Raw genomic sequence first — 56,631 nt, forward strand, 5'->3', positions numbered from 1 at the left:
TGTATACATCTTTTTTCTTTGAATATATTTTTAGTAAAGGATGGTGGCATGGTATGCAAAAAGTGATTCAATATTTCTGCTTTACATTATTTATCATCTTATTATTATTTGTCGGAGTAAAAATTCAATTTTATTTAGATACAGACGCGCAAGTGAATTTTAACGTTTACCCAAGATTATTCTACTTTACACTCTTCCCTCTTTTGGTCGGCATTTTATTACGATTCCTTCAATCCATTAATCGCGAAACGAGTAAACAAAACTGGAGCTTTCAGCCGGATAAATTTATTGCTATTACAATACCTACAATATTAATTTCCTTTTCCCCAGCCCTACTCTTTTCACCACTTGGCGAATACCTACCGTATTTAGTTAATATTATTCTTGTAAATACAACTTTCGTTACCATTATTAGTTTAATAGCTGGTTACTCACTCTTAGATTGCTTTATACAAAGGGACAAGACAATTAGTAAGGAATACAACTAAGTGATATCCCACTTTCACTTTATTATGCAAGTCAAGGGTAGTTCTCTCCTGACTTGTTTTTTGTTTCTGTAGGAAAGAATAATAATACAGTTATCGAATAATATTCGGAGGAATTTCAGTAGGCTTATTACATTTAGCAAAAGAACCAAATAATCAATTTTAAGTGTAGTTGGTTATGGTGGTTTATTTATTAGTGCAATACTCCTTGTGAGAGTTGCTATACATGCGGTGAGAAAGTTCAAGTAAACAAAAAAGGAGAACCTGATAATAAAGGCTCTCCTTTTTTGTTATCTCACCTTTTCATTTACATACTCCATAATCTGCTCCGCTTTAATAAATCTTTCTTTGTATGCCTCAGGTACTTCTTCTACTTTCATTCCACCCGTTGATTTTGTTTTTACTTGTACTATTTCATATGTCATTAAAGCTTCCACATAGCGATCAAACTCTTCTGGTGTTAATACTTCTTCACTAGATTTATGACCGTTTAATTTATCAAAGTATGGTTGAAGTCCCATACTTATCTTTTTCATTTCTTCCCTTTTCTTCGGTGATAACTGATCATAATCAATATTACCGTTTGAATCTCCATACTCAAGCTTTGCATTTGTTAATTTCTTTAGTTCTTTTGTAAACTTTTCATATTCCTTTGCACCTATTTCATCTTTCGCCTGTGATAACTTTGCACTAAAACGCATATATCCTTCTAATGTCATAGCTCCAGCATGCTTCTTTAAATTCTCAAAAGATCCGTATATACCATCTGCCATAATAGATTGATAAGCAAAACCCGTTGTCGGAATTAAAAATGCTGCTGCAAGCACTCCTGCTATAAGGCGTTTCTTCCTTTTACTCCCCCCGCGCTTCATCTTAATTTGAACGATTACTTTTTCTTTTAACTCCGGCGGGGCTACAATTCCCTTCGCTTCTTCTTGTATAGATTCTCTAACTCTACAATCTAAACTCATTTCACATTCCCTACCTCTCCTAAAAAGATATCTTCTACTTGCTCTTTCTGGCGTAGTTTCTTTAAAGCCGCATGAATTCTAGATTTCACGGTACCGATTGGAATATGTAATATATGTGCTACTTCTTCTTGTGAGTAATCGTGTAAATATCTTAAAATAATAACTTGTTTCAATTTATACGGTAATTTATGTATGAGCTCGATTAGTTTTTGATTTGATATTTTACTTACAATATCGTTAGAAAAATCAATTTGTACTGGTTTTCTTTGCTCTTCTGCTTTTTTTACAATCCGTAGCCGCATCCACCTCTTTCTTCTATAAGAATGAATTTGTTTAATCGCAAGTCCAATTAGCCAAGGACGAAATGGCTTCTCGCTATCATATTTACGAAGCGATTCATATAGCTGTATGTATATTTCTTGAACGACGTCATCTACATCCGTTTTGTCTTCTATTAAAAAATGTGCTGTCTTATATACTTCTTGAATCGTTTTATCATACAATTCGCCATACGCTTCTTTATTACCTGATAGAGTTAATTGAATTAAATCTGCATAATCTATTTCATCCTTCATGTAACACCCCTCCTTTGTCTTATACTATATATTGGCAAGTAAATGATATTTCGTTCGATTTTTTTCAAAGGTTTTTATATAAAGTGAAACTTTAATCAGTGGGGGATTGTCCATCCCCCACTGATTATTAGCCCACACCAATCTGGCTTTTAGGCGGGAGTCTTACTACACGTTAATGCGGGATAAATTAATATAATAATGCAATGCCTTCATAAGTTTCACTTATAACCGTGCATAACAATTATATAATTTTCCAATTCCTAATGAAGATTTAAAATGATTTATATAGCAAAATTTAGGGGGATATATGATGAAAGCTATCGTTGTAACTTCGTTCGGTGGTCCTGAAGTGATGAAATATACAGATGTGGGCATTCCGACTATTTCAGAAAATCAAGTATTAATTCGCATTGTTGCTACTAGTGTTAATTTCGCCGATATTAAATCACGCTATGGCAAAAAAGGAAACAAAGCATTACCTTTTATTCCAGGGATAGATGCAGCTGGTATTGTAGAACGTGTAGGTTCTAATGTAAAAAACATTCACCCTGGACAGCGTGTAATTGCTTTCCCTCAAAATGGCTCTTACGCTGAATACGTTGTCGCAAACGAAAATCTCACTTTCGTTTTACCTGATGAAGTCGATTTCCAAACTGCTGCGGCTTGTCCGATCGTATCTTTTACAAGCTATAATTTACTCGCAAATGTGGCCAGACTGCAAAAAGATGAAGCAGTTCTAATCCATGCAGCTGCTGGTGGAATTGGTACTACAGCAATTCAACTTGCAAAACTATTAGGAGCTGGAAAGGTTATCGGTACTGTCGGAAGTGAAGCGAAAAGAAAAATTTCTTTAGACGCTGGCGCTGATTATGTTATATGCAATCAAAATGAGGATTTCGTAGAGAAAGTTAATGATCTTACAAACGGAGAAGGTGTTAATGTTATTTTAGATTCTATTTCTGGTACTGTGTCAGAGAGAAGTTTAGATTGCCTTGCTTATTATGGTCGTCTTGTCCATTTCGGTAATGCTAGTGGAGAAGTTGGTAATTTTCGAACGAAAGATTTACATGCAAGTTGTCGTTCTATACTCGGTTTTAGCTTTGGCACTACACGGAAAAAACATCCCGAATCTCTCAAAGAAACTGCAAATCAAGTTTTCCGTTATTTACGTGATGGAAGTTTACTAATTAAAGCTACGAAATCTTTTCCTCTTCAAGATGCAGGGAAAGCACATGAATGGGTCGAAAGTAGACAAAGTACAGGGAAAGTAATACTAAACGTTCAGACAGCTCCCTAAAATGAATACATGAAATCGAGGTGTCATTCATGGGATCACGAATTATGCATGTTATTATCGCTAACGGTATTGCCGAGAAACTATCTATTCAAGATAAAACTTCTTTCTTACTCGGAGGTGTAGCTCCTGATGCTGTTCATTCAAAAGACGAAAAAGGAACTTCACATTTTTACGCTGGTACAACGAAGAACTATACGAGAAGAATAGATTACGAATCATTTATTCATAAATACGAAAAGCATATGGACTCCCCTTTTCTTTTAGGCTATTATACCCACCTCATTTCCGATGATAATTGGCTAAATGGATTTTTTCTACCTTGGCTCAAAAACAGAATTGAGAACGACGAAGCCATCGCACCTATGTACTATAACGATTTTAAATTATTGAACGCAAAGTTGTTGCATCATTATGATAAAGAACAACAGCTCTTCTCCCTTCTTAATCAAGAGGCTCACATTGTGAATATCGAGGAAGTGTCAGAAGAGAACGTTTTAGCTTTTCGGCAATATATTTTTGAGGATATGCTATATCCTGAGCAACACTTGCACGAAAACTTACAAGTGTTTACATTTGATCAAATCGTTGGTTATATTGAGACTGCAATTGAAAAAGGAGTATTTTATATCGAGCAACTCTCTAGTAGAAAATTCACTTCAAATATTTAATCCCCCTCATTACATACGAGGGGGATTTTCACATAACAATACCATTATTTTTTCTTTTCCATTACTGCAAAGTAATTCCCTTCACTATCCGCAAAGTTAAACACTTTACCAGAAGGCATGGTTACCATTTCTCCAACTGTAACATTTTTATTTGTTAGATCTTTATATAGTTGATCAAGGTTTTCTGAGAAGAACATTAAAGACGGTGTACCAAGATTCAATTCCGGACTCATTTTAGAAATAACTTCTTTATTATGTAGTATGATACTCGTTTCAGCATCATTGGTTGGAGCGATTTCAATCCATCTCATTCCTTGCTTGTTATCTTCCTCTGCAATTACATGAAACCCTACTTTTTCAGTCCAAAAATTTACTGCCTCATCTTGATTATTTACATATAACATAATTTGTCCAACTTTATGAATCATTTGTTATCCCCCTAATGGTTTTTATATTCTATGTAGCTTTCTACAGTTACTATTATTAATCCTTTTTCATTCATATGTACTTCTTCACAAAATTTATCGACTTACTCATCCCATCAAGCTGGTCAATATAATTATTTCTTTCAATTATGTTATACCCGTCGAATCCGATTTTATTTAATGCCTTGAAGAATGTATCAAAATCCACTTCACCATTTCCTGCCGCGACTTCTATATACTCACTTAAACCATTTCTTTTTACTTCTTTACAATCTTTAATGTGCGTTTGTACTATATACTCTTTTAACAGAAATAAACTCTCTATCGGATTTTCATTTACTTCACTTATTATATTTGCTGGGTCAAAGTTAACAGCTAGTCCATTTGAGCTTATATTTTCTAAAAATCTTTTTAACACTATTGCTTTTTCAGATCCCGTCTCAATGGCAAAGACTCCCCCTAATCTTAATGATAAATTCCCTATCTCATAACAAGTCCTTTGCATCTTATCATATCGCTCGCTCTTTTCATCATCTGGAATTTTTCCAATGTGAGCCGTTATTATATTTTCTCCTAATTCTAATCCCCTATCAGCAACACGTTTCAACGGCTCTATTACACTTTCAACTTCCGCCCCTACAATTCCACTTTCTCCAAAACTAATTGCTAATGACGGAACTTTAATTCCATTAAAAAATAAGCTTTTCTTTAAATTAGCCCATTCTACCTTTGAAATATTAGCTAAGTTAAAATCCCTATTCATAGCATATAGTTGAATATAGCCTAACCCCCATTCTCTCGCCTTTTTTATTCCTTCATTTACTTCAATATGTTTTGTATTTAAAAACATTCCTAATTTCCTGTTCATAAATGTACCTTCTTTTTATTATTTCGTATCATGTTAATATTCGACTCTTTTTATGTTACTTCCTTGTACAAACTAAACTAGAAATGCTACACCTTTATCAATATTCCCTGTAGAATCGTTAATATTTTTAAAGTTACGATAGATGAAATTTTAATAATCGTTAATAAAATTTCATCTATTATTCCACAACAAAAAAGACGTAACTATACATAGTTACGTCTTTCCAATCATTTATCTAGGCTTTTTCTTACCAGTAAAAGCTGGTTTCTTTTTCTTTGGTGCTTTCGGTTTCGTTTCTACAAATGATCCTTTGAACATTTCTTGTTTCGTAAATACGATACCTAATTTTTTCGCAAATTGCAGTAATTTACGCTCTTCTTGTGCTGTTACAAGAGAAACAACCGTTCCTTCTTTACCCATACGTCCTGTACGTCCTGAACGGTGAATGTATTGGTCTACTGTATCTGGTAACTCTAAGTGAATTACATGTGTTAAATCGTCGATATCTAATCCACGTGCAGCGATATCAGTAGCAAGTAATATTTCTAATTTCCCGCTGCGGAACGCACGCATCGTTGCCTCACGCTCTTGTTTGCTCGCCTCTGCATGAAGAGCTGCTGCTTTCATTTTACGGAATTTCAGTTTCTCAGTAATTTCATCTAAACGGAATGGATCGTTTAAGAAGGCTACTGCTTTTACATTTCCCATATGCATAATTCTTCTAATATAATCATTTTTTTCACGACGTTCACAAACGATATACGTATGTTCAACTAGGCTCTGTGTCTCTGAACGTGTTACACGTACTAATTGTGGTTCGACTGTCAAATCACGTGCCGCATCTTCTGCCGCTTTTGTCATTGTCGCCGAGAAGAATACTAATTGACGATCGCGCATCGTTGATTTAATTACATCCTGCACAGCGCCCATCATTTTTTGTTTTACAATTTGATCAAATTCATCAAATACAATCGTTTTCACTTCATGCATCTTTAACTTTTTCATACGAATTAATTCTAAAATACGGCCTGGTGAACCGACAATAACTCTCGGATGTTTCTTTAATTTTTCCACTTGGCGCTTAATGTCTGCACCACCAATTAAAGATGCACCTGAAATATCAGTTCCCGCTGTAAACTTTTGAACTTCTTCATGAATTTGCATAACAAGTTCACGAGTTGGCGCTAAAATTACAACTTGGGGTTGTTTAACTTCAGGATTAATTTTATGTAAAAGGGGTAATAAGTACGCTAATGTTTTTCCTGTTCCAGTTGGAGATTCAGCTATAACGTCTTGTCCTTCTAAAATAGTTGGAATTGCTTGTTTTTGAATTTCAGTTAACTCTTTAAAACCAGCCTTCTCCCAAGCTTGTTGTAAAAATGGTTGCATATCTTTTATCATTTGTTTTTCTCCTTTATCTCTATTTTTGAAGAAAATGTTGTATTGTTCGCACCGTTTCTATCATGTGTGAAATAACAGCTATTAAATCATCAACATGGTCTTCTGTAATCGCTTTTTGAAATAGAACCTCTACCTTATTATGATATGAAATCGCTTGCTTATTATATTCGTATGAAATTTTCTGCGTAATCATTCGCTCTTTTCCCCATATAGAATGTAATAAATTTTCAATTTCTTTACATCCTATCTCAGGGTGCTCCATTTCGAACGAGAATCCCAGCTTCATTTCACAACCTGGTATAAACTGAGGTACTTCTAATATTTCACCCGATAAGTTCTTTGCATCTACAGATAGTGAAAATGTCGCTTCTACCATCGTTTTAAATGTTTCAGTTAGTTGAAATGAAATACTATGCATACGACTTAGTGAAGCAAGGTCCATCACATCTTTTCGATCTGTTACGAGAATATCACCGTGTAAATCGAAATCATAGACAGCTCCTTCCACGATTACCTTTAAATTTTCAAAAGCAGTTGGATCAAACATAATTTCCTCCAAAAAACAGGCGCCTTTCTATGGAAAGGCGCCACTTGATGTATATATAGTTTACAGATAAACGAGATGAATTACAACCTTTTAGAATAAACCTACTGCTTTTCCATCTTCGTTTACATCCATTTGAAGCGCAGCTGGCTGTTTAGGAAGTCCTGGCATTGTTAACATTGTTCCTGTTAACGCAACGATGAACCCTGCACCGATAGATGGTTTCAATTCACGAATTGTAACGATAAAATCAGATGGGCGACCTAATTTTGTTGCATCATCAGAAAGAGAGTATTGTGTTTTCGCCATACATATCGGTAGGTTACTCCAACCTTCTCCTTCAAATTGAGCTAATTGCTTGCGCGCTTTCGGAGCAAATTCAATATCTTTTGCGCCGTACACTTTTTGAGCAATTGTACGAATTTTTTCTTCTAGTGGTAATTCTAATTCATAAAGTGGTGCGTAGTTATTCTCACCTTTTTCAATTTCTTTTAACACTTTCTCAGCAAGGTCAACTCCGCCTTGGCCACCCTTCTCCCAAACTTCAGTTAAGGATACTGCATAGCCACGCTCATTGCACCACTCTTGTAAGTATGCAACTTCTGCATCTGTATCTGTAATGAACTTGTTAATTGCAATTACGAATGGAACACCGAAGCTTTGAATTGTTTCAACATGTTTCTGTAAGTTTTCCATTCCTTTTGCTAACGCATCTACATTTTCTTCTTTTAATTGATCTTTCGCCACACCACCGTGCATTTTAAGCGCACGAATAGTCGCAACAATGACTACCGCTTCTGGCTTAATACCAGCTGCACGTGCTTTAATGTCTAAAAACTTCTCAGCACCTAAATCAGCACCAAATCCAGCTTCTGTAATAACATAATCACCCAATTTTGCTGCCATTGTCGTAGCGATAACACTGTTACAACCGTGAGCGATATTCGCAAATGGTCCGCCATGAATGATAGCTGGTGTATTTTCTAATGTTTGTACTAAGTTCGGTTTTAATGCGTCTTTTAGTAGAAGTGTTAACGCACCTTCTACGCCTAAATCTTTAACTGTTACAGGTTGATTTGCAAAATTATAAGCGACCACGATGCGAGATAGACGTGCTTTTAAATCTTGAATATCTGTTGCAAGGCAGAATACAGCCATGATTTCAGATGCTACTGTAATATCAAAACCATCTTCACGTGGTACACCTTGAACCGGTCCACCAAGGCCAATTACTACGTTACGAAGGGCACGGTCATTTAAGTCTACACAACGTTTCCAAACAATCTTACGCGTATCAATTCCAAGTACGTTTCCTTGTTGGATGTGATTATCAATAAACGCCGCTAATGCATTGTTGGCAGTTGTAATCGCATGGATATCACCAGTAAAGTGAAGGTTTATATCTTCCATTGGTACTACTTGTGAAAAACCACCACCTGCTGCTCCACCCTTTAATCCCATTGTTGGTCCAAGAGATGGTTCGCGAAGCGCAATTACTGTTTTCTTACCAATTTTATTAAAAGCTTGACCTAAACCAACTGTTACTGTTGATTTACCTTCTCCTGCTGGAGTTGGGTTAATCGCTGTTACTAAAACAACTTTACCGTCTTTCTCATCTTGTAAGCGCTTAAAAATTTCAAGAGATAACTTACCTTTATAATGTCCGTATGGCTCTAATTCTTCTTCTAAAATATTCAACTCAGCTGCAATTTCTTGAATTTTCTTCATACTTGCTTCTTGTGCGATTTCAATATCAGATTTAACTGTTGTAGTAGTTGTCATATACCCTAGTCCCCCTTTAATTGGTTCTGATGATATTGTATCAGTTTTTTGTATTTTCTGCACTTATTTACCTCCTAAAATCCTTCGATTTTGTTATATGTTTTTTAACATAAATACCCATAAGAATGTTAAAGCTTGTTGTAACTCTATAGGTAGTTGGCCTAGCATTTTCTCATTTACTCCACGCTTATATACGCCGGTACCATCTACAACTTCAAATCCTTGTTCTTTTGCTAACCGTTCGAATTCCCAAGGCATCATCGTATTACAAACAACATCTTTTCCATATAATCGAGGGTAACTGTTCTCTCTCGGCTTTGCTGTTGGTCCTAAAATTGCAATACATGCATATCCATCTTTCTTTAAAACACGCTTTATTTCATTTAATGCTTGTAATGGTTCCTCGGTCCATTCTAAAGAATTAATTGCCATAATTGATTCAAATTGCTCATTTTCAAAAGGTAATGAAGAAAGATCTCCTTTAATAAAGGATAAATTTGAGCTCTCTCCACGTTCCTTACCCTTTTGAATCATAACTTCTGATAAATCCACCCCAACTGCTTTATACCCAGAAAGACTTAGTTTATATGTACCATACCCATCACCACAGCCAACATCTAACACTTGTACTTCTTTTTCCACGTACTGCTCAAAAAAAGGAATAATTGTACTCCTACTCCCGCTATCCCACATTTCTTGACTATTTTGATTCCAAAACTCTGCATTGTTATCCCATTTTTTCTCTGCCGATTCATGCCAATTAAACTTCGTCATACATTCCCCTACCTTCAGTTATTATCACTCCTTTCATTCTACATCATTTTCCAAAATTCCTGTTTTATCTTCATACGAAGGTGAACAGGATAACACCGGAATCTATTATCTCCAATTTTTGCTTTACTTGGGTTTAACTCATACTCATGTTCTGTTCTTTATGAAAGATACTATAGATACACCCAATTGAAAGAGAGGGATGTACATGCGAAGAAAGAGAAATCATCATTTTAAAAGTGGTGAAAAACATTTTAAAATTGGTGAAAAAAAAGAAGAGTATGCAGCTGAAATATCTCCAGCTGGTATTCCGATTAGACATGAGCGTAAAGAAATTGCAAATGAAATAGAAGGCACAAATACCGGAGCAATGATAGGCTATGTCGCATTATTTCTTTCGTTATTCTCAATTGCTTTTTACCCGGTTACACTTGGCTCCCTTGCTATTTTAGTTGGTTTATTAGCTGTCAACTTTGGAGCGAGAACACTTGGGTATACAGCAATTGGTTTTGGGAGCTTTTCTGTTTTATTCACTTTACTCTATCCGCTTGCTATATCAGCGCTATAAAAAAACACACCAAGTTATACTACTTGGTGTGTTCATTCATGATACAACATGATATGACCGCATCCGCAACAATGCTTCGCTGTAATTTCTTGAAAAACTGGATAATTTTCTTCATCCCTATGCTCAATAAACACCTTTTCAAATCGGTACATATTTGGCGCGTATGCCCAATCTTGTTTCGTACGTGCATATAATGTTGAAGAAAAAAACTCCTCACCACCGCAAACGATACATTCCTTCTTCATCAATACCCCTCCTATGCCTGTCTTACTTCATCTATATGAACACAAGCATAAAAAAAAGACCTTCTATTACTAGAAAGTCTTCTCTGAAACAAAAAGAAATGTACCGAATAAACCTATCCCGCTGTATTCTTTCGTTAAACCAGCTTCTGTTTTATACGTTTGCTTTACAGTCATAAAGAATACACCGTTTCGTGCATTAATACTTTCAAACTGTAATTTCTCTTTCTTTCCATCTACATTTTGCGTGCATTCAAAGCTACTCTCGTCACATTTCAATGTATACTTATCCTCTAAATACAATTTGAAATCTGCTTCTTTCGGACAAGTTATAAGTAATATCGCCACGAGAATAATACTTACAATACCCACAATTGTATAATATTTCTTCATTTGTTCTCCTTTCAAAAGACAAGAAAACTTGACTTCATGCGCCAAGTTTTCTTAGTCTACAACCCATTGCCACTCTTGTTCTTTCTTATCAAAAATGAGCCAACCCGTTTCTGTTGCTTCTGCTTTCAATTCATCGATATTATCTAGTACCTCATCCGTACTTTCAAATGAGCCCACTACATATACCGGAATTTCAAGACCTCTTCTCGACTCAATTTTCCCCTCTAAATCAATGTATAACCCATCTTCCATTAACGGAACAAGCCCAAGGATAACTTCCTTAGAAATTGCTGGGAAAATCTTTGATTTTTGGAAGAAAGTAAAACGTTTCTTTCCAAACGAACCGAGTTTATATGGAATCACTTTACTTAGCATTCCTACAAAATCACCGATTCTACGGTAATACACTTTGTTGTACCAACTGTCATCATGTGAAAAATAAACAAATCTATTTTTCAACAATGGGAAGAACGTTCTTCCAAGTGGTTCTTTTTTGTGAGCCAGATAAAGCAGTTCTGCTATTTCTTTTGGCTCTAATTCATCTAAATCGCTTGCATCATCAAAATCTACCCAACAAAATTCATCAAATTCATCAATCTCTGCTTGAATGAGTTTATGTATGTTTTCTTCCTCGACATATTCAAATAAAGTATGATAATGAAAATCTGTCCACTCAAAATTATGCTTTAAAAGCAATGCTTGGTGAAGCGGTGAAGGGATGTTACTTGCAAACTCTTTAAACGTAATTCCAGATGTAATAAAACAATGACCCCGACGATTACCATTAATATATATCATATTTTTTACTTGGTCAGATCCTCCAGACAAAGCACCTAGCCACCTTCGTTTTGTATGTTTCAATTCTATAGCATATTTTAACATGAAAAATTTTAGAAACATAGAAAAAACTTCAAAAACTATTTACAATTTCATGTGTTTTATTACATACTGATTACAAGAAAAAACGCCTGCTCATAAGCAGGCGTTTTTAAAGGATATCATCTGGGCTTTGAGGGTGATGATTTCCCTCTTTCTTTTCATCTTTTTGGAACATCGATTGAATTTTATCAATTGTTTGTGGAGCTAATTCAATCATTTTTTCTGCTAAATGTGTCGCATTTTGTAAATGAAGAATATTTACCCCATCTTTATTCACCACTAGAAATGCTACCGGTGTAATTGAAACACCACCCGCGCTACCGCCACCAAATGCAGGGTTACCGTTCGCTCTTTGCCCGTCATTCGTCTGGAAATCAGAACCTCCTGCTCCAAAACCGAACGCTACTTTAGAAACCGTTAACACTACACCACCGTCAGCCGTTTGAACAGGCTCTCCAACAATCGTATTAACATCGACCATTTCTTTTAAATTTTCCATTGCTGCTTTCATTAAACCTTGAATTGGATGATCCACCGTTCATAACCTCCTTTGTCATATCTTTCCTAGTTTTTCCGAAAGTTTGTGAACTAAACATAAAATTTTATATTGATTTCAAAAACTAAAAGTTATAATATTTAGAAAAATAAAAAAGAGGTCGATTCGTTATGATACGAAAATTAACAAAGAAAGATCATGAACAAGTATTTTCTTTTCTAAAAGAAGAAGCAGCTCTTAACTTATTTATCATTGGGGATATTGAAGCTTTCGGTTATGATACAGATTTTCAAGAATTATGGGGAACATTCGAAGAGAACGGAACATTAAAATCGATTTTACTCCGCTTCCATGATGCGTTTATACGGTATAGTAAAGAAGATTTTGTGGTTGCTGACTATGAGGCACTTCTTTCCGCATATAAGCCGCTTAAACTCTATGGCAAGTCAAGTATTGTAAAAAGTATGGCCTACTTCTTTTTAGGTACATCACTCCACAGGAAGAACCAACTCCCTATAGCTACAACTAACAAGGCCACTGTTCCAGCAAACCACTTGTTCATTACTATCTCCATGATATCCATTAGTTTCCTACCTCTCCAGTGCTTGCTTTATAAGTTGTTCTCTTATAGCTACCTACATGAGACAGCCTAAATCGTATATTCGTTCCAGTTAATTTATTTTCAACATATAGAGTTTTGTATTTCTTATTAAAGTTAGCTACAAAGTTCATTGCATCAGCACCTATGAGAACGACTCTATCGTCACCTATATAGAACTCAATAGCTGCCTGATCTAGGTTGTCGTGCCAGTTAACCCACTTCTTAAACCATCCGAACATTATAATTCCTCCTCTTAGTTCTCATAAATAGTTATTCTATTTTTCCCCAAAGTTTTCCTATCAATACCCCTGAGTTAGCCTATTTTAGTCTCCTACTTTTTGTCGAATACTACCTCACAAGTTTTGTCTGAATAGTCTTAACTTTGATAGCTTGTAACCTTTATGATTTACCTAAACATACACTTATAAGAGTGGTCTATATAGGTTAACTACTTGGTACCTATCGCATCTGCCTCTACTTCTGCTGAAAACTCATTATCCGCTATGGTTGTTGGCGTATGTACACATCCAAATCATCGCGGGAATAGATATGCTTCGCTCATATTACAAAAAATGATTCAAGACTTTACGAATGAAGGCAGAACACTTTGCTTATTTTATAACAATCCAGCAGCTGGACGAATTTATAAACGATTAGGATTTAAAGATATTGGGATGCGGACGATGTATCGATAATAATGCATAATACATGCAGAAGAGGCTGCCTATTATAAGTAGCCTCTTCTGCAACTAATATCTATTCACATGTACTCCGCTTGCCATTACTATATAATACTGCGAAATTCCTCGTTAACACCTGTTAGTTTCTATAACATAAAAGAAACCATTTAAATCTTTTATCTTTACAACTGAACCAATTAGGAACGCTTCATCATTATTCTCTGTTCTTATTTGGATATATTTTTTGACTTGCTACTGAAAGTTTCTAACAAAAAGGAAATTCCAATACCAATCATACCAATACTGAAAAATAGTTTCTGCCATAAATTAAAAGGGAAAAACCATCCTGCAATAACAAGTACCATTGTGCCGATAATAATCATAAATCTGCCCTGTTTAAGCATATCTTCGCTCCTTTTTTCTTTTTTAGATAAAACTATAACTATGGGTATAACGTTAAAAGAGGCAACCAGTAGGCTACCTCCCAAGTAAAACTATTAGTAATACATGTTACATATTTTCAGCTGTTATTCCATACAATCTATCTCTATTTTGCCCTCTTCTTTTTTCGATTTTTAAATATAATCTCTAACGCTACTACGGTGATGAATCCAACAGTTAGTTGTATGCCTGTGAACAGCAACTTATCATTTAGTGGAATATCAGGTGCACTCCACAGCAGCACTGGAGGAACAAGTATACCAATGATTACAATGGTTCTCATTATCTTTCCCATGTTGTTTCCCCTATCGTATTTTTAAAATCTATATGTATTTTTCAACTAATCTACATTTCTACTAATTTCTCACGTAGAACTAATTCACTCTCAGTCATATACCCTCTATGTATTTCCTCTACAATCTTATCGTGATTAAAACACAATACTTTTTCATCACCTAGATAGCCCACTGGATAAGGAACACCTACGTAATCAAAATCACGTTTATCTGCTGATACAATCATTCTTCCAATTATCATAATGACTGGTTCTACACCTTCTAGTTTCACTACTGTTCCGATTGGTAAAAGTTTCATTTATTTATTCCTCCTCTTATGTTATACATTATTTGTTTTTAAATTTACTATACATCCGTTCGTAAAGTTTATTAGTACCAAGTGCACATGCTCCTAAAATAAGAACACCTATAATAAAGCCAATCTTTTTAGGCAATTCATAAGGAGACGTAATAGCAACTACAAGAAATATAGCAATTGCAACATATGTAATATATTTTCCAGCCTTAAATGGTTGCATATTAATATGCTCCTCTCTTAATCCTCAAATTTAATGGTATCACCTAGTCCATTATCATCTCTAACGTATAATCCCGTTCCTTATCCTAATTATTATTGGATTATCCCTATCCTTTTTCAAACTTTATTATTGTTTAAATTTGTTATGTATTCGTCCTACCACTTTATTCGCCCCCAATGAAATAGCTCCTAAAATTAAAATAAAAATAATAAGAGCAATCTTTTTAGGTAGACTATATGGCAATAACATAGAAAATATAAGAAGTATCGCGACTGCAACGTATGTAATATATTTTCCCATTTTAATTGGATCCATTTCAACTTACCTCCTTTGTTTTTTCGACTTTAATAAATCCTCTAAGTCCAAATGCTTCTCCAAAGTAACCGTCTGTCTCAGCATCTAATTGCACTCTAGAGCTAGATGAACCTAGTCCAACTTCTCCTTTTGCTATCAGATCATGGCCTCCTATAACTAGAGTGAAATCTAATATATGAAAAGATTTCATTCAACTTCTTACTTATTAACCGGAACTTCTATTGCAAGTTTGGCTGTCTACATAATCAAAATTACATTTATCTGCCGATTCAACCATTCTACCAATAATTATAAAGATTGTTTTATTACTCCTTATCCGTCTTCTCTAACCTTACAAATCTACACCTTTAAGTTTTACTACTGTTACCACTGGTAAAAGTTTCATATTTATTCCCTTTTATCTTTTGCTTTGCTAATAAAATTCAGCAAATAGGTAAATCCAATAGCTAATCCACCAAAAATAAGTATATAAAAGAAAGTGATAATACGATCTCCTAATGACTGCGGAAAAAATAATGAAAGTAAAGCAATAATAGGTACCATTATTAAATATATAGTTCTCATTTGCTTGAAAGGTCGCATTTATTTACTCCTTTTTCTATTGAATTTCTCCATAAGATTTACAACAACAGAGTTCCATACTAGAGAAACCCCAGTAAATATAAGAACAGCTAGCGAAATAACAATTTTATCTTTCCACGTTTCTCCATTTATCATAGCTAGTGTAATTAATAGTGCTGCTGAAGTACATATTACTATTTGCGTTAATTTACGCATCTTAATCCCATCCTCACTCTTCCTTCGTCAATTTAAACGAAAATCCTCCACCATAACCATTAGGTGTTGCTGCCGATATTCCTGATTCTTCACCTGCACGGATTCTATAACCATATCCACCTAGTATATCTCCGCAAGTATCACCTGCTGAGCTTTCCGTCTATCCGTTATAGTTTTTGGCGTATGTACACACCCGAATTATCGCGGCTACGGATATGCTTCGCTCATATTACAGAAAATGATTCAAGACTTTACGAATTAAGGCCGAACGCTTTTCTTATTTTATAATAATCCAGCTGCTGGACGAATTTATAAACGATTAGGATTTAAAGATATTGGGATGTGGACGATGTATAGATAGTAAAAAGCCGATTTTAAATCAGCTTTTAAACATATTGTTCTATTCCAGCTTCAAAGGCTTTTTTATCATTATTTAGTACACCAAATAATGCTTCTTGAAGAGCGAATGTACTTTTGTAAAAATACATTCGTTTCTTTACTGCTTCTAAATTAGGATAATAAGACGAAAAGAGTTGTAAAAAATCCTCTCCATAACTAGCTACTATCCCCGCTAAGTCATAAGCAGGATCTCCAATGCTTGCACCGCCAAAATCTATAACTCCTGAAATATCCTGCTTTGTTGCACTATATAAAATGTTTGTCATACCAAAATCCCCATGAACAAGACTAGGGGTAAAGTTAAAATGACTACCTTCATTTAAGTATGATTCAAATGATAATGAAACTCCTTTCTTTGCCTCTTCTCTCATATATGGATATACATATTCTTTTAATTTGGTAAATAAGTTTCTTATTTCCGAATACATATCTGCACTTTCATATTGCATTACTCCTTCAAATGTAGATAAAGGAATACCGTGCAACTCTTTTAAAAACCCCGCTAATGTACATGCAAGTTTCTGTAATTGTTTTTCATCATTCATTTCTCTAAAAATTTCTTTCCAAAATGGTTCCCCTTCAATCATTTTATATCCCGCAAATACTTTCCCTGGCATTTCATCTTGAAATGTTTGATAACTTGGATCGGGAATTTGGAGCGTAATGAATGGTCGTATCCTCTCTAGCAACTTTGTTTCTACTCGAAGTTTCTGAATACCTTTCTCATATTTCGGAAAACGAACTACTATATTATCATTTACAATTAAAACATCATTATTTTGGCCTATTTCATTTACATAAGCCGATTTTATTTGTAATTCAGGATACACACTTTGTAAATACAAAACATACTCATTTCCTTTTCTCATTCTTTCTCTTCTCCCATTCAAGCTATTGTTCTCACTTCAAAGTCATAATTACCTGTCTTTCAACAAACCCAAACTCTTCGTACATCTCTTTCGCAAAATTCCCAGCAAATACATTCAAACGAATTTCTGAATACTTATCCTTCAATTCCTTAATACCAGCTTCCATCAGTTCTCGCGATAATCCTCTCCCGCGATATTCCGGGAAAATGTACAGCTCATATATAAATCCAAGTTTTTCACGAGAAAAATAGTCTGTATTTTCCCCTATTAATATCCACCCCATTACTTTATTTTCTTCTTTAATGACTAAATAATATGCTCCTTTTTCTATTATTGGCTTTGTAATTTCAATCGCTTTGTCTGTACTTAACTGACAATTTCCTCTTGTCCCTTCAAAAAGTGATTGAGCTGCATACTGTAATATTTCGTTCGTTTCTTCTCGATTCGCCTTTTCTATCATTTTTCACAACTCCCCTCATTAATAGGCATTAATATCGCTTGTTCAAAATTCTCCGCCTCTATAACAATTGCCATCAACCCATTTTTCGTACTCGTCTCATGAAATTCGCCCTTTTCCCAATACACAGCTTGTCCCGCCTCTACCTTCACTTTTTCTTTATCTACCCCACATACATATCCTTCGCCGTCCACAATAAGAAGCAGTTGAGATACAACTGCTTCATGATATCCGATAATTCCATTCGCTTGTAAGTGCATAGCACCGATATGTACATTCCCTTGATGGTTTAATATTTTCGACATTATGAAATTTGATTGAAATACTGATATGTGCTTTCCCACTTTTTCACTAAAGTCAAATATTTTCACTTCTAGTCCTCCTTATATGTATAAAACCATCCTTACTGTCTGCATCATATGTCCTTCAAAATCTTCTTCAAATTGCTCTAGAGCCGCAAAACCTTTCGCTTCATAAAAGCGTTTTCCTTTTTCATTTGCTGCTTCTACATGTATGTACAGTTTCCGGATCCCTTTTAATGTCTTAATCCCTCTTTGTAATAAAGCACTTCCTATCCCTTTCCCTTGCTGATCTGGTAACAAATAAATCGCACCTAATTCTGCTTCGTTTTGCAGTCTAACAGGTGAAAAATTCGCAAATCCTATTACTTCTCCCTCTTCTTCTGCAACGAATAAATGTGTATTTTTAAGACGATACTTCATTTTCTCATCAGAATACGCTTCATTTAAAAAGTTGTCTTGAATCGCTCTCGGAATAATTCCTTCATATGTATCATGCCAAGCTATTTTCGCTACTGATTGTACAGCATGAATATCTTCTTGCTTCATTTCTCTAATTACATATGTCATCTCGCTGTCTCCATTCTCTTTAAATTATATTCTGCTAATATACTAGAAGAAACGGCAGAACCATTTTCATAACTTACTTTAATTAATTTTAACTTCTCAATCGAAGTTGTTGTAAGATCAAATTTTTCATATATATACTCCATTACACTTATAAACTGATTTGAATTTAACCTATTTGCAATCGTGCAATGTGGAACCCATTTTCCTGGTACGTAATATGAATTTAGATTATCATGAAAAGTTTTGAAATAATTATGATAGGAATGATGAAGTCTTAACAATTCATCGGTAATGGTCGGCGCTAGAAAGATCGTTCCGTTAGTAGGAAAAGTTCCAACAGAGGGAAAAGTTCCAACAGAGGGAAAAGTTACTGCAGCCATGTTCTCTTGAATAGCTACAAACTCTTTTAATTTTTCAATATATAAATTAACATCTAACTCATTATAATCTGCAATAGTAATATGGGGTTCTACTCCAGCTAGTTGATTTGTTCCAATTAAATTTGCTAATTCATTTTGCAGTTCTGTAATTTTATTAGTAAACACACTATCAAATGTAGCAATAATTGCGTACATGCTTCCTCACCCCTTAGTTACACATAACAATTCCCATTCTTCACGAATCATTCCCATTCGAATAGAATCATAGTATGTTCCGTTATAATATCGGCATTTTCGCATTCTACCTTCTAAGCTCATTCCTATTTTCTCCGCTACTTTCATCATTCGTTCATTGCCAGACCAAGTCGTAAGCCCCACCCTACCAATCTCCATATTTTCAAATAGTAAGTCCCTATATAATGTTAATGCTTCTGTACCGTAACCACCATTCCAGTATGTTGGATTATAAATAACAATTCCCATCTCCAACCAACGCGTCGGTTTATGCTCCCAATAAAATCCGACTGTCCCTATAATTTGACCGTTATTTTCTATAATTAAATTTGATAGAGGTTCTTCCTTTAAACGAGTTTGCATCTTCTCTTTATAAGACGGGTATTCTTGCATTGAAAACGGAAAATACGGCGCATCCCATTTTTTCCATTCTGGATTTTCTTCTTTAAATATGAGGCTCCATAATGTTTTTATATCTGATTCTTCAATTGTACGAATTGTAACTTTGTTCCCCTTTAATATAACGTTTTGCATAATTCCCTCCTACATCCCTCTTTATTTCATATATAATTATAATATTTTTTCTGAAAAATCAAAACAAATATCATTTATTATATTGTATAATTTTGTTATAAGATACCAATTATTCATGTAGAAAGCAGGTGATGCAGTGAATAATCGATTTAGCATCGGCCTTTTTATTACTATTATTACGACAAATATTATTCTCTACTTCTTCTTACCATCAAGCATTGTAACGAAATGGGACTTCAATGGAACTCCCACATCAACAATGGATAAAAGCACTTTTGTTATCGTAAATATAATTATATGTTCTTTTTTATTCTTTCTATTTTTAGCATTATCTAAAGCAATGAGTAATCAAAAATTTTTACTATGGACCGGTAATACAATTTTACTATTCTTATTTTTTGTTGATATTGTAATTGCCCTCATTGCTCTTGGCTTCTCACTTCCTCTTGATCATCTAATATTTTTAGCTTTAGGTTTATTATTTATATTAATAGGCTATTTCAGTTCCAAAATTGATACAACTAAATCAACAGTTTCATTGGAATGGAATCATAAACATCTTGAAAAAAGAGCTTCCAATATTTGTAGTGTTTCTATGATGATAGCAGGTATTTTTTTAGCGATTCTTCCGTTTATAGTTCCTGCTCCGTATAGAGGTTACGGAATACTAGCAATTATTTTAGGAATGACACTTGTCATTATATCGAGTATGATTTATTTACTTATAAAAGACAGCAAGCAGTCTACTAATTAAAAAAGTTAATTGAAATACGAAATCGTAAAACGATGAATAAAAAATAGGAGGTTACATCCCTCCTATTTCAGTTAAATATTTTACTTTCACTCTTATTCATTTCAAGTATTATTCCTTTCTCTATCCAACCTTCTATCCCATCTTTCTTTATTAAGTCATAGCCCGCGCAGCTACCATCAATAAGTGAAACAATATCCCCTTTTCTAACACTTATTTGCGCACAAGAAATATCAGTTTTCACTGTATATTCACCTGACTCAAGTTGCTTAATGTATTCATTTTTCACAGTGAGTAACTTATTCGTTTTCTTTTGCCTGCATATTGTGTATTCTTGCATCTTCTCCACAGGCTCAATGTAATAATACGGATATGTAACCCCGCCCTGCATTGTTGAATCTGAATTAAAATCTGCAATTACTTCATACACTGGAAAATAGTCTACATATGTATAAGAAAACGTATCACCTGTAGTTGCCCTCTGAATGATAAATGCATTTAATTGCCCCGCCTCTTTAATCGCATTTCCGCCGTCAATTGCAATAATTTTTTTCTCCTTATCAATAACTGGATTGTTAGACGGTGCTTCTTCAGAATAGTTTACAACAGGCCAATGACCAACTACTACATACTTATTTGCTCTATGTGATTGATTAAAAAATTCGGGCATTGCTATCGCATTTTTGCGCTCCGTTTCTTTCCAATCTACTCTATCTTCAAGTCCAGCATGCACAAAAATATAATCTTCTGTTTCAATCGCTGTTGGCAACTCTGTTAGCCAATTTATTTCTTTTGAAAATTGACTCATTAACACTTCCTTCACTTCTCCAATAGAAGTATCTTCATGAATAGAAAAATGCAATTTCTCTAACCATTCATTAAAAATCGAATGCTTTCTCGTACATAAATAATTAATGAGACCAGGATTTTCATTAATAAGAGCATCAACTAAAACTTCACAATTCCCTTCAACAACATGCACATTTGAATTGCTCTTTACGAGATTCATGACATAGTTTACTACGCCGTTGCTATCTCTTCCTTTCTCACAAAGATCTCCATTAATAATTAAATAATCTTTATCTTTAAAGTTAACTTTATGTAGTAATTCATTTAAAAGAGGTAATTCTCCATGAATATCAGATATTACGATTACTCTAACATCATTAGGGATTGATAGTTTCTTTATTTTTTCCAAGTATAAGCGCTCCTAACTTTTCTTTATAATTTATAGAAACAATTCAACAAAACAAATTATAAACCTTTCTAAATGAAATAGGTTCTATATATTATGTCATATAGAACCTATCCTTCTTTATAATTTTTTATGAAAAGAAAAACTCACCTTATCATACCCTTCTCTTTCATAAAAACGGTGGGCATCCAATCTAGGAAACGCTGATGTAAGAGCGATAGACTCACACCCATTTTCCATTCCCCAGTCCTCTATATAAGAAAGTAAAACATTCCCATACCCTTTTGATCGATGCGCTTCTGCTGTGACAAGTTCATATACGAAAACGTGCTTCTTATTATAAAAATTCGTACAAATCGCTACACCAGCGAGACTAACAACCTCATCCTCTTCGTTACGTAACGAAAGTAATTTATAATTTTCTTCTTTCATTTTTTGAAATAAAGAACTTGCTTCTTCTTTTGAAAGTTTCGTTCGTAATTGCTGTAAAACGGGTAATACATCGTGTAACTCAGCTTCCGTTACTATTTCACTAATATTCATTATGACTCTCCCCTAACTATTTATAAAATTTTCTAAATGTTATATCATCATTATAGGAAGCAACTGCCCCTTGCTTAAGTGACAGTTAGATTCTTTTTTATAAGGCCAGTATGTAAAGGAGAATTCATAAAATGGATTTTAACATCCCATTACAATTAAAAAGCAAAACACCAATTTACTTACAAATTTACAAATATATAAAACGAGAAATCTCTCAAGGAACGCTCCCTACCGGCAAACGACTTCCCTCTCATAGAAATTTAGCATTACAACTTAATGTTAGCCGTATTACTGTTGAATCTGCTTATCAACAATTAATTGCTGAAGGATATGTAGAAAGTAAACCGAAACGAGGTATTTTTGTTGCCGAAGTTGATATTAATATCATGTCAAAAAGTGAACAAATTGAGGCATACAAAACTAACAATAATATAGAAGAACTATATGCCTTTGATTGTAGCCAAGGACTTATTGATCAAAAAGCTTTTCCAATTACAAATTGGAAAAGAGCATTACACGAAACCTTATTCCAGTACGAAGATAAATTATTTTCTAAAGAAGATCCTCAAGGCGAGTTTGTTCTTCGAGAACATATTTCAAAATATTTATATCATGCCCGTGGGGTACATTCTTCACCTGATCAAATTATAATTGGAGCCGGTACGCAACCTCTTCTTTGGTTACTACTTCAACTGCTTGGTTCAAAAAAAGAATATGGAATCGAAAATCCTGGATTTCACCGTATAACTGCCATGATTCAAAGTTCTGGTCTTCCTGTTCACCCTATTTCATTAGACGATAAAGGGATTCGTATTTCAGCTTTACGTGAATCACGTTCTAATGTAGCATACGTCACTCCATCACACCAATTTCCTCTTGGAATGATTATGCCATTATCTAGAAGGCTCGAATTATTAAGATGGGCCAATGATTGCGAAGGATATATTATTGAAGATGATTATGACGGGGAATTTCGTTATGTAGGAAAACCTATTCCCTCTTTACAAGGACTAGATTCAAATGAACGCGTTATTTATATGGGAACTTTCTCGAAATCCTTTTTACCTTCTTTGCGAATGGGGTATATCGTTTTACCACCTCATCTATTAAAAGTCTATAAAGAGCTTGAAGGTAAGTTTAAACAAACTGTTTCCACAATACAGCAACTCGCTTTTGCAACCTTTATTCACAATGGTGATTGGGAGCGTCATTTAAACCGTAGTCGTACGTTATATAAAAGAAAGCATACATTACTAGTTAAATCTATTAAAAATGAACTGGGATCTCGTGTTCAAATACTTGGCGAACAATCCGGCCTACATATCGTACTTCATGTTCATAATGGTATGAACGAACAAGAACTTATTCATGCTGCTGCAAAGCAACGAATCAAATTGTACCCACTCTCTACATATGATTCTGTACATAATTTAAGAGAGGCGTCATATGTACTACTCGGTTTCGGCAGCATTCCCGAAGATAGTATCGAAACTGTAGTCAAATTACTCAAAGAATCCTGGTTCCCTAATTAAAAATAACTCCACATAAGTTATACTTATGTGGAGTTATTTTACACACTATTTTTCTGATACGTCTCCTGATCTGGCTTTCCTTCCTGGACGCTTTACACCAGTTGTTTCTGTTGAATAAGAAGCTTCAATTATAGCACTTGGATCTACAGAGAGAACGAGATCTTTCATTTTTGGATAAATGAAACGGTTTGTAATACAATAAATGATTCTCTGATGCTCACCTAAAAAACCACCTTCTCCATGTAGATACGTAACAGACAGTTGCAATTCTTTCATAAGCAGTTCGCCAATTTCTTTATTTTTATTCGAAATAATCATGACGCTCTTCCCTTGATTAATACCGTCTAATATGAAATCTATCATTTTCGTAACAATATAGAAAATTGCTAATGAGAACATCGCTTGCTCAATTGAAAATAAAATAGCAACAAATACAAAAATAACTGCATTTACAGCAAGTAAAAATGTACTAATTGGTACTTTAAAATGCTTATTCATCCAAACAGCTAACATTTCTGATCCGTCAATTGCTCCGCCCATTTTTACAACGATCCCAACACCAACTCCAAATAGAACTCCTCCGTAAAGTACAATTAATAATTCCGAAGTTGTAATTGCTGGAAATGGTTTTAAATAAATCAATCCGAGTGTTGTAACAACATTTGCATAAGACGTACGGATAAAGAACTTCTTTCCCATTACTTTTGCAGTAAATAATAAAATAGGAATATTAAGTCCTAAAAACACTCCGTAAAGCGGTAATCCTGCAACCTTATTTGCCATAATAGCAATCGCAGTTACCCCTCCGTCCACTAGTCCATTAGGCGCTAAAATAAGTTCTAGTGAACCAGCTACAATAATAGATCCAAGTGTTAATAATATGTATTCGAATACTTTTTTCATTCATTACCCCCAAAACATATATATTTTCTTAGTATTATTTTAACGTAATTTTTCTGTAAATACAAAGAAATCGGCTTATATACACATATTTTTCACCTTTTTAGTAATTCTTATGTAGCATTGCTAGCTTTCATTCAGAAATAATTACAATCCTAAATCCCCCCTCATACTTAAATTATGTTATATAATTAGTTTATCGAATTTACAGAATAAAAGGAGAATTCGCATGTTACAACAACTATTCACTTCCCCCATCCTATCCGCCCAAGCACTACATCCAGGCTATGACGACCATGCAAGCGACGTGTTTCTCGTAAAAACAGAGGCTGAAGAAGTCATCGTTCGCTCTTCAAAAATGACTGAGGAACCAAACGATGATTTTTGGTGGGGATGCCAAAATCTATTTGGAATTGATCCAAGAAATGTACACCATTTAGAAACGATACACACATTATTGAAAAAGCATACTACCTTACCCATCCCGACTATTTTACAAAAACATGTTTTAGATGGACGAGAGTATGTTATCGCCGAAAAACTAGCAGGAAGTACGCTGCAATCATTTATCGGACAACCTGATTCTATTTTATTCAGCCTTGGAAAAGGACTAGCAGAGATTCATTCATTTAAAGCTAATTTCATAGGAAACCCTTCTGGTACTTTCCAAGTGCCACTTGAAAAATTTAAGTCTCACATTTTAAAAGTAAGTAGCGACCTTGTGAATATGTTTTATTCCGATAACATGAGCATACATAACGCATTTCATACTTTTGAATCACAGCTCTCTTCCTTATCCATACCAAAGGAATCTACACTCGTTTTAATTGATATGGATCCTACTCAGTTTTTATCAGATGGTCAATCCATTACTGGTTTAGTAGATACAGAAGCTTATGCAATTGCGCCACGAGAGTTCGATTTTATCGGATTAGAATATGTACTTACAGAAAAAGAGGCACGTGCTTTTAAACAAGGTTATGAGACCATTATGTCCATTCCTCGTCTTGAAGAATGTAGACAACCCTATCGATATTTATATCGCTTATTATCTGTTCAAGGGAGTGTGGAGTTAGAAAAGTGGTTACGTCATCCATCCTATTTTTAAAAACGATTGCGAGGGATTATGAAATGAATATTGAAAAAAAGAAATCTTTAACAGCAAACGAAATTCAGCAAATGAAAGATTTAGCTCATATTTGCGGACAACACGATCAAATTGATTATTCGTCAGATTTACATGTAAACTTTTTAACTGCTCGTAATAAAGACGAGATAAATGATTTTCTATTTTATAATAATACTCAATTAATTGGTGCATTAAGTATGTATGACTTTGAAAGACCGACTAAACTGGAGTTAATAGGATTTGTTCATCCAAACTATAGAAAACAACATATAGGCACTACCCTTTTACAAACTGCAATGAAAGAAATACAAAAAAGAGAAGCAGATGAAGCCCTTCTTATAATTAATGGTGACTCTATTTCAGGGAAATCATTTGCAAAACAAATGAACTTGCCTTATTTATATAGTGAGTACGGTATGGAGCTCAAAACAAACGAAACACAAAAAACACTGAAAAATAATATTAACCTTACCGTTGCACCTTCTGAATTACTTCCTGATCTTATAGAAATCGCTAGTAAAGCTTTTGGAGATTCAGTAGAAAATACGTCCACATGGCTACAAAAGATGATGACTTCATCTTCTCATCAAATTTACCGTGCTCTTATCGATGAAAAAGTGATAGGAATGATTACTGTTACTGAGCAAAAACACTCTACTACACTATCAGGATTTGCTGTGCATCCATCTTATCAAGGTAAAGGATATGGCAAAGAAATCCTCAGCTATATGGTGCATACCCTCATCACAAAAGGAGTTTCAACAATTGAATTAGAAGTTGAAACAAAAAATAACAATGCTTTAAAACTTTATACACAATGTGGATTTGAGATTATGACGAAGTATGATTATTATGGATTGTTGGAAAAGAAGTGACTTTTCTTTCGAGGAAGCTTGTTACTCTAAAGAAGAAATAATTTCTTCTTTAAAATCTGTAGGATTTAACAATATACAATTACACGGTACAAATGGAACATTTTTCATTTGTCAAAAATAAAAAACTGAATCATATCGATTCAGTTTTTTTGCATTATTTTTTTCTTAATATATTTACAACAGTAGTCGTTTCATTCTTTTCTTTATATACACGTGGAATTCTTCTATCTAACATACATGTAACTTCATAGTTAATTGTCCCTAACATATCTGCTATTTCTTCTACCGCAATTTCTTCTTCACCTTGTTTGCCATAGAATACAACTTCATCTCCAACTTGTACTGGCATTGCTTTCGTAACATCTAGCATAAGCTGATCCATACAAACACGGCCAATAACAGGTACTCGAACTCCGTTTATTAATGCATATCCTTTATTAGACAACTGACGATTATAACCATCAGCATAACCAATCGGTACAGTTGCAATCCATTCTTCACCCGTTGTTACATACGTATTTCCATAACTAACACCACGATTTTTCTTCGCATGTTTAACATGAGCTACTTTTGATTTTAAAGATAACGCTGGTTTTAATGCTACAACAGTATGATCAACTTCTTTTGAAGGATACATTCCATAGATTCCAATACCGACACGAACCATATTTTGAAATGTGTTGCTAAGTTCCATTGATCCTGCACTGTTTGAACTATGAATATATGGAAAATGAATTCCCAATTCTTTTGCTGTATTTACAGCTTTTTCGAATAAACTTGTTTGCATATTCGTATATGCTTTATCAGTTTCATCAGCGGTAGAGTAATGTGTAAACATTCCTACCACTTCCACATACTCCATACGGTTTAATTCTTCTAAAAATGGTTTCACTTCTTCTTCTTGTAAACCGATACGACTCATTCCTGTATCAATTTTCACTTGAATTTGTGCTTTCTTTTGAAGACGGTTTGCAATTTCATTTATACTTTGTAAATCTTCAATTCTATAAACAGTCATCATAACGTCATATTGAATTGCATCTTCCACAGCTGCTACTGATGTATAGCCTAAAATTAAAATCGGTACAGTGATTCCAGCTTCTCTTAATTCTATTGCTTCATCTACAAATGCAACTGCAAGTTGGTTTATTCCTGCTTCGATAGCAGATTTGGCAACTTCAACTGCCCCGTGGCCATACCCATTTGCTTTTACAGCAGCCATCATCGCAATATTTTCATCGTTCACACGTTTTTTAAATTCTTTTACATTATGTTTTACAGCATTTAAGTCAACTTCAATAATTGTATCTCTTCCATAATTCAAGCTCATTGGTCTAACTCCTAACTCAATAATTACATTCCATTCTATTTCACGTTTCATATGACCTTTTACAATATAATACTTTTCAATATGCTAGTCAAACTACTAGAATTTTCGGAATTTTGAGTATGATATAATACCCTTAAGAAACTATTATATACGGAGATGAGGAGAATTACAATGTTTGTACAATCTGCGTTGCACCAACTTAAAGTTGCTGTCGATACTTCTATTCAAATACTAAACCAATGTACTAAAAGTGATTTAATAATAAAACCGATTGAATCAAAGCGTTCATTATTTGAAATGTATACACATCTTTCCCTTATTTGCCATGCGGATTTACTCATATTAAATGGTATTACGGAAAGAGATTTACATACCTTTTATATAGAACAAACACCAAAAACGATTACTCAAATGCAACAAATGATGATAAAAGGGTACGAACTACTTTCTAAAACTTTCTTATCCTATTCCAATGAAGAGTTAGCGGAAATTATGACTGCTTATTGGGGTATTTCTTATTCTCGATTCGAATGGTTGCTTGAAATCGTTGCACACTTTTATCATCATCGCGGGCAAATTCATATTTTATTAGTTGAACATATTAAAGATCCTTGCATTCCCTTATTCGAATAAAAAGAGTGGAAACAAAACCAATAAAGAGTATCAATCCTAATAAAACAAACGTCTGAGCATAGTCCCCTATTTTCATAAAATAAATAGAAATAATAGGTCCTATACTAGTTCCTAAAAATAAAATAAAAGTATAAATAGAAACTGCTATTCCCCTTGCTTCCCCTCCTAATTGGCCAACAAGAGAAACTAAAGACGGAACGGATATAGCAATACCTATTACAAAACAGATACTCATCATTACAAGTAGCGGCAGGTTCGAAATAAAGCCCATTGAACTTAGACTAAAAATAGCGACTAACAATCCGCCTTGAAGAACTTGCCTTACTCCGAATCTCTTTGTTAAACGCCCCGCAAGTGGTGACAGCAACATACCCAATAGCCCTGCTAAGCGAAAATAAAGAATTTGTTCTGGAGTTAAATTGTAAGTAGGAGAGCTCAAATAATTCCCTAAAACAGTATACATATTAACAAAAGCCATTAATAAAACAAATGCAATCATATAGCTTAATACTAAGCTTTTTTGTGTAAAAACTTTACCCATCTGTTTAATTGGTCCAAAAATATCAGTATAGGATTGAGACGTTTCCCCTTTCGGAAGAGAATAATGAACCCATACAGCAGTAATGATATAGACAATACTAAGAAGAAAGAACACCATATGCCATCCAAAATGCTGACTAACAGCTGTACTTATTACTTGCCCTGCAATTCCAGCTACTAAAAAACCGGTACTAACAAACCCTATTGTTGTAACCTTTTTTTCTAATGGAAACATTTCTACAACGTAAGCTAACGCTACTGGAGAAAATGTAGCTGCCGCTATCCCCTGTAACCCTCGAAGAATAACAAGCCAAAATAAACTATCCACAACCCCTAAGAAAAAAGAAACAATCGACAGTGCAAGCAGCCCAATAAAGATCACTTTTTTTCGCCCATATTTATCAGAGATTGCCCCAAATAACAAACAACCTATAGCAAAGCCAACAGAAAATATACTGCCTGTAGCCGCAGATTGTGCTAATGAAACCTTAAAAAGGTCTGAAAATAGAGCGGTTAAAGGAATCGTCACATATAGGCTGGACATAACTACCATTCCTGCCCAACATAACACCGCTGTCATTATTGTGTAATTCCTTTCACTATTTACTTCTTTTGATATTTCCATCATAAAATCTCCCCCTTACAATGATTTTCCACATCGGTTTAAAACATCTAAAGTAAACTACTCAAAACGACATTCCTTCAACACTTACTTAATTTGTTTACGTTAGAAGACATATCACCACCCCTCATCAAATTAGCTAGACATATAATAAGGTAATCTAATTATATGTCTAAATAAAGAAGTTGACTCACACAATCAACTTCTTTATCTGCCTTCTCCTAATTTCTTCTGCATAGTTACTTGCATTTTATTTAATAGCTTCTCTAAAGCTTGACGCTCTTCTTGATTAAAGTCATCAACTAACGAAGCGCAAGATGACCAAAAAGTCGGTAAAGAATGCGCAACTAGTTCTTTTCCTTTCGGAGTAATTTTCACCTTTAATCTTCTTCGATCTTCAGAATGATTGAATCTTACGATTAACTCTCGTTTCTCCATCCAATCTAATAAGCCAGTGACAGAAGCACGTGTAATCCCTAATCGGCTCGCAATATCCGAAGGACTCATGTTCACTTTTCCCCCATTCGATTCCATTTCACGCAAAATAAACAACAGTAAAAAATCTAATTTACTTTCTGAAATACCAAGCGGAGCTAAATCTACGTCAACTGCATCTAGAACATTATCAGACGTCCATAACATTAACAAACCGAGTTTTGCTGCGATTGGATCCGTATCCACTGATGCTGTCTTTTTTATTAACTCTGCATAAGGCTCAATCCCTAAAGGAAGAGCATCTTTTTTTGAATCCATTCATTTTCACTCTCCTTTCTTTTATTTAATTAGCTTACCTAACTACTTTTTATTATACTCATTTTTTTCCTTTTATTGCAAGAATATTATTAGACAAAAATATCCTGTTTTTAAAACAGGATATTTCACACTGACTAACTAATATTTCTAAATAATCCCAAACTCTTTTAAAGCAAAAGAAATGCCACCTTCACTTGATCTCTTTGTAACGAAATCTGCTCTTGTTTTTAACTCTTCCCCACCATTCCCCATCGCAATTCCTAATCCTACATATTGTAACATTTCAACATCATTTCCACCGTCACCAAAAGCAATTGCTTCTGATTTACAAATTTTCAGATGTTCCAATACCTTTTGAATTGCAGTTAGCTTCGATACTTTACTATCTTCCAATACATTCATAACGTAACCATGAAAACGTTCAAACGTAAGCGTTGGATATCTTTTTAAAAATTTTTGGGCTTCTGTTTCATCAGCATACAGACATACACAATAAACCTCTTCTAATAAGTTTCTGACTTTATCAGGATACTGCTCTAAATTTAACGTTTCGTTTAGTGCTCGTATTACACGTTCATCTTTCGAGGCAATACCATTCATTGCAAATTCCTCTGTAAAATAAGAAACACTGTGACCATGTAATTCAGCGAAATTTGAAATATCATGAACAATTTCACTAGAAAGTACCGTTTTATGTATAACCTCTTCATCACACTTTATATGCGCGCCATTTGCAGAAATAAACTTATCTACGCCTAGTTCTTTAAATTGTGAGCATAAACTATATGGTCTCCCAGTTGTAACAACTACGTGAATACCTTTATCTATCAATCTTTGTATTGCTTCTCTTGTGCTTTCATGCATACTTCTATCAATCTCACTTAACAGCGTACCGTCCACATCAAAAAATACAACTTTGTACATATCCGATTACATTCCATCCAAATGATTTGTATCATTTATAAAATGAACTATTTTCTGTTTATCCTTAAATTCAATCAAACTAATTCCTGTATCCCCCATTTTAAAATAATAGTCCATTGAAATTGGCATTTGGAAAAATGCACGTAATATACTATTTATTACACCACCATGTGCAATAATTGCAATCCGGTCATATGTATTCTCTGTCACGATTTTAGAAAAGATTCCTTCTATTCTCATTCTAAATTCAATAAATGATTCCCCGTTTTCAAAACGATCGTGAAGATACTTTGGCTCTGGATATTTCTTCGCTTCTTCAAATGACAAACCTGCTTGTACCCCATTATTAAACTCCATTAATTCCTCTTCTAATTGAATTGGGCATCCCATTGCTTCCGCTAATGTTTCAGCAGTTTCACGAGCACGTTTTAATGTACTTGCCCATATGAAATCTGGCGGAAATTCCGCTTTCACTTTCTGGATAAGTTTTTGCACTTGCTGTCTTCCCTTTTCTGTTAATTCAAAATCAGCTCGTCCTTCATGTACATTTAAAATATCAGCTTCTGATTCTCCGTGGCGTATTAGTAGTATTTGCATGTCTATTTCCCCCTTATCTCCTTTTAAACAAGGTTAAATTTTAACACATTATTAAGATTTTTCAAAATAATAAAAGCAATCCCCATTCCTAAAAGAATGAAAATTGCTTTTATTACCAACTAACTTTTTTCTAAACTAGCTTTCGACTTTCCTCCTACTCCCCAATGTGAACTAGGGATTTCATTTACTAAAACACGTACACGCCCAGCATCTACATCTAAATTCTTTGCAACCGCCTCTGTAACATCTGAAATAAGATTTTGAATTTGCTCTCGTCCTCTACCTTCTATTATTTGAATTTGTATAATTGGCATTTCTCTCTCTCTCTTTACTATTTATTCACAAAACATTGCTACACTTCCTAAGTCATCAAACTGTGCAATAATAGAATCTCCTGCTTTGAATGCAATCGCTTCTGACAATGCTCCACTTAATACGATATCACCTTTTTTAAATCCTTCATTTTGTAAACCAAGTTTATTTACCGCCCAAGCAATCGCCTCTGCTGGATGCCCCAGTACAGCTGCCCCTGTTCCAGTTGTAGCAATCTTACCGTTTTTCGACATAACCATCCCTATACTAGCTAAATCTATTTTTTTAGCATCAATCCATCTACTTCCTAATAAAAACTTTGAAGATGAACAATTATCTGCTATTACATCAGGTAATGTAAATTTAAAATTTAAATACCTGCTATCAATAATCTCTAAAGCTGGAGCGACATATTTTGTTGCCTTTAATACATCATCGGCTGTAACATTTGTACCTTGTAAATCCTCTCCTATTAAAAATGCAACCTCTGGTTCTACTTTTGGATGAATTAATGTTTCATATCGCAACGGCTCCCATTCGAACGCTATCATATCATGTAACAAATACCCGTAAATCGCTTCATCAATCCCCATCATTTGTTGTTTTGCCTTACTCGTTAATCCAAGTTTTACACCGACTCTTTTAGAACCTTCCTTCACTTTTTGTTCAATTAAACATTTTTGCAATCTATAAGCATCATCCACCGTTAAATCAGGATGCTTATCCGTTACTTTCACTACTTCTTTCCTTTCCTTTTCAGCCTGGAGTAAATATTCAACAATTTCTAAATCTGCCCCTTTCACTAAAGCCACTTTTTACACCCCCGTTTTTATCTTTGCTAATTCTGCCGCTACATCTAAAATCATATCCTCTTGTCCACCAACTACTTTTCTTTTCCCAAGTTCTATTAAAATATCACGAGCGTCTACACCAAAACGCTTTGCCGCTCTTTCAGCATGTAATAAAAAGCTAGAGTATACACCAGCATACCCCATTACAAGACTACCTTTTTGAATTTCTTGCGGTCCCGGTAATAACGGAGCGACTACGTCCTCTGCTAAGTCCATCATCTTATACAGATCTATATCTAGTTCATATCCCATACGATCTAAAACGGCGAGCAATACTTCTGTTTGTGCATTTCCAGCCCCCGCTCCAAGACACCGTACACTTCCATCAATACGTGTCGCACCTTCTTCAATTGCCGCCACTGTATTCGCTACTGCAACAGAAAGGTTGTTATGGCCATGGAAGCCAATTTCAACATTTAAAGATTGACGTAATGCACGAATACGTTCACGTACTTCATGAGGCAATAAAGCACCAGCTGAATCAGTTACATAAATCGCTTCTGCACCATAGGCCTCCATCAGCTTTGCTTGTTCTACTAACTTTTCAACCGGTGCAGAATGTGCCATCATTAAAAAACCGCACACTTCCATACCTAACTCACGTGCAAATTGAATATGCTGAGCTGAAACATCCGCTTCTGTTACATGCGTTGCTACCCGAACAAGTTTCGCACCAATATTTGCAGCTTGCTTTAGTTCATGGATAGTTCCAATACCAGGAATTAACAAAACAGCTACTTTAGCTTGCTTGCACTCATCTACCGCCGCTTCAATCAGCTTCATTTCATTAATTAGCGACTTTCCATATTGTAATGTGGAGCCTCCTAAACCATCTCCATGACTCACTTCGATATAATGCATACCAGCTTCATCTAATGCCCTTGTTACAGAACGAACTTGTTCTTCTGTAAATTGATGTTTCATTACATGACTTCCGTCACGTAAACAAACTTCCGTTATTTTAATTGGCATTTTACTATTTCGCCTCATTCATTACACCTCTTTTCATTTCTGAAATGATCTGCGTTGCAAACTCTTCACCAACTTTTAATGCCGCTGCTGTCATAATATCTAAATTACCGGCATAAGGAGGAAAATAATCTCCAGCTCCTTCAATCTCTAAAAATACAGTCACACGATTCCCATCAAACATTGGCTCTTGTTTTAACGCATAACCTGGAACATACGTCCTAACTACTTCCACCATCTTTTGAATCGCCTCTCGGATAGCAACCTTATCCATATACTTAACTTCACAATATACTGTATCTCTCATTAAAATAGGAGGGTCCGCAGGATTTAATATAATGAGTGCTTTCCCCTGATCTGCCCCGCCAATTTCTTCAATTCCACGCCTTGTCGTAATTGTGAATTCATCAATATTCGCCCTTGTACCTGGACCTGCACTTAAACTTGAAATTGTAGCAACTATCTCTGCATATGTAACATTTGCCACCTCATTAATAGCATGCACAATCGGAATCGTTGCTTGCCCCCCGCACGTAATCATATTAACGTTTTGCTTATCTACAAAATCATTATTTTGTAAAGCAGGGCAAACGAACGGTCCACATGCAGCAGGTGTTAAGTCGATTACTTTTTTTCCAAGCTCTCCTAATACTTTTGCATGATAATTATGTGCTTTAGCTGAAGTTGCATCAAATACAATATCAGCTATACTCGGCTTATCAATAATTGCTTGTATCCCGTTATCAAAAACCACATATCCCTCTTCTTTTGCTCGCTTTAAACCATCCGATTCTGAATCTATTCCAATCATGGCATTCAGCTCTATGACTTCACTTTTTCTTAACTTATACATTAAATCCGTACCAATATTACCTGATCCAATAATAGCTGCCTTTACTTTTTCCACATCTATCCCCCCTTTTTCACCGCTTTAATCTATTTGAATTTAACAGAAACCGATCCTAGTGAACCGAAATCAGCTTGAATACTATCTTTACTATTCACTGCGACTGCACCAGATAACGCACCTGGTAAAATTAACTCACCTGCTTTTAATCCAATATTAAATTCATGAAGTTTATTAGCTAACCAAGCAACGGCTTGCGCAGGATGCCCTAATGCTGCTGCGCCAGCTCCTGTAGCAATTAAACAATTATTCTTATAAAGTGTCATTCCTGTTGTACGTAAATCTACTTTATCAATGCTAGAGAATGTATCACCAACTACAACTTTTGCCGATGACCCATTATCCGCCACTGTATCAGCAAGCTGAATCTTCCAATCGGCAATTCTACTATCAATAATTTCAAGTGTAGGCACGACATATTTCGTCGCCATTAGAACATCAACATATGTAATGTTAGGACCGCTTAAGTCTTCTGCTAAAACAAAACCTATTTCTGCTTCTATCTTTGGAGATACAAAGGAGTCTATTGAAATTTCACTACCATTTTCTATCTTCATATCATCTAGTAAATGTCCATAGTCAGGTTCATCTACTCCAAGCATTTGTTGCATTGCAACACTCGTAAGACCGATTTTCTTCCCAATTATGCTACGCCCACTCTCTAATTTCCTCTCTATAACTTCAAGTTGAATATTATAAGCATCCAAAACTGATAAATTAGAATACCTCTCTGTAAAAGGAGTAATCCCTACACACGAATTTTCAGCTTGTATTAGTTCATCTGCTAATTCTTTAATTAATAACTGCACTCATCTCACCCCATTTTTCAATTTTATACTTATCGCACATCAACGAAACTTTAATTAGCTCCCACCTAGCTTCTTTGTTTCCACATAATTTTGAGGTGGGAGTTTTACTGTTCACAAATAGTCGGATAAAACTCCACTGATGCAGCATTGACTTTATAATTTCATCGTAACTGTCTTAGCTTCTGTATAAAATTCAAAACTATGACGTCCACCTTCTCTACCAATCCCGCTAGCCTTCGAACCTCCAAATGGAGTACGTAAATCTCGGACATACCAACAATTAATCCATAGTAAGCCTGAATCAATTTGTGAAACAACTCGTTGTGCTCGTCTAAGATCGTTCGTCCAAACAACTCCAGCTAGTCCATAAACAGAATCGTTCGCAATGCGAATTGCATCCTCCTCCGTTTTAAATGGGATAACAACTAGAACTGGGCCAAATATCTCTTCTTGCGCTACACGCATACTGTTATCAACATCATATAGAATAGTAGGTTCATAAAAATTCCCTTCTACTAAACTTTTAACTCTTTTTCCACCATAGGCTAATTTTGCGCCTTCCGAAATCCCTATTTCTACGTAACGATCAACTGTTTCTAAATGAGATTTTGATACAAGCGCTCCCATATCGGTAACTTCAGAAAGAGGATCTCCTACTTTTATTCTTTTTACAGCCGCTACAAATTTCTCTAAAAACTGTTCATATACACTTTCTTGCACAAGTAATCTTGAACCAGCTAAACAAATTTCTCCTTGGTTCCGATAAATAGCTTCAATGGATCCCTGTACTGCTTCATCTAAATCCGCATCTTCAAATACGATATTTGCTGATTTACCTCCTAACTCTAATGAAACAGGAATTAAGTTTTCTGATGCATTACGCATAATTGTTTTTCCTGTGTTACTTTCTCCAACAAATGAAATTCTTCTTACAGCCGGATGTGTTGTCATTGTTGTCCCAACAGTATTTCCTGGACCTGTAATAATATTAAGTACACCTGGAGGTAGCCCTGCATCATTTGCAATTTCACCGAGCATAACTGCACTTAAAGGGGTATACGAGGCTGGTTTGACAACAACAGTATTACCAGAAGCAAGTGCAGCTGATGCTTTCCACGTCATTTGCATAAATGGCAAATTCCAAGGAATGATTAAACTAGTCACTCCCGCTGGAGCATACTTTGCATATGACATAAAGTTATGTTTGTCATAATGCTCATGCACCATATATTTAGCCATTTCAGCAAAGAAGCGAAAATTATGAGCCGAGCGTGGTATATCGAACCCTTTACTTTCTTTAATTGGTTTTCCAACATCAAGAGTTTCTAAATACGCTAGTTCATCCACTCTTTCCATAATCAAATCCGACATTTTGCATAAAATATTCGATCGTTCTTCCACAGGCATTTTACTCCAAATACCACTTTTAAATGTTCGTTCTGCCACATCAATTGCTCTTTTTGTGTCCTCTTCATTTGCCTTTGCTATAGAAGCAAGCTTTCTATTCGTCGCTGGATTGAACGTATCAAACGTTTCGCCGGATATAGAATCCACATATTGTCCATCAATAAACAACTTCGCATCTTTTACTTTCAGTTTTTCAGCTAATAATTCTTTGTTCACCTTCCTTACCTCCTATTCCTCAATTTCTAAAACCATCTCAATTTCAATTGTTGTGTTATTAGGTAATTGAGCCATTCCGACAGCAGAGCGGGCGTGTTTTCCCTTTTCCCCAAAAATATCAACTAATAAATCCGATGCTCCATTCATTACCTTTGGCTGATCGATAAAATCTTCTGTACAATTTACAAAACCAAGCATCTTTACAACTCGTTTTACCTTATTTAAATCACCAAGTTCGTTTCTCACAACACTTAACAAATTCAACATTGATTGTCTTGCTGCTTTATATCCCTCATCAATTGGTATATCCTTTCCTAATTTCCCATGATACTCATCTACACCTTGTCCAGCAGTAAACAATAAATTACCCACTTTTACACAACTAACATAATTTCCGACTGCTGGACGAATAGCTGGTAGTGTGATACCTAACTCACTTAATTTATTCTCAGGTGTTTGTACTCTCTGCATATGCTTCACCTCGTTTTTTTATATCAATATTTAAAAATTCCGCAGCATTTCCCCCAAGCATTGCTGCCTTTTGTTCCTCAGATAAACTGGATGTCTCGTCAATCACTTTTCCTGGATCAATTTCTCGCAATAAAAATGGATAATCCGAACCCATGAAAATTTTTTCATGTCCAAATCTTTCAATCATATATTTCAAATTAATAGGATCGTAATTTAAAGAATCAAAATAAAATTTCTTTGCATAATAACTAGGAGGGTGTGTAGTCAACCGCAAATGTGGCCATACTTTCCACCCCTGATCTAATCTTGGCAAAATATATGGGAAAGACCCTCCACCATGCGCAAAACAAACCTTCAACCGTGGAAACTTCTCCATTATCCCACTCCATATAAGTGTAGCTGCCGCTAGAGCCGTTTCACTTGGCATCCCGACTGTATACATAAAATTATGATGCGGCATTCTATCGCGCCCTAATGTTTCCCATGGATGAATAAAAATTGGAACTTGCCACTTTTCGGCCATTCGAAAGAATTCAATAAATGATGGATCATCTAAATTTTTCCCATTTACGTTTGTACCAATTTCAATACCATGTAAATTTAATTCCGTAATACACCGCTCCATTTCACGAACCGCAGTTTCCCCATCTTGCATCGGAACCGTTCCTAATCCGACAAAACGATCTGGATATGCTAAAACTGTTTCTGCAATAAAATCATTTTGAATACGTGCCATACTTTCAGCTTCCTCTGGTTTTGCCCAATACGAAAATGTGACAGGGATTGGTGATAAAACTTGAATATCGACACCTTCACGGTTCATATCTTCAATCCTTTTCTCAGGACACCATACTTGATCTGTCACGTCACGAAAATTTTTGCCTCCAACCATAATACTTGCACCACATGTACAAGTCCGATTTAATATTGGCCAACGACCGCCACCAAACTTCTCTTCAAAATCCGGAAAAGTTTCAGGAATAATATGTGTATGAAAATCTATTCGCACTTCCATTCCTCCACTTCTTCCGGCATAATGTAACCACAGTTTTTACATGCACGAATTTCTTTATTTGAATTAAAACTATGAATCGCTTCTTTTACTTGTTTTTCAATATCATTTAATTGAACACGTACACGATGCATTTCATGATTACACTCGTCACAGAACCAAACGAAATCCTCGAGTTCTCCTTGGTTACGTTTTCTTTCAATTACTAGCCCATATGTGTTAGCAATGCGATGTGGTGAATGAGGTACCATAGCTGGTAGCATAAATACATCGCCTTCTTTTACTGTAACGACTTCACGCTTACCTTCCTCTGTAATACATTCCACATAACAGTCACCTTTAATTTGATAAAAAAACTCATCTGAGGGATCTACATGGAAATCACGTCTTCTATTTGGACCACCTAATATCATGGCGATAAATTCCGAGTCCTGCCAAATAACTTTATTATTTACCGGCGGCTTCAACAAATCTTTATTCTCATCAATCCATTTTAGTAAATTAAAAGATTGTAATGTTTTTGACATATTTCTTCCTCCTCATTATTCCTTCTATTTATATCGTTTTGAAAGACCATCCGAGTAAAGAGCTAGACTTTTGCAACTCTCCTTGACATACATAATTTCTAATTCTTGTTGAAGATATCCGCTCACCTTCTTCACAACACACATCTTCAACTATAGAAATATTGAAGTGTTCTCGTAGAAGCTCTATATCACCCTCTCGATTTTTTCCAAATCTAAAATCTTGGCCAATATAAATTTCTACAGGACATAACCTTTGTAGCTCTTTAACAAAATAACTCGCCCTTTTTGTTACATAAGACTCATCAAAACGAATTGCAACTATATGTTCAACACCAAGATTCTGAAGACGTTTCACCTTCTCATCAATTGGCGTTAATATTCGAGCGCCTTGAAAATAAGAACGTGGTGGTGGATCAAATGTATACACAACATTTGTAATCTTTAATTCTTTCGCTCTATGAATCGCGTTTTTAATAACAACTTGATGACCTTTATGTACGCCATCAAAAGCACCAATTGAGACAATTGATCTCTTTAATACCGGTATACAGTTATCATGTATATAAATGAGTCTCACCTCTCTTTTTGGAATTAAATTTCCAAAAATCCAAATTCCTTCGAAATTAAATTCGCCGTATTCATCACACTTTGAATTATGATTTCACGATTACTTCCCTGCATATACGATATAGGTCCAACAATATTAAGCGCTGCAATTGTTCTCCCAGTGTAAGATCGAATGGGAGCTGCAATTCCATACAATCCATGCTCATTTTCATTATCACTAATTGAATAACCTTGCTTACGAATCGTCTGTAACTCTGTCTGGAATTGTTTCACGCAAGTAATTGTATTGGGTGCTCGTGGTAAAAGCCTTTTTTCTGAAGTAAATTCTAAGGGAGATGAATTAAATGAAAGCAACACTTTCCCTGTACTTGTACAATACGCAGGCTCTCTTGATCCAACATGTGTTGAAATTTGAACGGAATCCTTTGATGAAACTTTCAAAATAAATACAACATCACCACGATCAAACATGCCAATATGCACAGTTCCATTAAAATTCCTTACAAGCTCTTCTACAAGCGGAATTGCTCCACTATAAATCTCTTGCTGAAACATTACTTGATTTCCCCACTCTAACAATTTCCAACCTAATCTATATTTTCTTTGCTCATCTTGAATGAGCATTCCTTCTTCACACAACGTACGAACAAGGTGATGAACCGTACTAGCATTCATATTTAGTTTTTCCGCTATTTCAGAATTTCCTAGTACAGGTTCATCACTCGTAAAACAATTTAGAATTTTACAAATTTTACTGATAGAAGCGATCAAATCATTTACCTCCCCTATTTCAGTTACAGTTCTCTATTTTACGTGTTGTTAATAATATAAGAAGATTTACATCCTAACAGTAAAATTCTTGTTATCATCTGTTGCTCCTTCCTTTTCCAAATAAAAATGTAAGCGTAAACATTTTTATTTAGCTTAAAGCGCCTTCGGATGAACTCGATTGCAAAGCTTCCTTCACTAGAGAAAGCGATTGTTGTTTTTTGTACGCACTATAAAACATTCCCATTTTACGCACCGGATCTCCAGAATAGTAACGCTCATATTGTAATAATCGTTGTCCAAAAGCTTCACCACATAAATCCCAAGCTAATTTAAACAAGCGAACACGTTCCTCAGAAGAGACTCCTTCACGCCCGATATAATATTTATGCATATCATCTTGAATCTCAGGGTTCATAAAATCAGCGCCTGTCGGTGACATCAATAGCCCACCAGCACCAATGGTTTGAATGATTTCAATAGCCCGCGGATACATTTTAGGTAATAAACTACGTATCGTATCAAGCGGCAACCTCGCAGGAACAACTTCTCCATATGGATTCGTTTCATATTCATATTCAGCTACTTGCAAGAGAGCACGTATCGTTTCTACATCTTGCATAAGCTCTGCTAACTGGTTTTGTACATTTAAAAAACCGTCTACTCCTATCGAATCTGCTAATTTCATAGCTACTTCAGCGGCGAAAGATAGCTTAACTAACCCTCTTACTCCAGATTGATGCGCTGGTTGATGACCAATTCCCGTTTTAGGGTACAATTGATTCCCAGCTTCTACACTTTGATAAATAAATACTTTATCCCATGGGATAAACACATTATGAAATACTAGTAATGCATCCATTTCCTCAAACCTTGATGCAAGTGGATGATCAAATAGAGAACGTTTTCCATCTTGCATTGGCTCACGACAAAGAATCCTTAGTCCCGGTGCATCAATTGGAACGGCAAAAGAAATTGCATGACGTTCATCACCTGGTTTAAAACTTGGATAGGAGTATATAATTACCTCATCTGTAATCGGGGCAAGTGTCGCTAACATTTTAGCACCACTAACATACATCCCTTCCTCTGTTTCACTTACTACACCTAAATGCATTGTTTCATCTTCTTGTTGATGAGAAGCCTTGCTCCGATCATTTTGCGGATTAATAATCGCATGTGTTAAAAATAAATCATTATCTCGTATATGTTTATAATAGTTCTTTATATTCGCTCCCCATTCTGGATTGAACTTCTCAAAAAACCACGCATTACTTGCCATTGAAGTAACTGTTACATTTAAAAAATCAGGTGTTCTTCCCATTAAACCAAAGGTAGCTTTTGCCCATATTTCAAATAATTCACGACGCGCTTTTAAGTCCTCATAATTTTTGGGTACTAAAAATGCATTTGAGACCCTTTCTCCTGTCTCTTCGCATATATGAGTAATCTTATCCTGATATTCTGGATTGTGCTGCATATCATATAAGTTAGCAATTTGTAAAATAGGTTCGCGAAAAACATCTTCATTTACTACATCTGTTACTTTTCTTCCACCCATCCAAATTTCAGGATTTCTTTTTCGCAATCCTTCAATATACTGTTCCCCTGTTCTAATCGCCATTCTTTCCCCTCCAATTTCCCATAATAATATACTAAAAAGTTTAGAAATCTCATTAGATGACCGAATTTTCAATTATTATACCAATTTTAATTCGTACAATTTCTCCCTTATTTCACATTATGAAATCTTAATAATTTTTTAAGCAATACGAAAAAGGAACGGTCTCCCGTTCCTCACCCATTCACTTTCTCCGCATTATTCCAATAATACTTACTAAACGCTTCCGTTAACACATCAATGGTATTATATAGTTCATCTAAAGTATTATCTACACCACCAACTTCGATTAGCATCGCATTTTTAGATAAATCTTGATTATACACTCCATCCCCGTCCTTTTTATACTTCGGAAAAATCCCTCTACTTAACCCGTAATAATTTTCATCTAAATAACTATTGATTGCCCTTGCAATTTTTTCATTCTCTGTATGATTCCCATTTTCCATTCCAATTATAAAATATAATCTTGCATATGATTTCCCGTTAATTACTTTTGTTGTTACCTTTTTCCGCTGATCATCACGATGTATATCAATTGGAAACGCAATTTTATTATTTTGCGCCAATGTTTCTTTTACATATCCATGAGACGCTTTATACGCTTGATACCATTTCCACTTTTTACTCGCTAATAAATCCCCCATATTCGTTTTATCATGAATTACTGGTATTCCTTGCCCTTCAAGCTGCTCCTTCAAACGTTCCCCTAGTAAGGACACATTTACGTCCGGGCTCGATGGGTCGGTAGCTCCTGGTAATAATGGAAAGAACGATTCCCAACTATGCGTATGATAAATGTATACTGCACTTTCACCCTGTTTCGTTCCATTTCTTTTCTGTACTGGATTTTTCTTTTCCGCTTCTGTGACTTTATCTTTTGCTACTTCTCGCTCTTTCGTTACTTCTTCAATTGGTACACTAGATTCATTAGGTATATTCGTATAGTTCGTCCCTTCACCAGCTACGATAATGTTAGAATAATACTTCGACATACCTGGTACTTCTTTCCCGACAAACGTTCTTAAGTCTTTAATTTTCAAATCCGTCGCGATAGAGAATAATAAACTTCCAACTGACTCCCGTTTATTTATTTTAAAATAATCTGTTCCGAAATAATGATTCTCACTTTCTATCATTTGAACAAAACCTTGCATCGATACTTTTCCGAACCATTGATTCGCGTAATAAGATTTCATTGTATGTAAAAGAGAAGTTACAATAGATGCGATTACAATCACTACAAATGCATATGTAAACAATAAATATATTAATCTCTTTCCATGTATACGAGTTGGATACTTTTTCAATGTATCACCTTCTTTATACATGAATATGTACAAGCTTTATGTAATATACGCATAAAAAAGAGAAATGGCATCCCATTTCTCTTTCTCACGCTTATTTCTCTTTTTCTGCATCTGACGAAGGTAACTTCTTCGCTTGTTTTTCTTTAAAAATTTCACCAATTGCACCAAGAGTACCAAGTGTTTCAATTGCATTAGATGGAATAAAGACTTTATTTGCTGGCCCTTTCGCAACTTCTGCTAATGATTCAAATGATTTATAAGCAAGTACGCGCTCATCTAAATCTGCTGCACGGAGTAACTCAATTCGATTTTGTTCTGCTTTTGCGATTTCCTCAATCGCTCTTGCTTCCCCTTGCGCTTCTAATTCTTTTGCTTCTTTAATACCTTCTGCTTCTCGAATGCGCGCTTCTTTATCCCCTTCAGCCATTAAAATTTTACTTTGTTTTTCCCCTTCAGCACGAAGGACCTTATCTTGTTTTGCTGCTTCAGCTTCTAAAATGATCGCACGTTTATTACGTTCTGCTTTCATTTGTTTTTCCATTGATGCTTGCACATCTTTTGGTGGGTTAATATCTACTACTTCAACACGCTCAATACGAACGCCCCATTTTTCTGTCGCTTCGTCAAGCGCTAAGCGAATTTCTGTTGAAATTTTTTCACGACCAGATAATGTTTCATCAAGTTCCATTTTACCAATAATTTGACGCATCGTTGCAGAAGTAATGTTACGAACACCATATTCATAATTGGAAATACCGTATGTCGCAAGTTCTGGTTCAACAATTTGATAGAAAATAATTGTATCAATTTCTACTTGTACATTATCTTTCGTAATTACCTTTTGTGGCGGTACATTCGTTTGTTGAATACGTAAGTCGTGATATACGCGAACTCGATCTACAATCGGTATTAATAAATTTAATCCTGGCTGCATAATACGCTGAAACTTACCAAATCTTTCAACGACCCCTACTTTTTGCTGAGGAATAATTTTAATTGTTAATGCAACAAATGTAACTACAATTAGTGCGAAAATAATCGTTAACGTTAATGCTACCATATTTATTCACTCTCCCTTTTTACTTGTAAAATAGTACTATGCCTCTTTATAACAACGACTTTTTCTCCGGCATCAATAGGAGCATCCGAAATAGCTGTCCAAGTATCTCCATCCACTTTCACAATACCGTTCACTTCACTTGTAATCGCTTGCATAACAATTCCCTTTTTACCGACAAGTTTATCTACTGTATCAGTAAAACCTTTTGCTTCTCGAAAGTTTTTTGAAATTCTTTTCGTAAAGAAAGTCAATGTTAAACTTACAATCGCACCAGCGACAACTTGTAAAAATAGTGCATCAGGAGCAAATAAGGCAATAAGACCTCCGACAACAGCTCCAATTCCAAGCCAAAGCATGTAAAAAGTAATCGACAACATTTCTGCGATAAATAAAATACCCGCTATTATAAACCAAATCACCCATCCAGCCATATGCAACCCTCACTTTCTTTCTCAATTTCTATATGTATATGAAGAAAAGAATGGTTTATCCGCCCTATCTCACACAGAGGGCGTTTGCTACAAGCTATTATACATATTCGCTGTTACAACAAGTATTAATAAAATACTATATCAATATATTCTTCATTATACATGAAAATCCCTTTCAAAAAATGACAAAATATTTAATTCTTCAAAAAACGTAATTTTCAGATTATAATTATTCTAACTAAAAAAGCATTATTTTTTTGGAAGGTGGTATTCTTATTGCCAAAACGTTCACTAGCTTACTATTTAGGCTCCAAAATGTGTATTACCCTCGCTGACATTGTATACTTAATGATTATTACGACTCACATCTATATCACAACTAAATCAGCTACAATTACTGCTCTTTTTCCATTATTACAAGTAATCACAAACCTTATCGCGAACACATCTGCACCACTTATAATGAATCGTTTTCCATCTTATGCATTGCTATATACTCTACAATGGATTAAAACAGTTCTTTTACTATTATTAATGATATTATTTCCTATGCTATCCACAAACATCATTTCTCTTTTAACTTTCATCATCTTCATTTCATTATGTAGCGGCTGGAGCGCTCCATTATTATACAGCATTCTTCCGCACCTAACGCCAAAAGAAAAGTTAGTAAAAGTAAATAGCATCTTTTCCTTTTCAACACAAATTGTGCAAGCAGCTGCTTACTCATTTACAAGTATAATTGTTCTTCTCATTGGTGTTACTTCGACACTCATGATTAATAACATATTGATGATTTTCGGATGTATTACATTACACCTTTCATTACAATCTATACAAGCTGAACGAGTAGCAGAACCCTCCTCTTCAAAAACTATTACTTTATTAGAGGGCTGGAAACTATTATTTCAGCACCCGTCTCTACGCACCGTTACATTTATGGATTTAATTGAAACTTTCGCAGGGACGATATGGATTGGTGCCATTACGATGGCATATGTAACTACCGCTTTACATAAAGGCGAAGAATGGTGGGGATATATTAATACAAGTTATTATGTCGGAACGTTAATTGGCGGAATATTAGCATGGAAAATGAGTACATATATTCAAAATAATTTAATACGCTCTATGGCGATAGGATCTCTTTTGTTTAGTATTCTTACATTTTTATACGGTGTTACGAGCAGCGGAATTATTGCCCTATTCCTTTGCGTTCTAATGGGACCATGTTATCAAATTAGAGATATTTCTCAAACGACAGTTTTACAATCAAGCGTCGCTCCTTCTTTATTATCAAAGATGTACACAGCTCACGGTGCTCTTCTTTCAACCGCTTCTGGTGTTTCTATGCTAAGTGTCGGCATAATTACTGACACTTTCGGTGTTCGTACTATTTATATCATTGCTTCTTTTCTTATTTTATGTTCAGCTTGTTTGTCTTTTCGTTTATTAAAACATCAGAGATCGCAAAAGAAAGAGTTTTCTATTTAACATATTGTATCTAATGATTTATTTCTTATATAAGACTCCCAATTACATAATCCAACGATGTTTCGAATATATCTATCACAACTTACAATATATCAACGATTCGACAAGGGATTTCTATTCATCAATAAAAATCGACAACACTTTAAGATAATAAAAAGAGAAGGCTGTCTCCAAAACATCAATTTGAGCAGCCTTCTCTTTTTTCCATTTACGATAAATTGGGAATCTTTCTATGCTTTGCCGCCTGTTCAAAAGCGTATGCTAGTTTAATTAATGTTCCTTCACTAAAAGCAGTACTGGCAAGTGTAATACCAAAAGGCCTCCCGCTTTTCATATATCCAGCCGGCATTGCTATAGAAGGATAACCAGCCTTTGCACATATAGTTGATCCTATATAGGAAGGAAACAGTATCGCATCAAGATTGTATTTTTTTAATGCAAAATCAATTCCTTGTTCTTGTGAAAAGTATATATCTTCTAATCTTGCCTTTAAATATTCAGGATTTCTTAACGTATTAAGGAAATCTTTTCTTCTTTCTAGCTTTGTTTGTCCATATTTCAAAGCTCTTTCTGTTATGTTTTTATTAAACTCCATTAACTCCGAAATAGAATGTACTGGAATAGTAGAAGGTAATTTAGAAAGATAGTTATCTAAGCTATGCTTCAGTTCGTAAAGCGGTACTCCCCAACTCCATTCCCTATGAAAGGATGGAATATCGATATCTTCTATTACTGTCGCTCCTTCACTACGTAACACTTGAATTGTTTCTTTAAACAATTGTTCATCGTACTCGCCAGATTCATAATAATCTTCTGGTGCTTTGTCAAACACCCCAATTTTAGCTCCATGCAAGCCATTAATATTAAGATATTTCGTATAATCCTGCTGTGCCCTTCCTTCGCTTTTTTGAGTAGATGCATCCATCTCATCTACTCCCGTTAAGCTCCCTAATAAAATTGCAGCATCTGTTACCGTTCTAGCAAATGGTCCCGCTGTATCTTGCGAATAAGTGAACGGAATAATGCCTCTACGACTAATTAGACCAACAGTCGGTTTAATACCTACTACAGAGTTTTGAACAGCCGGACTCAAAATAGAGGCATCCGTTTCTGTTCCAACAGATAATACTGTTAAGTTAGCCGCCACTGCCACAGCAGACCCTGTACTCGATCCTCCAACAAACATATCATCTTTTCCTGTTCCGTAAGGGTTTATTGTTTGACCTCCCCTAGCGCTATATCCAGCCCACATTTCAAAAGACATTCCGTTTGCCAACTCTGTCATATTTGCTTTCCCTATTATAATTGCACCTGCTTCTCGCAGTTTTGTAACAAGAAATGCGTCTTGACTACTAATATTATGCTCAAGAGCAATTGTCCCTGCACTTGTATGCATAGAATCATTCGTTTCAATATTGTCCTTCAGTAAAACTGGTATACCATGTAATGGACCTCTCACACCTTTTGTCTTTCTTTCATGATCTAACGCTTCTGCAATAAAGATAGCATCTGGATTTATTTCTAAAATAGAATTGATTTTCGGACCATCTTGGTCATACTTTGCGATCCTATAAAGATAATACATGACTAATTCTTTCGACGTTAATTTTCCTTCTTCCATTGCAGTTTGTATATCATGAATTGTTAATTCTTTTTGCAATAATGTATTAAACTGAATTTCCATTTTCATTCTCCTTTTATAAGCCCTTTTCTTTATGAATTGTATCTATTAATTTTTCATTTTCTTCGCTCCTCGTATAAACAACTACTATCCCTTAAAAGAAATTCAACTCACCTATTTAAAAACCTTTAATTTCCCGAAAAATAAAAAGAGTCTGAAACGAATCGACTTCCGCTTCAGACTCTGTTATTACTTTACATATATCTCATCTAGTAAATGTAAAAACTCTCCTTGTTTACCTGCTAATTCAGGACATTTTACAATATCAACCCATTCATAACAAAATGCTAAACCTTTATCTTCTTCACCATCACTTACTATATGTTCCCACGTATCTTTCACATCTGTTACTAATGAAACATGGAAAAAATGACGTTTTTGATATTCCTTTTTTTCTTTCACATAAATAATATAATCAGCAAGGAATCGCTCAATGTATAAATGACATAGTCCCGATTCTTCTTGTACTTCACGTAAAATCGCTGCTGTTAACGTTTCTCCTTCATCAACTGTCCCACCTGGTACTTGGATACCAGCTTCAGGTATATCACGATGTTTAAAAACGAGTAATTGCATATTCCCTTCTTTTTCTCTTGTAACATATGCATGTACCTTTTTCTTATATAACATCGTCATCTTAGCCCTCTCCCCCCAATTATTTACTTCGTTACTTCTTCAAGCGTAAGTTGGTTTTCATATAAATATGTAGCTTGCGGATTCCCCACATATCGTACGTGCCACGGTTCATATCGATAACCGGTAATCCCTTCTTTCTCTTTCGTATACCGAATAACGAAACCAAACTTATGTGCATTTTCAGAAAGCCATTTTCCTTCTTTCGTCTCCCCAAAAACTGTTTCTAATTGAAATTTTGCAGATTGAGATGTAATATCCATTGCTAACCCCGTTTGATGTTCACTCGTACCAGGAACTGCACTGGACATCGCTGTTTTTGCTTCACCATCTTGTTTTTTATACATCGTATTTAATGCTTTTTGTCGATCAAAAGATCTAAATCCAGAGACTGCAAAAAGGAAAATACGCTCCTTATCGGCTTGCTGGAACATTTGCTCCAGCGCCATCGCTGCCTCTTTCCTCATTTTTTTCTTCTCTTGATCACCTTCACTAGAGTAACGTACTTTTGGAATAACTAAATCTGGTGGCTTATACCCATCTGGTAAACGCCTACTTTTATTTACAAGTACAAGCATCGAATTTGGATTATTAATGACTGCGATATCCCCATCCATATTAGCAATCGTTTCTTTTGCTTTCGGAAATATATTGTTTACATTTACTTCCCGCGCCTCTTGATCCTTATACATTTTATAATTTATCCCTGCTACTCCAACAATCAGTATCACTGCTACGATACCAAGTAATGTCCATCTTTTTTTCATATAACGACCTCTTATTTTAATAATTTGGCCATTTCATACTCATCGACACCATTTCCATCGATGATAAGAGCAGATTTTTTGACACCTTCTTGTTCAAATCCAATTTTACTATATAGTGCCTGAGCTCTTGTATTGTGGGCCATTACCGTTAATTCTAAACGCCATACATCATGTAATCTTGCCCACTTCTCTACTTCTTTAAACAAACTTGTTCCAATACCTCGGCCACTATATTCTTGCAAAATACCTATGACAATTGTCGCAACATGTCTCTTTCTTTGAATATTATTTCCGTTTACTAAAATAAACCCTACTATTCTACCTTCTTCAACTGCTACAAATATGTTTGCATTTTCATTTTCTATAAATCGATGAATCATTTGCTCTTGTTGCTCTACTGTAGTTTTTCGTTCTCCTGGTTCGTATAACATAAATTTCGTTTCTTCGTCTAATTGCTTACTTAATTGTAAAAATGATGCTGCATCTTCTACTCTAATCTCCCGAATCACCTTGATCACCCTATTCATTCTGTTAGTTAAAAATTTTCCTTGTAAAAAGATTTTCTCCACTATTCCGAAAATTCCTTTTTAAATCCCTTACTATAAATAGACAAATTTCGATATTGCTATAATGATAGGAAATTATGTCTATAATGTGACACATCTTTTTAACTACCATAATTTATGCTCAAAAAGAAAAAACGTAAGCTTCTCACTTACGTTTATCCATTCACTTTTTCAGCTTGCCAAAAATATTCTCCAAATGCTTTAGCAAGAGCATCAATTGATCTATTCAATTCTTCATCTGTATTATCTACGCCACCAACTTCAATTAAAATCGCCTGTCCTGATAAGTCTTGATTATAGACTCCGTTCCCTGTTTGAAAGCCTTTTTGAATAACCCCTCGGCTCACTCCCGGATATTTCTTACTAATCGCCTCATGTAATGCTGTTGCTAATTGTAAGTTCTTTTCATAGTTTTTGTTACCTTTCCCAATTACAAAAGCGAGCTTCGCATATGATTTATCTCCAATTGTTTTTGTCGTGACATTTTTCCGGGCACTATCACGGTGCAAATCAAAAAAGTATTGAAGTTCTTTATTTCCAGTCATAGCTTGTTGTACAATTTCTCGGGACATTTTGTAAGAACTATTACTGTTTAATCCTTTACTTATTAACTTTTGGCCGACATCAGTCTTATCGTTAGTAGCCCCTATACCTTCACTTTCCAGTTGTTCCCGAAAACGATCACCGACTATTGAAATATTCGTTACAGAGCTCGTTGCTTTATTCGGATCTGGGTCATTCGTTAAGTTAAGTAACGGCAAATAAGATTCCCAACTATGTGTATGATAAATAAATGCAACTTGCCTTTTCCCGGTTGTTTGAGCTGGCTGTTTCTTCTCTTTATTCGGATCAGGCTTAGGAACTTGTCCATTTTCTCCAGTCCGTTCCTTTACTACTTCTTCAAGAGGAACACTCGACTCTATCGGTAAGTTGGAGTAATTTGTTCCTTCGCCTGCTATTACAATTTCCGTATCGTACTTTCCGAACCCTGGAAGTTCCTTTCCAACAAAACTACGTACATCATCGAAACGTATATTCGTAGCCATTGAAAAGAGGAATGAAGAAATAGAAAAGTCTTGATTCAAATTTCGGTACTCTTGTGTAAAGTAATGATTCTCTTTTCCTAGAACATACATGTAGCCATTCATTGATAACTCATTTAACCAATTATATAAATACGTTGACTTCGTCTCTTTCATAGAAGTTACCATCATACTAATAAGAAAAAAAGTCGCTAATACCGTAGTAATAATAAATAAAATTAACTTGCGTACACTCGTTAATTTCACATAAAAAAAGCCTCGATTCATACTATCACCCTCTCTATTTCAAGTTATGTACAAGCTCTAGAGAATAGACCGCTTAAATTTCGGCTATATTGTTAATGAGGTGAAATGAATTGAAGCTATTAATGGGAATATCACCAATCGTTCTATCATTTATTTTTTATTTACTTGCTATACACCGTAAAATTCGTATTGCACTTCATATTTTTGCGTACATAGCATTGTATGTACTCGGGACAATTATTTCTATTAATATATATGATGTTTTAATACAACATCTTGTTTTCATGACGAGCATTCATGGTATTTTACTAAATCCATTATTCCTTATTTCCGGAGCATATGTAGGAATATACACTTTGTCCCTAATATTGTCACAAATTATTACGACAATACTGAATATAGAAAATGGAGAGAGATAAAATGCAGCCACCGTTCATCTGTCATACATGCAAAAAAAGAATAGCGAGAAAGCAAGATCTTATTACTACTACATGGTACTTCCACTTTTATTTGTTTCACAACATTTGTTTTAAGCAGCAGAAACTATTTACCTCTCGCTTTATCCCTATTAATACACTCTTTAGTTTCTTTCTTATTATATATGGACTTATCGCTGGCAGTATCCTAATGTTCACAGAGCCATCTATAATTTGGCTTATTTTTTTGATTCCTACATTATATCGGCTTCTTTCTTATTATTACGTAGAGCGTTATTTCTCTAAATAACTGGTAGACTGCCCCCTAGGAATACTTAAACACGCCCAATCGGTTTCTTTTAACATTTTACCAATGTAAATGATTTGCCCAATATGTAAAGCATAATGTGAAATTTGCCTTTCAATCGCTTGCATGACAGTATGTTCTTCTCCACGAATGTATACTCTCTGCAAAATCTGATCCGGTGTTACATTATCCATCGCTTTAAAAACATATTCCCATCCTTCCTCCCACGCAGCAAGAGCTTCTTGTTTTGAATTGTAGCCGCCCTCAAATTCACCATCTCGATTACGATCGGTTTTTTCACCATCCGACGTTAACAAATCCGTCCATCTTGAACGCATATTACCATGTAGATGCTTAATAATAATGGCAATACTATTCGTCTCCTCATGAGAAGACCACATGATTTGTTCATATGATAATTGAGAAAGTGCCCGTTCTCCTTGCTTCTTTGTTGCTTTGAAATTCGAAATTGCACATTGTAAATATTCTCGTCCAATATCCAAATTAACCCCTACCTTCACACTAACTAATTTTCGTTCCATTCGGTAGTTCCATATTTGGCTGAAGTAAAACAACATCGCCAGCTTCAGGAACACCACCCAGTACAAGCACTTCGGATTTAAATCCTGCCACACGCTTTGGCGGGAAATTCACAACAGCAACAACTTGCTGACCAATTAACTCTTCTGGATTATATCTCTTAGTAATTTGAGCGCTTGATTGCTTAATCCCTAGCTCGCCAAAATCAATTTCTAGCTTAATTGCAGGAACCCTCGCCTCTTTGAATTCTTCAGCCACCCTCACCGTCCCAACCCGTATATCCAAAGTTAAAAAATCTTCAAAATTAGCCATTTTATCATTCCTCCCAATTATTACTTAGACAAAATACAAAAATCCCCTTCAAAAAAAGAAAGGCGCCTAAGCACCTTTCTTTTGTAACTCACTTGATTCATTTGATTTATAGAAGAAGTATCCGAGTACCCCGCCAATACATGATGGAATTAACCATCCTATTCCTTCTTTATATAAAGGTAGCATTTGCAGTACATTTGAAATTGCGTCAATTTTTATATTTGCACTTTCTAAACCATTAAACAAGCTAATTGATAATGCCCCTAAAATTGCTCCAATGTAAATTGTATTACGCTTTCCAATCCATTTATGGAAATACGAAAGTACGATTAATACAATTGCAACTGGATAAATGATCATTAACACTGGTAATGTTACTGCGATTAATTGTGTTAATCCTAGGTTTGATACAATTAAACTAAATACACATACTATTGTTACAATCGTTTTGTGTGAAAATTTCGGGAATAAATTCGAAAAGAACCCTGCACATGCAGATGCTAATCCAACAGAAGTTGTTAAACAAGCGAGTATAATAACAAGACCTAATAAAATTTTACCACTTGTTCCATATAACTCATTTACAACATTCGTTAAAATAAGACCACCGTTCTCAGACACACCAAGCGATGTGCTTGTAGAACCGAGATAAGCAAGTGATAAATATATTAACGTTAAGCCTAATACAGCAATAATACCTGATACGACTGTTATTTTTGCAATTTGTCCACTCTCTTTTATCCCTTTAGAGCGAATAACTTGTACAACAACAATTCCAAATACAAGAGCACTAATTGCATCCATCGTTAAATACCCTTGAATAAACCCACCAAAGAAAGCATTTTCTTTATAAGCAGCTAACGGTGCAGCCGGAGTTCCAATCGGATCAATAATTGCCTTTCCGACAATAACTGCAACTATTAATACTAATAATGGTGTAAGAAACTTTCCAAACCAATCAACTAATTTAGATGGATTTAATGATAAATACCACGTTATTCCGAAGAAAACTATAGTGAATAGAAATAGCATGTACCATTCTGAAACCATTGTATCTGATAAAAACGGCTTCATACCCATTTCAAACGAAACAGCCCCTGTACGTGGGATTGCAAAGAATGGTCCAATTGCTAAATAACTAACGAGTGGAAAAACAAACGCAAATATAGGGTGAACTCTTGAAGATAACGCTTTCAAGTCCCCCTCTACAAACGCGACAGCTGTGACAGCTAGTAGGGGAAGTCCGACTCCCGTTACAAGGAATCCAATTGTAGCAATCCAAACATTTTCTCCAGCTTGTTGCCCTAAAACTGGTGGAAAAATTAAATTTCCTGCTCCTAAAAATAATGCAAATAACATTAAACCAATTGCTAGCGTATCACCTGGCCTTAATCGTCCCTTCATTTCTTTAAATTGCATAGCACTTTTACATTGTTTTTCTCTATTCTCACAATATGCTATGCATCCTCCTCTCTGCTCATGATCATAAAAAATGCCCCTTACAAAGCAATGTCTTTCTCCATAATTTCTCCATTCCCCTTTTAATTACTCTAAATAACAAATTTTGATTTTTTTGAAATTTTAAATCATTAGAGTGTTATAACGCGGAGTTTAGTTGTCAGACCTCTTTGCTTTTATCACACATATAGTAACATATTTAGTTGAAAAATAAAAACATAATTTTTAATGGAATTTTTCGAAAATCAAAATTATCCACACTTATCTCCTCTATTTTATTCTATTACACAAATATTTTTTAAAATCTATGTATTTGTATGTTTTGTTATCTTTGAATAACTTTATGTAAGGACTATAGCAAAAGCCATCCCAAAAATAAGATGGCCAATAAACGTTAATCTATAGTCTCCACTTCACGTGGATTATTCATCTCTTCAACATACACAACTCTAAATCCATGATCTTCTAAATCCTTTAACAATGTTTCTAATTCAGCATCTTTAAATTCTTCTCCTAATGTAAACATAATTCTACGTACTAATAACGCGTCATTATCAAAAGTCATCAAACTTTGAATACCAGTGTATTTCTTTAACACTGTCGATAATTTTTGAATTGCTCCATTATAATCTTGTGTTCCAATCATGACAGAATATTTACTAGAATGAACGCCCCATGCATCTTCTAATAACTCAAAAACTTTTTTATGAGTTAGGATTCCAAGGAAAATCCCTTTTTCATCGACTACTGATAAATACGGTAGTTTTTTTATTGTAAAAAATATTTTAAAGAACGAAGAGTCTTCTCTTACGTATCCATCTTTATCGTTCAATAATTGTAATAAATTATCTTCAAGTGAACCTTTATATTCTAAAATATCTACTTTGTATACATTCCCTAAAAATTTCTCTTTTTTTTCATCTAATACTGGTACACAACGATACCCTGTTTTATTTAAATGCTCCAGCGCTTCCCCTACTGTAATTGAACTTGAGCAAAATAAAACTTCCCTTTTCGGCACATAATTCCCTTTAATCCTCATAAAAAGCCTCCTTATGTTAAAATACTTTCTGTGCCATAACTATATTATATTTTCAGAAAAAAATAAATAATTTATTTTATTTTTCTGAAAATTTTTCGTTTTTTCGTCATAATTTATTCATGAATCATACACTTTTATTAAGTGAAATTTTAATCAGTAGGGATTTTGTCCATGCCCACTGGTTAATTAGCTCATACCAATCCGGTAAATCTTCAATATGGAACATTCTCTCACAGTTACTTTTAGAAAAATTTATTGTAACTTCCTCAGAAAAAAGCTAAAATAAGAATAATAATTTTCTGAATATTCAAAGAGCAGGTGATTATATGTCCTTATTGCGCTCACATATATGTAAATTTATCGTTGGTGTTTTTATTATTTTCGTCATAAGTCCTATTCCAGCTTTATTCATTACACATAATTTCTCTTACTTACCTGGCTTTATAAGCATTTTTCATAACTTCACACAACTTTCTTCCATTTCGATTCCAAGAATCGATTGGATGCATGAACCTATCCTTTTCTCAGCAATTCCGATGGTACATACACAAAATATGATACATACTTCTAGTCATTCGACTCCTCTATTCCCCTACATATGGGAAATATATTTTTTATCGATTGTTCGTTTCACTTTCACTCTTGCAATCGGTTTCTTTATAAGTTTAGGAATCGGCCATCTATTTTTAAAAGCACCGGACTCAGTAAGAAAGTACACTTCTTTATTGCGTTGGATACCATATTCTTTTAGCGCTGTATTATTACAATGTTCAGTCCTATTATTACTTCTCTACATCGCAAAATTCATAAATCTTCCTTTCTTCTCATC

At 34.9% G+C, this 56,631-nt stretch carries 72 protein-coding genes and 4 pseudogenes (1 of these 76 only partly in view); 17 read left to right on the forward strand and 59 right to left on the reverse strand.

The genetic code is table 11. The annotated features are described in order from the left end of the window. Window positions 1-53: 53 nt before the first annotated feature. Window positions 54-488, forward strand: coding sequence for a hypothetical protein (locus U860_RS0119810; RefSeq protein ID WP_025149868.1), 435 nt, complete (start codon window positions 54-56; stop codon window positions 486-488). Between the two features lie 287 nt (window positions 489-775). Here U860_RS0119810 and U860_RS0119815 read toward each other — a convergent pair whose 3' ends face one another. Together U860_RS0119815 and U860_RS0119820 are read right to left on the reverse strand one after the other, a co-directional pair. Continuing rightward, window positions 776-1,456 carry a DUF3600 domain-containing protein gene (locus U860_RS0119815; protein ID WP_025149869.1) on the reverse strand — a complete coding sequence of 227 codons (681 nt, stop codon included), beginning with the start codon at window positions 1,454-1,456 and terminating at the stop codon, window positions 776-778. After that, complete coding sequence (locus U860_RS0119820; RefSeq protein WP_025149870.1) at window positions 1,453-2,031, reverse strand: sigma-70 family RNA polymerase sigma factor; 579 nt, start codon at window positions 2,029-2,031, stop codon at window positions 1,453-1,455. Before U860_RS0119820 ends, U860_RS0119815 begins: the two co-directional genes overlap by 4 nt. Window positions 2,032-2,341: 310 nt before the next feature. Here U860_RS0119820 and U860_RS0119825 point away from each other — a divergent pair, with 310 nt between their 5' ends. Further along, window positions 2,342-3,328 (forward strand): quinone oxidoreductase, encoded by a 987-nt coding sequence (locus U860_RS0119825; RefSeq protein WP_025149871.1) that lies wholly within the window; start codon window positions 2,342-2,344, stop codon window positions 3,326-3,328. A 29-nt stretch (window positions 3,329-3,357) separates the two neighbouring features. Next, entirely contained in the window at window positions 3,358-3,996 is a 639-nt protein-coding gene (locus U860_RS0119830) for a zinc dependent phospholipase C family protein (RefSeq protein ID WP_025149872.1), read from the forward strand. Between the two features lie 44 nt (window positions 3,997-4,040). Here the strand turns inward: U860_RS0119830 and U860_RS0119835 are convergent, their stop codons facing one another. The 6 genes from U860_RS0119835 to U860_RS0119860 form a co-directional block, all read right to left on the reverse strand. Beyond that, window positions 4,041-4,424, reverse strand: coding sequence for a VOC family protein (locus U860_RS0119835; RefSeq protein WP_025149873.1), 384 nt, complete (start codon window positions 4,422-4,424; stop codon window positions 4,041-4,043). 70 nt (window positions 4,425-4,494) lie between these two features. After that, window positions 4,495-5,289: a sugar phosphate isomerase/epimerase family protein gene (locus tag U860_RS0119840; protein WP_025149874.1), complete on the reverse strand. Its 795-nt coding sequence runs from the start codon at window positions 5,287-5,289 to the stop codon at window positions 4,495-4,497. Window positions 5,290-5,520: 231 nt separating this feature from the next. Beyond that, window positions 5,521-6,690: a DEAD/DEAH box helicase gene (locus U860_RS0119845; RefSeq protein ID WP_025149875.1), complete on the reverse strand. Its 1,170-nt coding sequence runs from the start codon at window positions 6,688-6,690 to the stop codon at window positions 5,521-5,523. Window positions 6,691-6,709: 19 nt separating this feature from the next. Continuing rightward, window positions 6,710-7,237 (reverse strand): hypothetical protein, encoded by a 528-nt coding sequence (locus U860_RS0119850; protein WP_025149876.1) that lies wholly within the window; start codon window positions 7,235-7,237, stop codon window positions 6,710-6,712. Window positions 7,238-7,327: 90 nt separating this feature from the next. Further along, window positions 7,328-9,016: a formate--tetrahydrofolate ligase gene (locus U860_RS0119855; RefSeq protein WP_025149877.1), complete on the reverse strand. Its 1,689-nt coding sequence runs from the start codon at window positions 9,014-9,016 to the stop codon at window positions 7,328-7,330. 93 nt (window positions 9,017-9,109) lie between these two features. After that, a complete protein-coding gene (locus tag U860_RS0119860; RefSeq protein WP_025149878.1) occupies window positions 9,110-9,790 on the reverse strand; it encodes a class I SAM-dependent methyltransferase in 681 nt (226 codons plus the stop codon). A gap of 205 nt (window positions 9,791-9,995) precedes the next feature. On the opposite strand from U860_RS0119860, the gene U860_RS0119865 reads away from it, so the two are divergent. Continuing rightward, window positions 9,996-10,355 carry a hypothetical protein gene (locus tag U860_RS0119865; protein ID WP_025149879.1) on the forward strand — a complete coding sequence of 120 codons (360 nt, stop codon included), beginning with the start codon at window positions 9,996-9,998 and terminating at the stop codon, window positions 10,353-10,355. Between the two features lie 32 nt (window positions 10,356-10,387). Here the strand turns inward: U860_RS0119865 and U860_RS0119870 are convergent, their stop codons facing one another. From U860_RS0119870 to ytfJ, 4 genes are all read right to left on the reverse strand, one after another. After that, window positions 10,388-10,600: a hypothetical protein gene (locus U860_RS0119870; protein WP_000711202.1), complete on the reverse strand. Its 213-nt coding sequence runs from the start codon at window positions 10,598-10,600 to the stop codon at window positions 10,388-10,390. 69 nt (window positions 10,601-10,669) lie between these two features. Further along, on the reverse strand, window positions 10,670-10,990 hold the full coding sequence (locus U860_RS0119875) for a hypothetical protein (protein ID WP_025149880.1): 321 nt from the start codon (window positions 10,988-10,990) through the stop codon (window positions 10,670-10,672). 51 nt (window positions 10,991-11,041) lie between these two features. Then, entirely contained in the window at window positions 11,042-11,818 is a 777-nt protein-coding gene (locus U860_RS0119880) for a hypothetical protein (protein WP_025149881.1), read from the reverse strand. A gap of 160 nt (window positions 11,819-11,978) precedes the next feature. Then, the gene (gene ytfJ, locus U860_RS0119885; protein WP_002171594.1) at window positions 11,979-12,404 is read right to left on the reverse strand and encodes a GerW family sporulation protein; all 426 of its coding nucleotides are present in this window, start codon (window positions 12,402-12,404) and stop codon (window positions 11,979-11,981) included. 131 nt (window positions 12,405-12,535) lie between these two features. Between ytfJ and U860_RS36560 the strand changes: the two are divergent. Beyond that, a pseudogene (locus U860_RS36560) lies at window positions 12,536-12,826 on the forward strand (GCN5 family acetyltransferase); the annotation flags it as partial. A gap of 121 nt (window positions 12,827-12,947) precedes the next feature. On the opposite strand, the gene U860_RS0119895 reads toward U860_RS36560, so the two are convergent. Beyond that, the gene (locus U860_RS0119895; protein WP_025149882.1) at window positions 12,948-13,205 is read right to left on the reverse strand and encodes a hypothetical protein; all 258 of its coding nucleotides are present in this window, start codon (window positions 13,203-13,205) and stop codon (window positions 12,948-12,950) included. A 222-nt stretch (window positions 13,206-13,427) separates the two neighbouring features. Between U860_RS0119895 and U860_RS0119900 the strand changes: the two are divergent. Continuing rightward, window positions 13,428-13,661 (forward strand): annotated as a pseudogene (locus U860_RS0119900) (GNAT family N-acetyltransferase); the annotation flags it as partial. Between the two features lie 212 nt (window positions 13,662-13,873). Here the strand turns inward: U860_RS0119900 and U860_RS35990 are convergent. From U860_RS35990 to U860_RS0119940, 8 genes are all read right to left on the reverse strand, one after another. Then, window positions 13,874-14,050, reverse strand: a complete 177-nt coding sequence (locus tag U860_RS35990) for a hypothetical protein (RefSeq protein ID WP_205206347.1) — start codon at window positions 14,048-14,050, stop codon at window positions 13,874-13,876. Between the two features lie 143 nt (window positions 14,051-14,193). Continuing rightward, window positions 14,194-14,382 (reverse strand): hypothetical protein, encoded by a 189-nt coding sequence (locus U860_RS0119910; RefSeq protein WP_025149884.1) that lies wholly within the window; start codon window positions 14,380-14,382, stop codon window positions 14,194-14,196. Between the two features lie 50 nt (window positions 14,383-14,432). Continuing rightward, window positions 14,433-14,681, reverse strand: a complete 249-nt coding sequence (locus U860_RS0119915) for a DUF4176 domain-containing protein (protein ID WP_025149885.1) — start codon at window positions 14,679-14,681, stop codon at window positions 14,433-14,435. Window positions 14,682-14,709: 28 nt separating this feature from the next. Beyond that, a complete protein-coding gene (locus U860_RS0119920; RefSeq protein ID WP_025149886.1) occupies window positions 14,710-14,901 on the reverse strand; it encodes a hypothetical protein in 192 nt (63 codons plus the stop codon). 126 nt (window positions 14,902-15,027) lie between these two features. Then, a complete protein-coding gene (locus U860_RS0119925) occupies window positions 15,028-15,216 on the reverse strand; it encodes a hypothetical protein (protein ID WP_025149887.1) in 189 nt (62 codons plus the stop codon). Window position 15,217: 1 nt separating this feature from the next. Beyond that, window positions 15,218-15,406, reverse strand: a complete 189-nt coding sequence (locus tag U860_RS35995; RefSeq protein ID WP_025149888.1) for a hypothetical protein — start codon at window positions 15,404-15,406, stop codon at window positions 15,218-15,220. A gap of 197 nt (window positions 15,407-15,603) precedes the next feature. Then, on the reverse strand, window positions 15,604-15,798 hold the full coding sequence (locus U860_RS0119935; RefSeq protein ID WP_025149889.1) for a hypothetical protein: 195 nt from the start codon (window positions 15,796-15,798) through the stop codon (window positions 15,604-15,606). Further along, window positions 15,799-15,993 carry a hypothetical protein gene (locus tag U860_RS0119940; protein WP_025149890.1) on the reverse strand — a complete coding sequence of 65 codons (195 nt, stop codon included), beginning with the start codon at window positions 15,991-15,993 and terminating at the stop codon, window positions 15,799-15,801. A 160-nt stretch (window positions 15,994-16,153) separates the two neighbouring features. Between U860_RS0119940 and U860_RS33815 the strand changes: the two are divergent. After that, window positions 16,154-16,354 (forward strand): annotated as a pseudogene (locus U860_RS33815) (GNAT family N-acetyltransferase); the annotation flags it as partial. Window positions 16,355-16,379: 25 nt separating this feature from the next. On the opposite strand, the gene U860_RS0119945 reads toward U860_RS33815, so the two are convergent. From U860_RS0119945 to U860_RS0119970, 6 genes are read right to left on the reverse strand one after another with little or no spacing between them, the layout of a single operon-like run. Then, window positions 16,380-17,261, reverse strand: a complete 882-nt coding sequence (locus U860_RS0119945; protein ID WP_025149891.1) for a phosphotransferase — start codon at window positions 17,259-17,261, stop codon at window positions 16,380-16,382. Window positions 17,262-17,292: 31 nt separating this feature from the next. Continuing rightward, window positions 17,293-17,721, reverse strand: coding sequence for a GNAT family N-acetyltransferase (locus U860_RS0119950; protein ID WP_025149892.1), 429 nt, complete (start codon window positions 17,719-17,721; stop codon window positions 17,293-17,295). Beyond that, the gene (locus U860_RS0119955) at window positions 17,718-18,089 is read right to left on the reverse strand and encodes a cupin domain-containing protein (RefSeq protein ID WP_025149893.1); all 372 of its coding nucleotides are present in this window, start codon (window positions 18,087-18,089) and stop codon (window positions 17,718-17,720) included. The genes U860_RS0119950 and U860_RS0119955 overlap by 4 nt, the downstream gene beginning before the upstream one ends. A 12-nt stretch (window positions 18,090-18,101) precedes the next feature. Then, window positions 18,102-18,587, reverse strand: coding sequence for a GNAT family N-acetyltransferase (locus tag U860_RS0119960; protein ID WP_025149894.1), 486 nt, complete (start codon window positions 18,585-18,587; stop codon window positions 18,102-18,104). Beyond that, window positions 18,584-19,162 carry a 2'-5' RNA ligase family protein gene (locus U860_RS0119965; RefSeq protein WP_025149895.1) on the reverse strand — a complete coding sequence of 193 codons (579 nt, stop codon included), beginning with the start codon at window positions 19,160-19,162 and terminating at the stop codon, window positions 18,584-18,586. The genes U860_RS0119960 and U860_RS0119965 overlap by 4 nt, the downstream gene beginning before the upstream one ends. A gap of 6 nt (window positions 19,163-19,168) precedes the next feature. Then, window positions 19,169-19,735 carry a GNAT family protein gene (locus U860_RS0119970; protein WP_025149896.1) on the reverse strand — a complete coding sequence of 189 codons (567 nt, stop codon included), beginning with the start codon at window positions 19,733-19,735 and terminating at the stop codon, window positions 19,169-19,171. 136 nt (window positions 19,736-19,871) lie between these two features. Here U860_RS0119970 and U860_RS0119975 point away from each other — a divergent pair, with 136 nt between their 5' ends. Continuing rightward, entirely contained in the window at window positions 19,872-20,489 is a 618-nt protein-coding gene (locus U860_RS0119975; protein WP_025149897.1) for a DUF1648 domain-containing protein, read from the forward strand. Window positions 20,490-20,556: 67 nt separating this feature from the next. On the opposite strand, the gene U860_RS0119980 is transcribed toward U860_RS0119975, so the two are convergent. Together U860_RS0119980 and U860_RS0119985 are read right to left on the reverse strand one after the other, a co-directional pair. After that, window positions 20,557-21,684 (reverse strand): metallophosphoesterase, encoded by a 1,128-nt coding sequence (locus tag U860_RS0119980; protein WP_025149898.1) that lies wholly within the window; start codon window positions 21,682-21,684, stop codon window positions 20,557-20,559. A 117-nt stretch (window positions 21,685-21,801) separates the two neighbouring features. Further along, on the reverse strand, window positions 21,802-22,224 hold the full coding sequence (locus tag U860_RS0119985) for a GNAT family N-acetyltransferase (RefSeq protein WP_025149899.1): 423 nt from the start codon (window positions 22,222-22,224) through the stop codon (window positions 21,802-21,804). Window positions 22,225-22,355: 131 nt separating this feature from the next. Between U860_RS0119985 and U860_RS0119990 the strand changes: the two genes are divergently transcribed. Beyond that, the gene (locus tag U860_RS0119990; RefSeq protein WP_025149900.1) at window positions 22,356-23,756 is read left to right on the forward strand and encodes a PLP-dependent aminotransferase family protein; all 1,401 of its coding nucleotides are present in this window, start codon (window positions 22,356-22,358) and stop codon (window positions 23,754-23,756) included. A 45-nt stretch (window positions 23,757-23,801) separates the two neighbouring features. On the opposite strand, the gene U860_RS0119995 is transcribed toward U860_RS0119990, so the two are convergent. Continuing rightward, a complete protein-coding gene (locus U860_RS0119995) occupies window positions 23,802-24,659 on the reverse strand; it encodes a YitT family protein (RefSeq protein ID WP_025149901.1) in 858 nt (285 codons plus the stop codon). 226 nt (window positions 24,660-24,885) lie between these two features. On the opposite strand from U860_RS0119995, the gene U860_RS0120000 reads away from it, so the two are divergent. From U860_RS0120000 to U860_RS33820, 3 genes and pseudogenes are all read left to right on the forward strand, one after another. Further along, window positions 24,886-25,764 carry a nitrate reductase gene (locus U860_RS0120000; RefSeq protein WP_025149902.1) on the forward strand — a complete coding sequence of 293 codons (879 nt, stop codon included), beginning with the start codon at window positions 24,886-24,888 and terminating at the stop codon, window positions 25,762-25,764. 23 nt (window positions 25,765-25,787) lie between these two features. After that, window positions 25,788-26,660 (forward strand): GNAT family N-acetyltransferase, encoded by an 873-nt coding sequence (locus U860_RS0120005; RefSeq protein ID WP_025149903.1) that lies wholly within the window; start codon window positions 25,788-25,790, stop codon window positions 26,658-26,660. Beyond that, window positions 26,641-26,781: pseudogene (locus tag U860_RS33820) on the forward strand (class I SAM-dependent methyltransferase); the annotation flags it as partial. The gene U860_RS0120005 and the pseudogene U860_RS33820, both read left to right, overlap by 20 nt. Before the next feature lie 33 nt (window positions 26,782-26,814). Here the strand turns inward: U860_RS33820 and alr are convergent. After that, complete coding sequence (alr, locus tag U860_RS0120010) at window positions 26,815-27,990, reverse strand: alanine racemase (protein WP_025149904.1); 1,176 nt, start codon at window positions 27,988-27,990, stop codon at window positions 26,815-26,817. 171 nt (window positions 27,991-28,161) lie between these two features. On the opposite strand from alr, the gene U860_RS0120015 reads away from it, so the two are divergent. Continuing rightward, window positions 28,162-28,623 (forward strand): hypothetical protein, encoded by a 462-nt coding sequence (locus tag U860_RS0120015; protein ID WP_025149905.1) that lies wholly within the window; start codon window positions 28,162-28,164, stop codon window positions 28,621-28,623. Here U860_RS0120015 and U860_RS0120020 read toward each other — a convergent pair. From U860_RS0120020 to U860_RS0120115, 19 genes are all read right to left on the reverse strand, one after another. Continuing rightward, window positions 28,592-29,788 (reverse strand): MFS transporter, encoded by a 1,197-nt coding sequence (locus U860_RS0120020; protein WP_025149906.1) that lies wholly within the window; start codon window positions 29,786-29,788, stop codon window positions 28,592-28,594. The two genes, U860_RS0120015 and U860_RS0120020, sit on opposite strands and share 32 nt — an antisense overlap. 204 nt (window positions 29,789-29,992) lie before the next feature. Beyond that, window positions 29,993-30,538, reverse strand: coding sequence for a MarR family transcriptional regulator (locus U860_RS0120025; protein WP_025149907.1), 546 nt, complete (start codon window positions 30,536-30,538; stop codon window positions 29,993-29,995). Window positions 30,539-30,685: 147 nt separating this feature from the next. Then, on the reverse strand, window positions 30,686-31,462 hold the full coding sequence (locus U860_RS0120030; RefSeq protein WP_025149908.1) for a Cof-type HAD-IIB family hydrolase: 777 nt from the start codon (window positions 31,460-31,462) through the stop codon (window positions 30,686-30,688). A gap of 6 nt (window positions 31,463-31,468) precedes the next feature. Further along, window positions 31,469-32,059, reverse strand: a complete 591-nt coding sequence (locus U860_RS0120035) for a histidine phosphatase family protein (RefSeq protein ID WP_025149909.1) — start codon at window positions 32,057-32,059, stop codon at window positions 31,469-31,471. A 119-nt stretch (window positions 32,060-32,178) separates the two neighbouring features. Next, on the reverse strand, window positions 32,179-32,394 hold the full coding sequence (locus U860_RS0120045; RefSeq protein WP_265621536.1) for a 4-oxalocrotonate tautomerase: 216 nt from the start codon (window positions 32,392-32,394) through the stop codon (window positions 32,179-32,181). Further along, the gene (locus U860_RS0120050; protein ID WP_025149911.1) at window positions 32,395-33,183 is read right to left on the reverse strand and encodes a fumarylacetoacetate hydrolase family protein; all 789 of its coding nucleotides are present in this window, start codon (window positions 33,181-33,183) and stop codon (window positions 32,395-32,397) included. A 3-nt stretch (window positions 33,184-33,186) separates the two neighbouring features. Continuing rightward, on the reverse strand, window positions 33,187-34,212 hold the full coding sequence (gene dmpG, locus U860_RS0120055; RefSeq protein WP_025149912.1) for a 4-hydroxy-2-oxovalerate aldolase: 1,026 nt from the start codon (window positions 34,210-34,212) through the stop codon (window positions 33,187-33,189). Continuing rightward, window positions 34,199-35,098: an acetaldehyde dehydrogenase (acetylating) gene (locus tag U860_RS0120060; protein WP_025149913.1), complete on the reverse strand. Its 900-nt coding sequence runs from the start codon at window positions 35,096-35,098 to the stop codon at window positions 34,199-34,201. Before U860_RS0120060 ends, dmpG begins: the two co-directional genes overlap by 14 nt. Window positions 35,099-35,127: 29 nt before the next feature. Next, complete coding sequence (locus U860_RS0120065; protein WP_025149914.1) at window positions 35,128-35,907, reverse strand: fumarylacetoacetate hydrolase family protein; 780 nt, start codon at window positions 35,905-35,907, stop codon at window positions 35,128-35,130. Window positions 35,908-36,060: 153 nt separating this feature from the next. Further along, window positions 36,061-37,530, reverse strand: a complete 1,470-nt coding sequence (locus U860_RS0120070; RefSeq protein WP_025149915.1) for an aldehyde dehydrogenase — start codon at window positions 37,528-37,530, stop codon at window positions 36,061-36,063. Window positions 37,531-37,542: 12 nt separating this feature from the next. Continuing rightward, window positions 37,543-38,001, reverse strand: a complete 459-nt coding sequence (locus U860_RS0120075; protein WP_002171562.1) for a RidA family protein — start codon at window positions 37,999-38,001, stop codon at window positions 37,543-37,545. Beyond that, window positions 37,979-39,016 carry an amidohydrolase family protein gene (locus U860_RS0120080; RefSeq protein WP_029953043.1) on the reverse strand — a complete coding sequence of 346 codons (1,038 nt, stop codon included), beginning with the start codon at window positions 39,014-39,016 and terminating at the stop codon, window positions 37,979-37,981. Before U860_RS0120080 ends, U860_RS0120075 begins: the two co-directional genes overlap by 23 nt. Beyond that, complete coding sequence (gene nbaC, locus U860_RS0120085; RefSeq protein WP_025149917.1) at window positions 39,001-39,540, reverse strand: 3-hydroxyanthranilate 3,4-dioxygenase; 540 nt, start codon at window positions 39,538-39,540, stop codon at window positions 39,001-39,003. Before nbaC ends, U860_RS0120080 begins: the two co-directional genes overlap by 16 nt. Window positions 39,541-39,568: 28 nt before the next feature. Continuing rightward, window positions 39,569-40,117 carry an FAD synthetase family protein gene (locus U860_RS0120090; RefSeq protein WP_025149918.1) on the reverse strand — a complete coding sequence of 183 codons (549 nt, stop codon included), beginning with the start codon at window positions 40,115-40,117 and terminating at the stop codon, window positions 39,569-39,571. A 14-nt stretch (window positions 40,118-40,131) separates the two neighbouring features. After that, the gene (locus U860_RS0120095; RefSeq protein ID WP_002171558.1) at window positions 40,132-40,878 is read right to left on the reverse strand and encodes an IclR family transcriptional regulator; all 747 of its coding nucleotides are present in this window, start codon (window positions 40,876-40,878) and stop codon (window positions 40,132-40,134) included. 148 nt (window positions 40,879-41,026) lie between these two features. Continuing rightward, on the reverse strand, window positions 41,027-42,499 hold the full coding sequence (locus U860_RS0120100) for a 4-hydroxyphenylacetate 3-hydroxylase N-terminal domain-containing protein (RefSeq protein ID WP_025149919.1): 1,473 nt from the start codon (window positions 42,497-42,499) through the stop codon (window positions 41,027-41,029). A 173-nt stretch (window positions 42,500-42,672) separates the two neighbouring features. Further along, window positions 42,673-43,806 carry a stage II sporulation protein P gene (locus U860_RS0120105; protein WP_327915435.1) on the reverse strand — a complete coding sequence of 378 codons (1,134 nt, stop codon included), beginning with the start codon at window positions 43,804-43,806 and terminating at the stop codon, window positions 42,673-42,675. Between the two features lie 91 nt (window positions 43,807-43,897). Next, window positions 43,898-44,866, reverse strand: a complete 969-nt coding sequence (locus U860_RS0120110) for an SPFH domain-containing protein (protein ID WP_025149921.1) — start codon at window positions 44,864-44,866, stop codon at window positions 43,898-43,900. A gap of 2 nt (window positions 44,867-44,868) precedes the next feature. Then, window positions 44,869-45,297 carry an NfeD family protein gene (locus tag U860_RS0120115; protein ID WP_025149922.1) on the reverse strand — a complete coding sequence of 143 codons (429 nt, stop codon included), beginning with the start codon at window positions 45,295-45,297 and terminating at the stop codon, window positions 44,869-44,871. A 276-nt stretch (window positions 45,298-45,573) separates the two neighbouring features. Between U860_RS0120115 and U860_RS0120120 the strand changes: the two genes are divergently transcribed. After that, entirely contained in the window at window positions 45,574-46,791 is a 1,218-nt protein-coding gene (locus tag U860_RS0120120; protein WP_025149923.1) for an MFS transporter, read from the forward strand. 208 nt (window positions 46,792-46,999) lie between these two features. Here U860_RS0120120 and U860_RS0120125 read toward each other — a convergent pair whose 3' ends face one another. From U860_RS0120125 to spoIIP, 5 genes are all read right to left on the reverse strand, one after another. Beyond that, a complete protein-coding gene (locus U860_RS0120125) occupies window positions 47,000-48,475 on the reverse strand; it encodes an amidase family protein (RefSeq protein ID WP_025149924.1) in 1,476 nt (491 codons plus the stop codon). 186 nt (window positions 48,476-48,661) lie between these two features. Continuing rightward, entirely contained in the window at window positions 48,662-49,108 is a 447-nt protein-coding gene (locus U860_RS0120130; protein WP_025149925.1) for an NUDIX domain-containing protein, read from the reverse strand. A 23-nt stretch (window positions 49,109-49,131) separates the two neighbouring features. Then, complete coding sequence (locus U860_RS0120135) at window positions 49,132-49,872, reverse strand: M15 family metallopeptidase (protein ID WP_025149926.1); 741 nt, start codon at window positions 49,870-49,872, stop codon at window positions 49,132-49,134. A gap of 11 nt (window positions 49,873-49,883) precedes the next feature. After that, window positions 49,884-50,381: a GNAT family N-acetyltransferase gene (locus U860_RS0120140; RefSeq protein ID WP_025149927.1), complete on the reverse strand. Its 498-nt coding sequence runs from the start codon at window positions 50,379-50,381 to the stop codon at window positions 49,884-49,886. Between the two features lie 212 nt (window positions 50,382-50,593). Beyond that, window positions 50,594-51,748: a stage II sporulation protein SpoIIP gene (gene spoIIP / locus U860_RS0120145; RefSeq protein ID WP_025149928.1), complete on the reverse strand. Its 1,155-nt coding sequence runs from the start codon at window positions 51,746-51,748 to the stop codon at window positions 50,594-50,596. Window positions 51,749-51,837: 89 nt separating this feature from the next. Between spoIIP and U860_RS0120150 the strand changes: the two genes are divergently transcribed. Both U860_RS0120150 and U860_RS36565 read left to right on the forward strand, forming a co-directional pair. Then, complete coding sequence (locus U860_RS0120150; RefSeq protein ID WP_025149929.1) at window positions 51,838-52,146, forward strand: hypothetical protein; 309 nt, start codon at window positions 51,838-51,840, stop codon at window positions 52,144-52,146. 1 nt (window position 52,147) lies between these two features. Further along, entirely contained in the window at window positions 52,148-52,453 is a 306-nt protein-coding gene (locus tag U860_RS36565) for a hypothetical protein (protein WP_029953044.1), read from the forward strand. On the opposite strand, the gene U860_RS0120160 is transcribed toward U860_RS36565, so the two are convergent. From U860_RS0120160 to cbpA, 4 genes are all read right to left on the reverse strand, one after another. Beyond that, entirely contained in the window at window positions 52,438-52,992 is a 555-nt protein-coding gene (locus U860_RS0120160; RefSeq protein ID WP_029953045.1) for a DUF1572 domain-containing protein, read from the reverse strand. The two genes, U860_RS36565 and U860_RS0120160, sit on opposite strands and share 16 nt — an antisense overlap. Next, the gene (gene csaA / locus U860_RS0120165) at window positions 52,973-53,302 is read right to left on the reverse strand and encodes a chaperone CsaA (protein WP_025149930.1); all 330 of its coding nucleotides are present in this window, start codon (window positions 53,300-53,302) and stop codon (window positions 52,973-52,975) included. The genes U860_RS0120160 and csaA overlap by 20 nt, the downstream gene beginning before the upstream one ends. A 66-nt stretch (window positions 53,303-53,368) precedes the next feature. Next, window positions 53,369-54,721 carry a branched-chain amino acid transport system II carrier protein gene (brnQ, locus tag U860_RS0120170; RefSeq protein WP_025149931.1) on the reverse strand — a complete coding sequence of 451 codons (1,353 nt, stop codon included), beginning with the start codon at window positions 54,719-54,721 and terminating at the stop codon, window positions 53,369-53,371. Between the two features lie 433 nt (window positions 54,722-55,154). After that, window positions 55,155-55,802 (reverse strand): cyclic di-AMP binding protein CbpA, encoded by a 648-nt coding sequence (gene cbpA / locus U860_RS0120175; protein WP_025149932.1) that lies wholly within the window; start codon window positions 55,800-55,802, stop codon window positions 55,155-55,157. Window positions 55,803-56,128: 326 nt separating this feature from the next. On the opposite strand from cbpA, the gene U860_RS0120180 reads away from it, so the two are divergent. Then, a protein-coding gene (locus U860_RS0120180; protein ID WP_025149933.1) for a hypothetical protein crosses the window boundary here: on the forward strand, window positions 56,129-56,631 show its 5' portion. The gene runs 385 nt beyond the window's last position; only the first 503 of its 888 coding nucleotides appear in the window; the start codon lies at window positions 56,129-56,131; its stop codon lies off the right edge, out of view.

The sequence above is a fragment of the Bacillus sp. H1a genome, from assembly GCF_000633475.1.
GTDB lineage: Bacteria > Bacillota > Bacilli > Bacillales > Bacillaceae_G > Bacillus_A > Bacillus_A paramycoides.

Bases quoted from the DNA above. Each gene is read 5' to 3' on its own strand.
- U860_RS0119810 (WP_025149868.1), top strand. From the start codon at position 54: ATGCAAAAAGTGATTCAATATTTCTGCTTTACATTATTTATCATCTTA.
- U860_RS0119815 (WP_025149869.1), bottom strand. From the start codon at position 1,456: ATGAGTTTAGATTGTAGAGTTAGAGAATCTATACAAGAAGAAGCGAAG.
- U860_RS0119820 (WP_025149870.1), bottom strand. From the start codon at position 2,031: ATGAAGGATGAAATAGATTATGCAGATTTAATTCAATTAACTCTATCA.
- U860_RS0119825 (WP_025149871.1), top strand. From the start codon at position 2,342: ATGAAAGCTATCGTTGTAACTTCGTTCGGTGGTCCTGAAGTGATGAAA.
- U860_RS0119830 (WP_025149872.1), top strand. From the start codon at position 3,358: ATGGGATCACGAATTATGCATGTTATTATCGCTAACGGTATTGCCGAG.
- U860_RS0119835 (WP_025149873.1), bottom strand. From the start codon at position 4,424: ATGATTCATAAAGTTGGACAAATTATGTTATATGTAAATAATCAAGAT.
- U860_RS0119840 (WP_025149874.1), bottom strand. From the start codon at position 5,289: ATGAACAGGAAATTAGGAATGTTTTTAAATACAAAACATATTGAAGTA.
- U860_RS0119845 (WP_025149875.1), bottom strand. From the start codon at position 6,690: ATGATAAAAGATATGCAACCATTTTTACAACAAGCTTGGGAGAAGGCT.
- U860_RS0119850 (WP_025149876.1), bottom strand. From the start codon at position 7,237: ATGTTTGATCCAACTGCTTTTGAAAATTTAAAGGTAATCGTGGAAGGA.
- U860_RS0119855 (WP_025149877.1), bottom strand. From the start codon at position 9,016: ATGACAACTACTACAACAGTTAAATCTGATATTGAAATCGCACAAGAA.
- U860_RS0119860 (WP_025149878.1), bottom strand. From the start codon at position 9,790: ATGACGAAGTTTAATTGGCATGAATCGGCAGAGAAAAAATGGGATAAC.
- U860_RS0119865 (WP_025149879.1), top strand. From the start codon at position 9,996: ATGCGAAGAAAGAGAAATCATCATTTTAAAAGTGGTGAAAAACATTTT.
- U860_RS0119870 (WP_000711202.1), bottom strand. From the start codon at position 10,600: ATGAAGAAGGAATGTATCGTTTGCGGTGGTGAGGAGTTTTTTTCTTCA.
- U860_RS0119875 (WP_025149880.1), bottom strand. From the start codon at position 10,990: ATGAAGAAATATTATACAATTGTGGGTATTGTAAGTATTATTCTCGTG.
- U860_RS0119895 (WP_025149882.1), bottom strand. From the start codon at position 13,205: ATGTTCGGATGGTTTAAGAAGTGGGTTAACTGGCACGACAACCTAGAT.
- U860_RS35990 (WP_205206347.1), bottom strand. From the start codon at position 14,050: ATGCTTAAACAGGGCAGATTTATGATTATTATCGGCACAATGGTACTT.
- U860_RS0119910 (WP_025149884.1), bottom strand. From the start codon at position 14,382: ATGGGAAAGATAATGAGAACCATTGTAATCATTGGTATACTTGTTCCT.
- U860_RS0119915 (WP_025149885.1), bottom strand. From the start codon at position 14,681: ATGAAACTTTTACCAATCGGAACAGTAGTGAAACTAGAAGGTGTAGAA.
- U860_RS0119920 (WP_025149886.1), bottom strand. From the start codon at position 14,901: ATGCAACCATTTAAGGCTGGAAAATATATTACATATGTTGCAATTGCT.
- U860_RS0119925 (WP_025149887.1), bottom strand. From the start codon at position 15,216: ATGGATCCAATTAAAATGGGAAAATATATTACATACGTTGCAGTCGCG.
- U860_RS35995 (WP_025149888.1), bottom strand. From the start codon at position 15,406: ATGAAATCTTTTCATATATTAGATTTCACTCTAGTTATAGGAGGCCAT.
- U860_RS0119935 (WP_025149889.1), bottom strand. From the start codon at position 15,798: ATGCGACCTTTCAAGCAAATGAGAACTATATATTTAATAATGGTACCT.
- U860_RS0119940 (WP_025149890.1), bottom strand. From the start codon at position 15,993: ATGCGTAAATTAACGCAAATAGTAATATGTACTTCAGCAGCACTATTA.
- U860_RS0119945 (WP_025149891.1), bottom strand. From the start codon at position 17,261: ATGAGAAAAGGAAATGAGTATGTTTTGTATTTACAAAGTGTGTATCCT.
- U860_RS0119950 (WP_025149892.1), bottom strand. From the start codon at position 17,721: ATGATAGAAAAGGCGAATCGAGAAGAAACGAACGAAATATTACAGTAT.
- U860_RS0119960 (WP_025149894.1), bottom strand. From the start codon at position 18,587: ATGACATATGTAATTAGAGAAATGAAGCAAGAAGATATTCATGCTGTA.
- U860_RS0119965 (WP_025149895.1), bottom strand. From the start codon at position 19,162: ATGTACGCAATTATTGCTACATTTGATAGTGTGTTTACTAATAAAATT.
- U860_RS0119970 (WP_025149896.1), bottom strand. From the start codon at position 19,735: ATGCAAAACGTTATATTAAAGGGGAACAAAGTTACAATTCGTACAATT.
- U860_RS0119985 (WP_025149899.1), bottom strand. From the start codon at position 22,224: ATGAATATTAGTGAAATAGTAACGGAAGCTGAGTTACACGATGTATTA.
- U860_RS0119990 (WP_025149900.1), top strand. From the start codon at position 22,356: ATGGATTTTAACATCCCATTACAATTAAAAAGCAAAACACCAATTTAC.
- U860_RS0119995 (WP_025149901.1), bottom strand. From the start codon at position 24,659: ATGAAAAAAGTATTCGAATACATATTATTAACACTTGGATCTATTATT.
- U860_RS0120000 (WP_025149902.1), top strand. From the start codon at position 24,886: ATGTTACAACAACTATTCACTTCCCCCATCCTATCCGCCCAAGCACTA.
- U860_RS0120005 (WP_025149903.1), top strand. From the start codon at position 25,788: ATGAATATTGAAAAAAAGAAATCTTTAACAGCAAACGAAATTCAGCAA.
- alr (WP_025149904.1), bottom strand. From the start codon at position 27,990: ATGAGCTTGAATTATGGAAGAGATACAATTATTGAAGTTGACTTAAAT.
- U860_RS0120015 (WP_025149905.1), top strand. From the start codon at position 28,162: ATGTTTGTACAATCTGCGTTGCACCAACTTAAAGTTGCTGTCGATACT.
- U860_RS0120020 (WP_025149906.1), bottom strand. From the start codon at position 29,788: ATGGAAATATCAAAAGAAGTAAATAGTGAAAGGAATTACACAATAATG.
- U860_RS0120025 (WP_025149907.1), bottom strand. From the start codon at position 30,538: ATGGATTCAAAAAAAGATGCTCTTCCTTTAGGGATTGAGCCTTATGCA.
- U860_RS0120030 (WP_025149908.1), bottom strand. From the start codon at position 31,462: ATGTACAAAGTTGTATTTTTTGATGTGGACGGTACGCTGTTAAGTGAG.
- U860_RS0120035 (WP_025149909.1), bottom strand. From the start codon at position 32,059: ATGCAAATACTACTAATACGCCACGGAGAATCAGAAGCTGATATTTTA.
- dmpG (WP_025149912.1), bottom strand. From the start codon at position 34,212: ATGAGGCGAAATAGTAAAATGCCAATTAAAATAACGGAAGTTTGTTTA.
- U860_RS0120075 (WP_002171562.1), bottom strand. From the start codon at position 38,001: ATGCAGAGAGTACAAACACCTGAGAATAAATTAAGTGAGTTAGGTATC.
- U860_RS0120080 (WP_029953043.1), bottom strand. From the start codon at position 39,016: ATGGAAGTGCGAATAGATTTTCATACACATATTATTCCTGAAACTTTT.
- nbaC (WP_025149917.1), bottom strand. From the start codon at position 39,540: ATGTCAAAAACATTACAATCTTTTAATTTACTAAAATGGATTGATGAG.
- U860_RS0120100 (WP_025149919.1), bottom strand. From the start codon at position 42,499: ATGGCGATTAGAACAGGGGAACAGTATATTGAAGGATTGCGAAAAAGA.
- U860_RS0120110 (WP_025149921.1), bottom strand. From the start codon at position 44,866: ATGGTAGCATTAACGTTAACGATTATTTTCGCACTAATTGTAGTTACA.
- U860_RS0120115 (WP_025149922.1), bottom strand. From the start codon at position 45,297: ATGGCTGGATGGGTGATTTGGTTTATAATAGCGGGTATTTTATTTATC.
- U860_RS0120125 (WP_025149924.1), bottom strand. From the start codon at position 48,475: ATGGAAATTCAGTTTAATACATTATTGCAAAAAGAATTAACAATTCAT.
- U860_RS0120130 (WP_025149925.1), bottom strand. From the start codon at position 49,108: ATGACGATGTTATATAAGAAAAAGGTACATGCATATGTTACAAGAGAA.
- U860_RS0120135 (WP_025149926.1), bottom strand. From the start codon at position 49,872: ATGAAAAAAAGATGGACATTACTTGGTATCGTAGCAGTGATACTGATT.
- spoIIP (WP_025149928.1), bottom strand. From the start codon at position 51,748: ATGAATCGAGGCTTTTTTTATGTGAAATTAACGAGTGTACGCAAGTTA.
- U860_RS36565 (WP_029953044.1), top strand. From the start codon at position 52,148: ATGCAGCCACCGTTCATCTGTCATACATGCAAAAAAAGAATAGCGAGA.
- U860_RS0120160 (WP_029953045.1), bottom strand. From the start codon at position 52,992: ATGGAACGAAAATTAGTTAGTGTGAAGGTAGGGGTTAATTTGGATATT.
- csaA (WP_025149930.1), bottom strand. From the start codon at position 53,302: ATGGCTAATTTTGAAGATTTTTTAACTTTGGATATACGGGTTGGGACG.
- brnQ (WP_025149931.1), bottom strand. From the start codon at position 54,721: ATGCAATTTAAAGAAATGAAGGGACGATTAAGGCCAGGTGATACGCTA.
- cbpA (WP_025149932.1), bottom strand. From the start codon at position 55,802: ATGAGGATTAAAGGGAATTATGTGCCGAAAAGGGAAGTTTTATTTTGC.